The organism is Micromonospora sp. NPDC049275, from assembly GCF_043197115.1.
Taxonomy (GTDB): domain Bacteria; phylum Actinomycetota; class Actinomycetes; order Mycobacteriales; family Micromonosporaceae; genus Micromonospora.
Genome location: NZ_JBICSN010000001.1, coordinates 183,689 through 239,610, shown reverse-complemented (window position 1 = coordinate 239,610; position 55,922 = coordinate 183,689). Strand labels below are relative to the sequence as shown.

The window sequence follows — 55,922 nt, the reverse complement described above, 5'->3', positions numbered from 1 at the left end:
GAGTGCGCTCGAAGGAATGACGTACCCGGACCGCTTGCTCGGTACAGTTCGTCCACCGAGGCCTGACTTGGGGAAAGGACGCGTGCGTAGGTGGATACGGCTGAATTTCGGAGCTGGTGCACCATTGGGACGCCCATCCCCACTAGCGGCCACCGCGCTGGCCTGATCCAGTCGTACGACGACAGCACCGGGGTTACCGCGCTCGCCGCTGCGCTGCCAGCCGCGTACGCCGCGTCCGGGGCCCTCGCGGCGATTGCTGAGCGGCTGGAGAAGGATGCTCTGGCCAAGTACCTACGCAACAAGGTGCCCACCGAGAAGGCCGCTCGGTCAGGGGACATGGGTGAGATCCTCGCGACGGCCTACCTGCATGAGGAGGCCAGGTATGTGGTGGGGCCGAGCCGGCTGATCCACCGCGATCATCAGGAGTGGGCGATGCGGGGCGACGATGCGCTCGGGGCGAAGCTGCACAGTGACGGCAAACCAGTCATTGTCAAGGCGGAAGCTAAGAGCCGTACGAAAGTCGGCAAACCCACCATCACCGCCGCCCGTGAGGGCCTGGCCCGCAACGAGGAGATGCCCTCGCCGCACTCGCTTACCCAGTTCGCCGACCGGCTTCTGGGAACGGCCGACGACGATCTGGGCAACGCAATCATCGACCTGCTGCTGGAGGACGGCGTCCGGCCCAACCGGGTGAGTCACCTGATGTTCCTTTTCACCAGCAACGACCCCAGCAGCCAGGTGGCCGCAGATCTTCAGGCCTACTCCGGTCCGGTGCCGCAGCTGACGATCACCTTGCAGGTTCAGCGTCACCAGGAGTTCATTCGGGACGCCTACGAGATAGTGATCGCCGATGGCTCGTGACGCGCAGGAGCTGGCCGCCCGGCTGACAGCTGCCACGGACGCCGGGTTCCGCAGTCGGCTGCTGGCCCGGGGACAGGCCCAATCGGTGATTCGCCGAGCCGGAATCCTGCCCCCGGGCGCCCCCCAGTTCAGCACCTTCCTGGACGCCGACCTGCTCAACTACGGGTACGCCCTGCTGTCCACCAGCCTCATGCTGATGGAGACCGGCAGCGACGACCTCCTGCCTGAGCAGATCGCGGTGGCACAGCGAGGATTCATCCAGAGCTCGTACGCCATCGAGGCAGCCACCCGCAACGCGGTGCCCGGAGCGGAGCTGGTTTTTCACCACCTCGTCGCCGGTGCAGCCAGCCATCTCGGCGGCTACGCCGCCCGCGCGTATTCGCTGATCCAGGCGAGCCGTACGTCGGGCCGGCTGACCCCGATGGAGCAGAGCCTCGCGGATGTGCTGATGCGCGACCTGGGTGCCGTCGAGCAGCGGACCCGGCTGCTGCGCTCCTCGCCGCAGACCACCGAGCAGTCCCTGCTCGCGGCGTTCACCGACGCGCAGATCGGCACCAGTGCGGACCCCCCGGCAGACCAGGTCGGGCCGGTATTGCTCCTGCTGAGCGAGAACTACCTGTCCGCGGTCACCGCTGCCCTGTTTGCGATCGAGATCGGCCGCCGTGACCTACTCGATGCCGCGCTGCAGCAACTTCAGCTCGGTGAGCAGGCATCCTCCGACGTGAACGCGCCCGGACCCTGGTGGATCTACCGCCTCACGCGGCATCTGCTGGATGACCTGTTCGGCAACAGCCTGGAAACCAACATCCCGCAGGACCCACCGCCCGGGGCGGACAGTGACATCAAGCACTGGCACTACCTGCGGCGCACCTTCGTCGCCTCACTGCTGGCCCGCGAACGCAGCGAGATCGATCTGTGGCCCTCTCAGCTCAACGTCGTGCACCACCTCTTCCAGGACTCCCGGGACCTGGTCGTGGCGCTGCCGACCAGCGCCGGCAAGACCCGCATCGCCGAGCTGGCGATCCTGGCCTGCCTGGCCCGCAGGCGGCGGACGGTGTACGTCACCCCGCTGCGCGCCTTGTCCGCGCAGACCGAGATCGTTCTCACCCGGACCTTCGCGCCGCTGGGAATCCGGGTCTCGTCGCTGTACGGCAGCATGGGCACCAGCGACGTGGACGAGGACACGCTGCGCACCGGGCAGATCGTCGTGGCGACCCCGGAGAAGCTTGACTTCGCCTTGCGGTCCGACCCGTCCCTGCTCGACGACGTCGGCCTGGTCGTCCTGGACGAGGGGCACATGATCGGAGCCTCCGAGCGCGAGGTCCGCTACGAGGCCCAGATCCAGCGGCTGCTGCGCCGCACCGACGCCGACTCGCGCCGCATCCTGTGCCTGTCGGCGGTCTTCCCCTCAGGCGACGAACTCGCCGACTTCGTCGCCTGGATCACCCATGACGAGCCACAGGGCCTGCACCACGAGAAGTGGCGTCCGACGCAGCAACGCTTCGGCCTGGTCGAGTGGCGCGACGACCATGCCCGGTTGACCATCACCTTCGGCCCCGATCAGTCGTTCATTCCCCGCTACTTCGAGGCGACGAAACCGTCCGGCCGCCGCCGCAGGCTATTCCCGGCCGACCAGCGCGAACACGTCATCGCCACCGGCTGGCGGCTGGTCGAGGAAGGTCAGACCGTGCTGGTCTTCTGCCCCCAGCGCAACTCGGTCGTGCCCTACGCCAGCAAAATCATCGATCTTCATGCGCGCGGTCTGATTTCCTCCGTGCTGCCGCCCGGCATCGACCTCAGCGAAGCGCTCGCCGTCGGCGCTGAATGGTTCGGGCCGGACGACCCGATCCTGCGATGTCTCGAGCTCGGGGTGGCCATCCATCACGGGGCGCTTCCGGGCCCGTTCCGTCGTGAGGTCGAACGGCTGCTGCAGCGGGGCAATCTGAAGGTCACCATCGCGTCGCCGACCTTGGCGCAGGGCCTGAACCTGTCCGCATCGGCAGTGCTGTTCCACGGCCTGCGACGCGGCAGGGACCTGCTCAAAGGTTCCGAGTTCGCCAACGTGATCGGCCGCGCCGGCCGGGCCTTCGTCGATACCGAGGGCCTCGTCCTCTATCCGATCTTCGATTCAGGCCAGAGCCGCCGCCGGGACTGGCTGCAGCTCAGCAGGGGGGAGGCCGGCAAGACGCTGCAATCGGGACTCATCGGCGTCGGAATCGCCCTGCTGCGGCAGATGCTCGCAGCCTATGGGCTCGCGTCGCTCGATCCGCTGCTGACCTACCTGACCGGCGGGCCGGACTGGTCCCTGCCGGTCGCCTCGCACGGCACCGCCGAGCAACGCGCGGCCGACGCTGCCGCCTGGCGGTCCAACCTGGCGCTGCTCGACATCGGCATCCTCAGCATCGTCGGTGACGGCGACCAGGACACCGTCGCGGACGCCGCGACGCAGATTCTGGCCGATGCCCTGCGTGATTCGCTGTTCGAGCGACAACTGCGCCGCTACGAAGCCACTCCGCAGACGGCCCTGCGGGCCGTGGTGTTCAGCCGTACCAGATACCTGTGGCAGACCGCGACGGCCTCCCAGCGCCGCGGCTGGTATCTGGCGGGTCTAGGCGCGCACGCCGGCTCGGAGCTCTCCCAGGTATCCCGGAACATCATCGCCCTGGCCAGTCAGGCGGAGGCCGCGATCGCCGAGGGCGACCACGACCGGGCCGCCGACGTGATCGTGGCGATTGCCGGCTTGGTGTCCGCGATGGACACCTTCGCGATCAAGAACCCGCTCGCCAATTGGGACGACGTGCTGCGGCACTGGGTCCACGGCGCAGCGCTAAGTGACGTCACCGGCGACCGTGTCCAGATCGCGCAATTCATCGAGGACGATGTGATCTACCGACTGGTCTGGGGGATGGAAGCCGCTCGGGTCTATGAGAACGCCCAGGACAACACCGCCGCCGACGCGCTGCTGGGTACGGCGGTGACCGCGATCGAGACGGGAACGTTCAGTCGGGAGGCTTCGTTGTTGATCCGTGCTGGATTCGATCATCGCCTGGCCGCTATTTCGGCGGTGACCAGCACCGGCGCCATCTTCGACTCGGTCGCCGGCATGCACCAGTGGATTGATGACCTTGACCCCGCGCGGGCCCTCGACCCGCACTGGCCGAAACCCGAGTCCCGCTCGGCATGGGAGGCGTTCGTCAACCCGTCTCGAGACCGGCGCGCAGGTCGATGGCGCCCGGAAAAAATTCATGACGTGCTGGAGGTCGCCTGGCATGCCACGGCGCCGCCCAGCGGGACGTGGCTGCGGGTCACGGACGCCGGAGTAGGCCGGATTGAGATTTGGTCCACTGGATTCGACCTGCTGGCGGAAGCCGCGGTTGGTCTCAACCCTGACCGGCAGGGCGTCCTGCGCGCCCAGTCGCTGCCTGCGGCCGGGGGCATCCGCCTGCGCTATCGCGGCCCCAACGATCTGTTCCCGCCTAAGTCGGATACCACCAGGTGAGGGCTTCGTAGTAGCAGCACACCCGCTGACCCGGCGTCAGGCTCCGGTGCTCCGTTGGCACCGCAACGAGGTGGCTAAAGTGCAGCCAGACGGTCAGATCAATCCGCTAACTCACAAGAGGCGCGAACCCACAGAACTGCGAACCCCGCGAGATGGGCTGGAGTCGCCTGATCTACAACTCGCACGACGATGCGTTCGCGTTGCTCGGCGTACTAGCGTGTCGAACGTGGGCGACGACGTCCGTGACAACTGCCCGAGGCACTCAATCGGCAACTTCCGTTGACTCCGACCTCGCCTCGCTCGACACTGACCACCGTTCCGCTGCCCAGCCGGGGTCCCGCTCACCGCACATCCGCGATTGACCTGCCAGTTCCGGCGCCGGCAGCGCGGGCCCTGGCAAGGCTTCCGTCCTGAGGGCGTCGAAGCTGGCCCGGCTTTGGCGGCTACGGCTCGAGCAGTGCGATGAGCGTGTTGTTGGCCTGAGCCAGGATCGGCGGGCCGTACATCGGTGTGGACAGGACCCGCCGGCAATGGTCGAGTTCAACGTAAATCTCACCGCCCGTTATGGCGGGGTTTTGCAGCACAGCGAACCGGTCCGCCGCACCTGAGCACGTCTTGACCGGGGTGAGCACCGCCAACGTGCGTTCGATGGCCGCGCGCCGCTGCTGAGGCAGGAGTAACCCGTGTTCGAAGGTCCCGGCGGGTTGGGGTGTCCCCTGCTGCTCCGCCGACACCCGGTATACGCACAGACGCAGCTGTGCGGCCGACGGGATCGCCACCTTGCCCGGCCTCGGCAGGGACGACGGATTCCTGCTTTCGGCGGCCACCACGTCCGACCATTCCTGGCCGCACCCGGACGCAGCCGCCCCGGCTGACAGGATTTCGCGTACGACCGTCTCCGACACGGTGGTCAGCCGCAGACCTCGGACCGCCTCCGGGATCTCGGGGACTGGCTTGCCGCAGGTGTCCATCGGCAGCCCTGGCCGGATCCATCGGCCTTGCGCGTCGAAGAGCAACAGGTTCGGTTCCCACGGCATCTCCAGGGTGCAGGCCTCGATGATGGTCCTGTCATCGGGCAGGCGTAGCGCGGCAAGAAGCGCCCTCACATCGGTGGCTCGGCCCTCGGTGAGGACCAGGTCCTCACCGCCGTTCGCGCGTCGCTGCGGCTCGAGTTGGCAGTGGACCGCGGACGCGACCGCGAAGTCGGTGCCTAGGCGCGGCAGGGTGCGGATATGGGGCGGACGCCCGTCGTCCCCGAGTGGGGCGTCGACCGCGCAGGAGGTCCACCCGGATCGGACAACCGGTGTGCCGGTCACGGCAACGGATGGCTGCGCCTCCCGCCCGTCGTTCGGTGCCTCGGCCATCGTGGGCGCACCCTCACCACACGCGGCCAGTCCGACCAAGGCCACTATCACGACAAAGGCTTTGACGATTACTCGCATATCGCTCCTTGGTGCTTGATTCACGCAATTCGTGCACCTCTGAGACGATGTCAGCCGCGGCGCGGTTCCCGGCCATCCTCCCCGGGCTCTCGGTTCGACCTGATCGTCGAACTCGGCAGACCCAACCGCGACCGTTTCGCCCTGCCACGAATGTCCGCCCTGCTCGTAGACTGGGGCCATGGCCGCCACAGCCCACACCATCGCCGCGGAACTCCGCCGACGCCTCCCCGGCCTGGGCGCGAAGAAGCTGCACAAGCTGCTCTACTACTGCCAAGGGCACCACCTGGCGACCTTCAACCGCCCCCTGTTTGACGAGACGATCTCCGCGTGGGACATGGGCCCGGTCGTGGGCACTCTGTGGCGGCAGGAGAAGGACGGCGACGTTCCCGCCTTTGACGCGGAGTTGGGCGAGGCCGAACTGAACACCATCGGGTATGTGATGTCCCGGTACGGCAACCTCACCGGCAACGACCTGGAACACCTGACGCACAGCGAGACGCCATGGCAGCTCGCCAACACCAGCCGGTCGCCGGGCGGCAGCGTTGCTATCCGCCACGAGTGGATCAAGGGCTACTTCCAGACGGCGGGGGCAGCCACCGATGGTCCTGCCTTCGACACGGCGCAGGTCCGCGACTGGCTGTACGAAACCGCTGCCGCCCACCAGCCCGGAGACGTCGACAGCATCGATGCCCTCCGGGCGAGGATGACGGCGGGTGTCTGACGCGTCTCTGTGGGTGCTGCGCGGGTTCGACCGGCACCTCGATCTCTGGATCGCTCAGTTCCAGCCCGACCAGGACTTGATCAACCAGGTGACGGCGTGGGTGCTGTCCCGCTTCGAAGACCCCTTCCAAGGGGTGCGTCGCGAACAGGGCTTCGACAACCTGTGGTGGGGGCATGTGCCGCTGTCGTTGCGGGATGAGGCCGTTGTGGTGTGTTCCTATTTCGTTCGCGAACGTGAGCGGACGGTGACGTGCAACAGCATCGCTCCGCTGTCGCTGCCAACCTGAACGGACCGAGACGATGATTGTGCGCGATTTTGAGGGTTGGCTTGCCAACGTGCTGGCAGCGCAGCCGTGGGCGGGGCAGGTTGACCGCTGGTCGACGGGCTCTGGGCCGAAACCAGTCGGCCTCACGGTGGCCGGTCGGCTGCATCTGCAACTGGTGGGCGGCGATCAAAAGGCGGCGCCGCTCGACCCGGACAACGCTGGTGTCATCCCCGCCGTTCAGGCGTCGCCATCCGACCCGGCTGGCTGGGCGGAGGCGATCACCCGCACGGTTGCGGAGGCTGGTCTGCCGCGTCTGAAGTCGGCGCAGACATACGCCGAGTGGGGTGGCAGCACGAAGCCGGGCGGCATGCGGGTCGTGTTCGTCGACGGATCCGAGCTGTTCGCGTCGATCCTCCCCGACATCCGGTAGCGCCGACCGGGTGCCGGATAGTAGGAAGCCCCGACATCCTGTTTGGTCGGGCTTCGTAGCGCCTTGGCGCTACTCGCAGCCGACGCCGTCGCCGTCCCGGTCCAGCTTCCGCGAGTAGCCTGGGTCGCCCTTATGGATCGGGTCGGCGCCTGCCTCCCGAACCTCGGTGCAGTTGGCGTAGTACGCGTCGCCGTCTGGGGCGGGACCGGTGTCGCCGTTGCCGCCGTCGGGTTCGCACGCCTCCCCGTCGCCGTCGCGGTCCAGCTCGGGTCGGAAGCCGGGCTCACCCGGGTAGAGAGGGTCCGCTCCGGCATCTCGGACTGCGTCGCAGTTTTTGTAGTACGGCGTTGTGGGTGGACTACTGGTGCGCGACGGCTTGGGTGCCCCTTCTCGGGCCGGCGCTGCACTAGTAGGCGAGACGGCGACGGCGGTGGGCTGCGGCATCTGCACAGGGCTGTTGGTGCTGGCGTTCGTGGCGGTGATGCGCTGCACCTGAGCCGACGCGGACAGTTGAGGCTGACTTTGGGCGGCCGGTTTGTCGTCGCCGATGTTTGCCCCGCAGATGATCATGCCGACGACCGCGGCGGCGGTGAGTGCGAGCGTCTGCGCGGGCTTCAAGGGCTTCACCTACGCGAGTGTGCCGGGGCTGATCGGCGGTGGTGATCGGCCGACCGGATGCCGGGGTGTCAGGAAGGTGACTTGGTCCCGCTCGGAAGCTGCTTCAGGCGAAGAGCGAAGTCGGGGCGATTCGGTACGGTGGCCGGGTGATCGAGGTGCGACAGCCGACCCGAGCCGACCTGGATGAGCTGGCGGATATCCTGAGCGCTGTGGAGCTCGACTGTGACCCTGAGGGTGTGCAGTGTTGGGTGGCCGTGGAGTCGGGCGTCGAGGGCGTCCACAAGGTCATTGGCGGTGTCATCGCTGACTTCGACTACGGCGACTACGGGTCTACGGTGCCGCCCGGCCACGGTGACAACCAGGCCTTCATCTTCGCCATCGCGGTAGCGCCCGAGGGGCAGCGCAAGGGTGCCGGCCGCGCCCTCATGCGCCGTGTGGCCGAGGGTGCCCACGCTGCAGGCCTGTCGTTCCTGGTACTCATGCCTCAGGAGCGCCGGGCGGACGATGTCAGCGAGCACATCGCCTTCTTCCGCGCCTGCGGCTTGAACTCTTTGGCGCCAGAGAGGCGCATGCCGCCCTACGGTGCCCCCATCCTGGAGATCCTAGAGCGCTTGCGGCTCGACTCCTGACGCCCTGGCCTGGCTTGGGCCTGAGGGTCAGTGACCCCCCCATCAGGCGGCGACGCACGAACCGGTCGCCGCGCCCGAGCCGTACTCGATGCGGCTTCGAAACGCGGCGACCACGACGTTAAGAGTTGATCGGCCTTCTGACGCGGACAGGCCAGTGGGATCCTGGCGAGTGGCTCGCCGGGCCTGTTTCGTCTACCTGGGTAGGGCGATGTGGTGCCTTCGGAAGAGGCTGTTGAAGAAGGCCGTGACTAGCGGGCGCGCCTGGCCTTCGTCGTGGAGTTCGTTCGTGCCGAACCGATAGACCTCGTAGCCGGCGAGGGTGAGGTCGCGGCTGGCGGCCACGGTATGCGCGTACTCGTTGCCATCCGGAAGCCAGCGTCGCTGGCCGTCGGGGGCTCCTTGTTCGCTTGCGTAGTGCGTTTGGCCGTCGACTTCCAGCACGATTCGGGCGCCCGCCGGTGCTAGCAGCAGGAAGTCCATGCGGAACTGCACCAGCGCGTCCTTACCGCGGGTCTTGATTGTCTTCGGGTCCCAGTGGCGCCACACCTCGGGCAAGAGGGCGGGAAGGTCCTGGAGGGCGCCACGGTAGATGTCGTGGTAGAGCTTGAACAGGAGCAGCTGATGCGGAGAGCCCTGCGGCACGCTGCTGCCGAGCCGCTGGTACAGCTCCCGCTTGGCGTGGTGGCCATCGTCGATCTGGCGGGTGTCGGACCACCAACTTTGTAGGTCGCGCCAGCGCAGGCCCGAAGCACCGACAGGCCGGTTGTAGACGAGAACCTCCCCGGTGGGATCCACGACCTCGACCTCGCTGTCGATGACGTCGATGAGCCGCAGATCGGGCTTCTTCGGGGACGCGAAGATGAGCTGCTTGGGTCGGCCGGTCCTGGATCCGGTGGCCACCAGGTGGAAGGTCGGGTAGCCATCGGTGTTGCCCGTCTCCCGAAGCTCCAGCCCGATGGCGGCCAGCGGCGGATTGATCGCGTCAACCAGTTGGCGTTGGGCGTCTTCGTCCGGCACGGTGTCGCCGGACACCATGCCTTCGAGGAAGAGGGCGAATCTGCGGTCAGCTGCCTGATCGACCGCACCGAGCTCGTCGAACAACTGCTCGACGGTCCAGTCGTCGTTGCGGTAGAAGTGCCGATCGATCTGCCCACTGAGGCTGGTGTCCTCGAATCCAAAAGAGAGGCCGCCGCGGCCTAGGTCAAAGAGCGTGGCCAGGAGGTTGTGGAATCGCTGGGCGTGATCGACCAGGACCTGCCCCGGCAAGGCCCGGGCGAGGTCGCGACGTGTCCGCTTGGGGATCGGAGGAGGATGCTCGTCGGCCCACACGAGATCCTGGACCGTTATACGGTCAATCATGTGCAGGCCGCTGTGCCGCTCGACCAGGCCGACGGCGACCTCCCTGAGCCGCTCGTCCGGGACCGCCGCGGCACTGCTCTCGCCACGCTGGGCTTTGGTTTCGCCGCCTGTCGACGGCGGGAGCCCAGCCTCGATCAGGTCCTCGTCTAGTCGAGCGTGAGTGCTTCCGTCAGCGATCGCGCGAGCGGCCCGAATCACGATCTCACGAAGCGTCGCGACACCCGCGTCGTCAACCATCGTGTCATTCTGGCAGCATCACGCCGAAGTCACGTTGCTTCCGAGGCAGACAAGCGTTGCGGGCGCCGTCCTGCATGGACACCTTCTCGGGGCAACCTGTCCAACGTGCAGCGCCTGTTTATGCTTCCCGGTACAACCACGCTGACCGCGACACCGAAGCGGTCCGTCAGTTCGGTGACCGGACGACGAGCCACCGCACCATCACCGCAGACCACATAGCGCTTCCGCGCGCCCAGTCGCGATACCACGAGTACGCACCCCTGTCACTAACTCGGCAGATACCCCGCGAGCGGCCGTGACTTGCGGAGCGGACAGGAACACGCCCGGAAGGACTTTCTACGGGGCGTCATCATCCATTACACATAGTGTGTGGTTCACCTCTACTGGGACCTTGGTGAGTGCGCCACTGGCGCGGTGTTCGAGATTGGGTTGCGCGGCTCGACCGCCAGGGTCTGCCTGATGGACGACGACGAGTACCAGGCGTACGTCGACGGCGACGAGTATGAGTTTTTCGGTGGCTTCTACGATCTCACCCCCGTGGTCCTGGAGGTGCCTTACGACGATCACTGGTGGCTCATCGTCGACAGCTACCCCGAGCGCATCCGGGTCACGGTCAACCAGGTCTTCGACTGACAACTGGGGGACTGGTACGAGCAGTGATGTTGTCGCACCGCTCTGCCATGCTCGACGTATACGCGTTTCCGCGACCATCGGTGAGAGGTACGCGTGGGCGAGATCCGCACGGTCACCAACCGCAGCCCGGACGTCGGCGGCGCCTTTAGACGGCGGCGGTGAGATGGCCTTCGCGGCGATCCATCCCGAGGCTGGCCGCATCGACGCCACCTTGCCCGACCTCGGCTGTGGCCTGACCTGGTCGGCCGTGCACAGGACTCGGCCGCGGGTGGCGTTGCGGTGTCCGGAGTGCGGGCATGGGGTCCACGCCAAGGTGTCCGCTCGCGGGCTGCGGTACTTCGCCCATGACCCCGGACGCCTCACCGGCTGCGCCTGGTTGAACGAGTCCCTGGAGCATCACCTCCTCAAGCTGGAACTGGCTACCGCGGTACGGGCCGCTGATTGGCACGCCGAGCTGGAAGTCCGCTCCCCGGATGGCTCATGGCGCGCCGATGTCCTCGCCTCCTCGCACGACAGCACCCGACGCATCGCCTGGGAGGCCCAACTGTCGCCCATCACCAACGAGGAGATCCAGGAGCGCACCGAGCGATACCGCGTCGCCGGTGTCGGCGTGTGCTGGGTCAGTCCGGCCGCGCAGGCCCCGTGGATGGGACACGTGCCGTCGATCCGGGTCCGCGAACCCACGCAGGGTCGGCCCTGGACCGTCGTGGAGGGTCCGTCAGCGTTCGACTTCGACCGCGGCGCCTGGGGTGCCGTCGACGCGCTGGAGCTGACCGCCTTCGTCCGCTGGGTGTCGCGAGGGCAGCTCGTCGTGCACGAGGTCCGCCCCCGATACCGGCGGGTGTGGTTCGCCGCCGACGATCTTTACCGCCGGCGGCGCCTGGTCTGGACCTCCAGCCCGCACATTGATAGCGAGACCCGGCACGAGGCGATGCGGCAGCGCCAGGAGGCACGCAAGCGCCAACGCGAAGAGCAGCAGCGCCAAGCCGAGCAGCAAGCCGAAGCAGAAGCCGAAGCCCGACGCAAAGACGAGCAACGGCAACGCGAGATTAGGGCAGCGGAGGAGGCCGCCCGGCGAGATGCGCAACTGCGCAGATGGGCAGCCGAAGCCGAACAGGCGCGCCAGCGACGAGAAGTCGAGGAGCAGCAGCGGCAGGCACAGCAACGCGCCGCCGAGCAGCAGCGGCTGAGCCAGGAGCAGGACGAGCGACTGGCCGCGGACCGATGGTGGGAGGAGTTGTCTGCCGAGCAACTCTACGAATTCCGCGAAGCCGTCACGGATCCGCTGTGGAAGACACACGCCGCCCGCCCCGAGTTCGATGCCCAAGGCCCCACCCCAGACCGCGCCTACGGCATCGCCATTCGCATTCGCCAGCGGCTACACGGGGTACTCCGACCCAGCCCCGCATCACTGCACCGGCTGCCCCCAGCGGTCCCGGTCTACGTCCGCAACGCCCGGGAAGCCCAACAACTCGCCGCCACTGGCACCATCGACCCCACCCGTATCGTGCACTTCAACCTCCCCGATCACGAGCAGATGTCGCTGATCTAGATCGGGTTCCACTCGGAGGGGTCAGGCACCAGGTCCGGCGCCCGCGACGTGGCCGGTCACTATCCCGAGTCCTCACTAGCGTGCCCGGTAACGCCGCAGTGACGGCAGTCCACGGTGGTGGCGCTACGGCAGGATAGGTGCGCGTGACGCAACGTCCCTGACTTGGCCCGTCCAATACGAGGGAGTGGAGACACCGAGTGGCGCTCCGATTCGCGCTGGGACTTCCAACTGACACGCCAAAGGTCTACGCACCGTTCACTGCTGGGCAGGTCGCGCTACTTCGTCGCTGGCAGGCTACTCCGGTCGCCACACACATGAGGTGCCCCCGTCACGGCGAGGTGTGGCGCAAGAGTTCGGATCTAGTTCCGGCAATCACCGGCTGGCGCTGCGCCTTCCGGACGCCGGACTATCCTGACCTGGCCTGTTCATACACCGTCGACTGGGCCTACGCCGGAATGCTGGACGAAGACAACGTCCGGATCCTCGAGGAAATGTCGGTGTACGTCGTCGAGGTGTCGTTCGACGACGACTCGGACGAACCCCTGAACGTCTTCTCAGACTATGACCTCCTCCTGTCATTCCATGACGAGGTCGATCTTGACTGGGAAGAAATCGCCGAGCGCAGCGTGCTTGATCAACGAAGAGGTCTTGTCATCACGCAGAGCACTGTCCTGGAGGACCTCCTCGGCGATGTGGTCCTGCAACTGGAGAAGCCAGATGATCCCGAGGCGCGCCGAAGCGAGCTAGACGGGTGGATGATCGGAAAGCGACTTCATCGTGTTGAGTCGCTGCTGGCAAGTCACCCGTCCTCGGAAGCGAACCGCAGCTTCCCACGAGAGGAACTGTGGGCCGTGGTGCGGCGTCGAAACGAGTTGGCACACGGGAACATCACCCGAGTCGTCGGCGAGTCCTGTCCGCGATCCGACGGACCAGGCAAGACCCAGCAAGTGGAGTGGCGCCTGGTGGACCGCCGAACCCGCAGATCCCAACTGATCACCATGGCCGGACTACGCGAGGACGTCTATACCGCCCTCGCTGCATACACGAGTCTTGTCCACTGGGTCGTAGCCAATCCTGGCGACTAGCTAGACGCTGGTAGCCCTCTCCGGGCTTACCGCCGTCCGGGTTGAGTGACGTCGTCAGTTCGCGGTGGCCGGCACCGAAGGGCTCCCCTGCACCACGCGCAGGGTCATGCGCGGGTAGTGGTCGCGAATCTTGCCTGCGTTGTGCTGCGGGTTGTCGGTGCCCACCTCCACGTATTGGCCGGGCTCGGCGCCGATGGCGTGCAGTGGGATGCCTCGCCGCTGCCAGTAGTCGTAATCGGCGCTGATGTCTGCCACCCACGCGTCGAGGGTCAGCTCGGAGTACCGGGCGTCGGCGAACCGTACGGTCACGGCCGGCACCAGCGCGCGGATGGCGGCGTCGAAACCGGGGGTGGGGATGCGTTGCACCAGTAGGAGTCGGGCGGGCAGGTCGACGGCCACTCCCGCGTAGGCCCTTGGCCAGCGCGTCGAGGCTGCCTTTCCGACTACGGTGGCGGCGTCCATCACCTCCTGTTGGCTCGGCCATTCGGACCTGCCTGGATCGGGTGTCGCGGTCGCGGTCGCGGGTGGCGGTTGCGGGGGCGTCGTCGGCGCGGCGGTGGCGACGCTGGAGCCGGCGAGCGCTAGTAGTGGCATTGCCAGCAGCAGTTTGGTCGGGCGTCGGGGCATGATTCAGACCTCCTCGGGCGACCCTCGGAGGTGCCGCGAACCAGACTTTTCGGGAATAGCGCATATTCTGTGGTGAGACTCCCGCTCCACCAAGTCGGTTCCCTCATATGGGCGGGTCAGCTCCACTGCGTGTTGCTTAACCCCCACCAGGTAGCCAGCGGCAGCTGATTTCCGGATCTGGACCGGTGCCCCGTCCCGAGTGGCCGGACGTCCGTCCGTGCGGCATCGCCGATTGCTGATAACTGCTCGGGGGCATGTCACGCTGCCTTGGGTCGCCTCTTCTTGATCTTGTTGGCGACAGCGTCGGCGGCTTCGCGGTGGAGTTGTTTGCTGACGCTTTGGTAGGTGTCGCGGGTGAGGGTGGTGGTGGAGTGGCCGAGTTGTTCAGAGACGACTTTGATGTCGACGCCAGCGTCGAGGGCCAGGGTGGCGGCGCTGTGTCGTAGGTCGTGCAGTCGGATTGGTGGCAGTCCGGCCTTGCGGACGAGGCGCCGGAATCGTTGGGTGACGGCGTTGGGATGCCAGGCGTGGCCGTCTTGGCGGACAAAGAACAGCCCGGTGGTGGGCCAGGCGTCGCCAGCGGCGAGTCGCCACTGAGCGCGGAGCGCTTTGTAGGTGGTGAGGATCGTGACGGTGTCGGTGTCGAGGGCGACGTCGCGGTTGCCGGCTTGGCTTTTGGGGGCTTTCTGGACGGGCGTGTAGCCGTGGGTGGCGATCTGGTTGTTGATGGTGGTTTCGTGGCGGTGCAGTCGGACTTCGCTGTCGCGTAGTCCGCAGGCTTCGCCGCGGCGGGGTCCGCGGTAGGCCATGTAGTGCCACATGGGGAACAGGTCGGGTGCGTGGATGGCGGCGTAGTCGAGGAACTCCGTGACGTGCTCGTCGGTCCAGACCATCACTGGTCCGGGGACTTTGCCGGTTGCCTTCCATTGTTGGACGCGTTCGTCTTCCCAGATGATGGGGCGGGCGGGTTCGCCGGGGACCTTGACCAGGGCGGCGGGGTTGGTGCCGACGATGAGTTCGTCGGCGAGGGCGTCGTTGATGGCTTTGCGTAGGCAGGCGCGGATGCGTTGGCGGGTGTTGGGGCCGGTGGGCCGTACCCCGGCGACGGTTCTGCGGACGGCGGGGTCGGGGCTGGCTTTAGCGGCGATGATGTCCGCGTTGCGGTGCTCGATGGCGACGAACATCGAGCGGATGTGACTGGTGCGCAGCTTGTCGAGTGGCACTTCGCCGAGGTGTGGGGTGAGGTGCACGCGCACGATGGACTCGTAGCCGCGCAGGGTGTTCGCGTCGACGTCGATGTGGGCCAGCCAGGTGGTGAGGTAGTCGGCGACGGTGGGCATGTCAGCGAGGATTCCGTCGCCGCGTAGTCGTTGGCGGATGCGCTCGACGTCGGGCAGGGGTCGTTTGGCGCGTACGGCGCTCTGGATGAGGTCGGCGATCTCGGTGCGGCGGCGCGTGTCTGCCTTGGGTGCGAGGGCGAGGAGTTCGCGTACGAGGTCGAGTTCGTCGGCGGCGGCTCGTCTGGTGGGTAGGCCGGCGCGTCGCAGGAGCCGTCGGCGGCCGTCGGCGGTGGGTGGGAGTTCGAGTTGGTAGGCCCAGCTTCCGTGCTCGGAGCTCCAGGCGCGGTTGGGTCGGCGTAGTTTCGGACAGTCGTTTCCGTAGGGCTTGCCGGTGTCGGGATGGCGGCAGCCGCATCGTTTGAAGACATTTCCTGCAGGCATGGCTGGTGGTGCTCCTTGTTCGGATGGGGGTGCATCGGTTTCGGTGATCCACATCGACGCGTGACATGCGGGCACAATCAAGTCGGCCGGGCCCGTCCAATGGACGGGCCCGGCCGACAGGGGCTGCGGAATCGGGATTGACGTGCAAGGTTGCGGGCCCTGTAGCCACGATTGGCTACAGGGCCCGCGCGTCAGGCGGTCATGGGAAGGTGTCCGTTGCGGCGCTGGCCTCACCAGGGGCGGGGGTGTCGAGCAGGTGCAGGGCGGCCAGCAGCGGGGCGGTGGGGATCCGGTAGTGGGCGCCGATGCGGAAGTGCGGCACGGGAAACGCTCCACGGCGGATCAGCTTGTAAGCAGTGGAGCGGGACATGCCGAGCACCGACGCAGCGGTAGCCAAGTCGGTGCTGGCACCCAAGGCGCGGATACTCTCGGCGGTCCAAACGATCTGCGAGTGGGCCGGCGTGGAGTTTGGAAATTGCTCTGGTGATGCTGAGTCTTTGTGTTCGTGGGGTCGCATGATTGTCTCCTCATTGGGGGGTGGGATCGTGTGAGGCTGGGGCGCGGTCGTGCCCGATTGGTCGGAGCGATCGGCATCGGAAATGGGCCAGGGCGGCGACCGCGGACGGCGGAGCACGCTCGGCCACTGATGCCGAGGCTTCGGCCAGCAGCGACGACACCGACTTGCTGCAGGTTTCGTGGCCGCTCAGGGAGCGGCCTCGGCTTCTCCTGCTGGTAGCGGACCAGACTGGTCCGGCCGGGCGGCGGTAGCCGAGGTCGTGGAGCGCCAGGGCGCCGGTCGTTGCTGGGCAACGGTTTGCGCGACTTGCCACGCGGCGCTGGATTGAGGGCTAGCCGACTATGGATCAGAAGGTTAGGGGTTCGATTTTCTTCGGGCGCACAAGATCAAGGGGGTCTGCCTGCGGCAAGGTGGTCCAAGCCCTCTGCGTCGAGTTCGGGCACACCCCCGCAGGATCCCTCTGCTTATCGGCGGGAGGATCGAGCTGCAACCGACGACAACAGCCCGGTCCTGCGCTACCCCGACGACTGCTTACTCTCATAGCCGCGATTCGGGCCGTCAGCCCTCATCCACTGCGCATTCACCGTGATTAGCGGATGTTGTTCGCCGAGCCGGACGCCATCGGCAGCGTGGAGAGTGCTTCGCCTCCCCGACCTGTGCACATTTGGCGTACTCGGCTCTGCATCGGAACCCGTACGTTGACACCCGCCGACATCGTGCTCGCCGAGCGGGTGATCACAACGGCCCCGTAAGCCGCGCGGGAGGCTTCCTCACGCTGGCGGTTCCCGTCGACTAGCCCGCCCCGTCACCCGTCCCTTTCGCCGCAGCCGAGACCATGCCGCCTCTGCTCACTCTCTAGAGCGACCCGGTCCGCTACTGGGGCATTGCGGGATCCCAGACGACGATCATCGTCGGGATGGGCAGTCCGGGCGTCTCGGTGTGGAGCTGCGGCAGAGGCACCCAGTCCATGCCGACCATGACCGGGCAGTCGCAGGACAAGGTGTCCTTGCCCAATGAGGGCTCACCGTCAGCGACCTGCACGGCGAAGCAGGACGTCAGCCCCGATGGGTACGGCACGTCGAGTAGATAGCGAACCGCCAGGGGTCGAAGGCCAACCTCCTCGACGACTTCGCGCCGTACCGCGTCTTCCGCTGTCTCGCCGGCGGCATTGCCGCCGCCAGGCAACGTCCAGTACTCCTGGCCATCGTGGCGGCCGGACGGACCCTGCCCCCGCTCGCGCACCATCAACACCCGGTCCCCGCGGACGATCACCGCGGCTGCTCGCCTGCGAAGCGTCATCTCAGCGGTCATCCTTCACAAGGTCGCCTTGCATGCTCCGAGCGGAGGCCATCGGCTGCTGCGCGCGGGCGAACCTCACGTCGTTCCAACGGTTGGGTGACTACACCTCTTGGTGCGGTGAGTCGGGGTCCTTGTCGCGCGCGGCTTCCTCCAGGCGCATGAACTCGTCGATCACTCGGGCGAGGCTCCTGCGGGTTCTGGGAAGAAGTTTGTCGAAGGACCTGGCCATGATCCGTGCCTCGCGGCTTGTCAGTTCGACGTCGTCGTCGCCGAGGAGGTAGCCGGCCGGGACATTGAAGAACTCGGCGAGGGCAACCAGCGTGGTGGCCTTGGGGTTGATCTTGGGTGAGCGCAGGAGAACGCGGATGCCCTCCGAGGTGATCGGGTATCCGCGTTGCTTGAGCTCCCGGGCGACTTCGGTCTCTGTGTAGGGCGGCCGGGCCTCGCCGCGGGCCTCGAAGAGTTCGCGAAGCCGACTTTGGATCAGCCGGGAGGTGGCGTCCTCGGCTTGCTCTGCAGGCGTGTCGCTCACGCAGCCCTCCCAACTCTGGTTGGTTCACGAGCGAACCACAGTTGACGCGCTCGGTGTTCCGTGTTTAGCTCTCCGTACCGCTTCGGCAACTACGGTTCGGTGAAAATCAAACTGAAGTTGGTTGGAGCGTAGCGGATCGGGGTGGTGTGCGCCATGCGGCCACCCGGATGTGCGGGCGACGGCGTCGGAGGGGACGCGCCGTCGCTGTTGGGGCAGGTCAACTGGTCGACGCGTGGATCGCGCCAGCACCGACAGGCGGAGCCGCGATGACTCCGGTCGTGCGGGCCGACGCGCCTGAGTAGGCGCAGACGGTCGAGCAGGAGCTGCCTCACCAGCTCATCACCTCATCGGGCCCCCCGTGCCGGTGAGGTGATGGGCCGGGGGAGCCGGCGGGCGGGGAGAGGGGCCCTTCCCGCCGGTCCTCCACCCCACGACATGCCCATCGTTCACACGGTGTCTCGCTGCCACAGGCCCCGCTCGGCGCGCGGGACCAGGCAACGGTGGCCCTGATGTGGCGACTAGGAAAAGAGGCAGCGGTGATCAGACAACGACAGGCCCGCACGGCCAACGATCCGCACCTGCTGGTTCGGCGACGCACTGCCGGGCGAGGTGTCACTAGGCGACGGACCAGTTCAACCACCGCGTTCGAGGCGCCGTTGACCGCTATCAGCGCCAGCCTCGCCCAGCTGCGCGTCGACATCGACGCTCTCGTCGACACCGCGCAACGCCGGCCCACCGCGTCGCGCCGGGCAGCGCTGGTCGACGTCCATCACCAACTTCGCCTGCTCGGTCAGCGGGTCAACGCCGCACTCGGCGCCCCGCCCATGTCAGCGGATGATTCCTCCCCGCACGCCTGACCTACGGCCGTAGCGACAGGACCGCGATCAGTAGCACCGGCATGCCCTCCGGTGGCGGTCCGAGTCACCTGCGGCAACTCACCGCAACGCAGGGCGATCACGAGAAGCTTCGCGTCGCAGCGGGCTCCTAGGACCGCGTCCTGGAGCGTGCCACGGGCGGTGACACCGCCGACAGACGCCGATCACGCGCGCCCGGACGTAGGGCCAGAGACCGCAACCAGCGACGGTCGACAAACATACGGATGAACGGGGTTCACCATGCCCAGTCAACGTTTCCCGCAGTCACGCGGGAGCTCACCGCAGCCCACACCCGCCAAGCGCAGTCGCGAAAGACGGCGACGCGATCGGCAGACCGTGCGACGTGCGAGCCAGCGCAGGTGGTCACGATGAGCGCCACCACCTCACGCCGGGTGACAGGTGTGCACCGGCACATGACCAACCGGCGCGCGGCGTCGCGCCCGGAGTCCGACCCGGTGGCGCAACTGTGCCGCACCGCCAACACCGTCCGCGCGCTCCTTGAGCGCACTGTGCTGCGGGAGGCGGACCTGACGTGGACCACCTACGACGTGCTGGTCCTTGTCTGTGCTTGTGACGTGCTGGAGCCGGCGGCTATCGCGGCGGAGATCGGGATCGCCAGGGCGACCCTCACCAACGCCCTCGGTCTGCTCAGCGACCGTGACCTTGTCCGGCGCGAACTGCAGGAGCATGACCTGCGGCGTACCGTCGTGCGTCCCACCCGGGCAGGCCTGGACCTTGCGGGGCAGCTGCGGCGGCGCGTCGATGCCCAGCAGTCGACCCTCTTCGCCGCACCGGGTATGCCGAGCGAGAACGACTTCGCCCGGGCGTTGAGGCTCCTTGCCCAACGCACCCGCCCTCCCAACGGCGGCCCGCATGCCGGGGGCACCCGATGAGCGGCGGTATCGGTGTGGCGCGGGGCACGGCCCTGTGCGTCGGGGCCGTCCTCGGCCCCGGAGTCCTCGTCCTGCCGGCGGTCGCGGTGCGCGCCGCCGGCCCGGCGTCCCTGCTGGCGTGGGCGGCGCTGCTTGCCCTGTCCGCGTTGATCGCGACGACGTTCGCGGACCTCGGCGCCCGCTACCCGGACACCGGCGGTGTCGCCGCGTTCACCGGCCGGGCGTTCGGCGACCGGGCCGCGGCGGTCGTTGGTTGCTGGCTGTACACGGCGGTTCCGGTCGGGGTGGTCGCTGGCGCGGTGGCGGGCGCCCATTACACCGCGACCGCACTGCACACCCCACCGGCCACGACGGTGGGGATCGCGGCCGGGCTCCTGGCCGTCGTGTTCCTGACCAACATGGTGGGCCTGCATGTGTCCGGGCGCCTGCAGTTGGCGCTCACCGGCGCCCTGGTCGCGCTCCTCGTCACCGTCATCATGGTGGCCGGCCCGCACGTCGACCCGCAGCGGATCGGCCCGTTCGCGCCTCACGGCGCGGCCGGGGTCGGCAGTGCCGTCGCCGTGCTGTTCACGGCCATCTGTGGGTGGGAGGCCACCGCCAACCTCAGCGCCGAGTTCACCCACCCGCGGCAGGTGCGCCGCGCTGCCGCGGCGAGCCTCGCCATCATCGTTGTGCTCTACGCGGGCCTGGCCATCTGCACCGTTGGAGTCCTCGGCAACCAGGCCGGTGACACCACGGTGCCGCTGATGCGTCTGCTCGCCATCTCCGGTCAGCCGTGGGCGCCCGGGGCGGTAGCGGGCGCGGCGGTGCTGCTGACCGTCGCGGCCAGCGTCACCTTCGTCGCCGCCGGCGCGCGAGCGGGCGTGTCTCTGGCCCGTCACCGCATCCTGCCTCGCGGTCTCGCGGTCGTGACCAGCGACGGCGCGCCCCGACGCGGCGTCGCGGCGCAGGCCGGCGCCGCCGCCGTCGTCGCGGTCGCCGCCGCGCTGGCACCGCGCGTGGTCACCGTGGAGACGTTGATGCGCCTGTTCGCCGCGCTCCTGGCCTGCGTCACGGTGCTCGGCCTCGCCGCGGCGGTGCGTCTGCTGCCCGCACCACGCCAGCGCGCCTGCGCGGCGGTGGCCGCGCTCGCCGTCGCCGCGGTGGCCGCCCTCAGCGCGGCGTTCCTGCTCGCACCTGCCGTCGTGGCCGCCGCTGTCTGGGCACACCGACGTCGGGAACCCACTCCACACCTTTATCCACAGCCGCCGACGCCTGTGGATAACCCGTTCGATGACGCGCACGCCTACGCGCCGGCTCAGGAAGTGAGGATCCGATGACGGCCCCCGCCAGCACGTTGACCTTGACCTCCACGGCCAGCACTGTCGTCCGTAGCGGCTCGCCTGCGGGGTGGCAGCTGGGTGTGCTGTACGGACCCGCTGTCTACGGAGTCAGCGCCGCCGCCGTCGCGCTTCCCGACGCCGCCACCCATCTACACGCCAACGCTGCGGGGCTGGCGTGGATCCTGACCGCATACGCCGCAGGCGTCGGCGTCGGCGCGGTCACCGCCGGTCGACTCACCGACCTGTGGGGCACCCGCCGGGTTCTCCTGAGCGCCGCGGCACTGCTGACACTCGGTGCCCTAATCTGCGCGGTCGCCCCCACCCTGAACACCGTCGTCATCGGCCGCGTCCTGCTCGCGACAGGATCCGGAGCGGTCATGGCAGCGGCACTCGCGAGCACCGCCCGCCTACCCGCGGCCCACCGACGGGCCAGCATGGCGACCTTCGGTGCCTGCATGGCCGGGTTCGCCGCGACCGCCCCGCTGGCCGGGGCGCTCGCGGCGCACTGGTCATGGCGCGCGGCGCTGATCCTGCCGGTGCTGTCCATCGCCGCGATCCCGTCATGCTGGCCCCTCACCGCGCCAGCCGCGCAGCATGACCGACTCGACTGGCCGGGCGCCGGACTCCTCGCGGCCGTCGCCGCCGGACTGCTGCTGACCGCGCAAACCGCATCCCACACCAGCGCGCTCACCACCGCGATACTCGCCGCTGCCACCGCAGCCGCCGCCCTGGGCCTGGCCGCGCGCACCCGCATACACCCGGGCGGGTTCCTCACCCGCGGGATCCTGTCCGCCGGCTGGTTCCACAAGGCCACCATCGTCGGCGCCGGCGTGTACGCCGGCCTGTTCGCCGTGCTCTACACCGCACCTCACCTGCTCAACCAGCAGGGCTACAGCACCATGCAGATTGGGGTGCTCCTGCTACCCGGCGCGGTGATCGGCGCGGCGCTGGCCCGACTCGCCGCCCTCGCCGCTCGCCGCCTGCCCGCACGGCACGTCCTGGCCGCGGTGAGCGTGATCCTCGCCGCCACGATGCTCAACGCCGCGATCACCCCACGTCCGTGGGCGATCGTGGCAGCGGCCACCGCAGCGTTCACCGCCTCGGCCATCACGCAGATGCTGCTCACCGCCGACGTCACCGCCCACACCGCCGTCGAATCCCGCGGCGGGGTAAGCGGTCTCCTTACTCTCGCGACGTTCCTTGGCGGCGGCTGCGGCACCGCGCTGTGCGCCACCCTGTGGCAAACGTGGGGCCCGGCCGCCGCGCTGGTCGTCGTCGCGATAGCGCCGGCCCTTGGCGCGCTTGCGGCCCGACGTATGCGCTGACCGCCCATCGCATGAGCATCGATGTTCTGGGACAGTGTGTCGGTGAGCGTGGCGGAACTGATGACTCGGCTTCTTCAGGCGAAAGCTCATCTCGACCGGTCCCGAGAGTTGATCCGGGCAGCCGGCGCTGAACTTCACCAAGCGCGGGCGTTGATTCAAACGGCGCTGCACGGCGCCGCCGACCACACCGCGGCGGAGATGGTCGACCGCAGCGCACGTCAGCTTGACGGCGTGAGCGTGGCGGTCGCGCAGTCAGCCAGCAAGGTGCAGGACATCCTCACCCGGGTGAGAGGGTTGGGTGGGCTGGGAAATTGACGGCGGGTGGCGACGAGAACCGTCGACCACCCGCAACGCCTGACACACCGCAGGCCGTCCTTCGGGCAGCTGCGAGCCTGGCGCGTCGCACCAGTGCGCACGACAAGACCGAAGCGGTCCTCCTCGCCGACAGCGCGGTCATCCATGACCCTGACTTCTCGGCGGAGCCTGACGGGCGGCTTCGCAGCCGCCAGCTGCGTGTCGGCCGGCTTCCCGCCGCCGGGGTGGGATTGAAGCCGCCGCTGGCCCAGGCCACGGTCATGGATCACGCCGAGGCGCAGGCCGCCGCCGTTCTCCGGCGTCGCGGCGGCCCAGAGGAGGCGGTCCTCGTGCTGAACCACACTCCATGTGACGACCCGATACGACCTTTGGTCTGCGAGAAGATCCTCGCCACGATCCTGCCGGAGGGAACCCGCCTGACGGTGTTCCTCACCGACGGCGACCGGACATGGCTCCATAAGCTGTACGTCGGAACAGGAGAAGGGATCCGGCGATGAGCATCGACATCACCTGGGGACGCGGTGACGGCGCGGTGTCCGTGACGACCGTCGCCGAACTCGACGCCACGCTCAGCAGCGTCGCTCAGGACCACCCCGAACGTCTGCCCTACTGCGTTACCCTCGTCGCTCCCAGCGGAGCGGATTTCCCGGTCATGCTCGACATCTGCGTCGGCCACCCGCAACGGTCGTTCGTCTATCACGTCGGCGCCGATGGCAGCAGCGCCTGGGGATACGAGCCGGATCTTGAAGCCGGGCCACCGTTCACGTTCGACTATGCCGGCACCCCCACCGACGCGTGGCCCGAGCGCACCAGAGTGAGCAACGCGACCGCCCGGGAAGCCGCCCGGCAGTTCCTCACGAGCGATGGGCAACGTCCAAGTGCGTTGGCCTGGGAGATCCTCGACTAGGTGTGCCCCGCGGTCGGACGCGAAGGCGGTTGTTGGCTGCGGCCGTCATCGACCCACACGCTGGGGGCCGCCCGCGGCGACCCCCAGCGATCGGTCACCAGTCGCCGGCGGCCTTAAAGCCGTACCACCTGCCCAAGTCGATGCGAATCCAGATGTAGAACTTGGTGCCGTCCTTCACGTTCGTCGCGAGGTTGCGCCACTGGCCAACGGGCACGTGCGTCCAGTAGTTGCAGGTGGCGCGTCCGTAGAAGTTGATGCAGGCGTCGAAGGGCCCGTAGTAGTCGTTGTCGCCGGTGTTGCGAATCTGGATGTCGCTGCACTGGCTAGTCGTGGTGAGGTATTTCGGGTACTGCGGCTGACTGATGATCTCGACGCCGTCGTAGAGCATGTAGAGGTCGCTGTAGTTGGGGTAGCCGCTGTACGGAGCGACGCGGCAGCCGCCCGCTTGCGCGGGTGCCGAGGTGGCGACGAGGCCGGCGGTGGTGCTCAGCAGCGTGACCGCGATCGCGGCCAGGCGGGTCAGCCAGTGGTGGGTTCGAGCAGATGAGCGTGTGGACACGTGTCCTCCCTGGATTGGTTGGGTGGAGCGGCAGCGGCCGGGGGGACATCGGCGTGCTGACGCAGCGAGGGTCTTTGGCCGGGGTTGGGGTGACCGGCAGTGAGGGCGAGGCAGTGCGGGTCCGGCAGGAATGCCGGGGTGGGTTGGCTGGTGTCGTAGTAGCGGTTCCAGGAGGGGTCCTGGGGAGTCATGGGGTAGGAGTTCAGCCAGCTCCAGTCGCCTGTCACGCGGCGTCCCGCTGCCTCTTCGTTGGCGACGAAGCGGGCGAAGCGGCGGCTTTCGCGGTGGTGGTCGGTGATGGCCACCCTGGCGGCTTCGAAGGAGTGCAGCACCGCCTCATGGAGCGTGAGCAGCGCTTTGTCGGCGCGTAGTCGATCGCCAGGGCGCAGACCGAGGCCGGCGACGATGGTGGGGAGCAGGTTGTAGCGGTGGTGGTCGGCGAGGTTGCGGGTGGCGATCTCGCCGGCCATGAAGGTGCCGCTGAATGGTGCGGGAAACCGCAGTCCGCCGAGATGCAGCATCATGTTGCTGACGACGGGGATGGCGGGCCACCGCAGATTGAGGCCGGCGATCCACGGGTGCTCGGGGTGCTCGATCGGCACCTCGAGGATCCGGCCCGGGTCGGTCGGTAGCAGGTGCAGCCGTCCGTCAGCGGTGACGGCCAGCCACGGCAGAAGGTCAAAAGCGCCGCGCCGAGCGGGGCCTGGCCAGCTCAGGTCCAAGGCGGCGTTGGTCAGGGGCAGGTTGGCGCGATCGCCGAGGATGCCGTCGTTGGTGCGCCATGCCGCGTATCGGGCCAGTTGGGTGCTGACGATGCGCACGGGAGGGGCCGAGGTGCCGGTGGCGGGTGCGAGGACGGTGATGACGGAGCGGACGTGTCCGCCGTTGGCGGCATCGTCGAGGTGCGCGGTGAGCTCCCGAGTGGCCTCGTCGAGGGTGGTGGCGTGGCGGCGGTCGCGGACGATCAGGCTGGGCCACCGCAGCCGGCCGATGCAGCGGCCGGAGTTGCGCCAGGCGGCGCGCGCCCCGTAGGCCAGCTCGTCGTAGGTCGGCTGCCAAGTTCCCGTCGTGCGGATCTCGTCGCGAACGTCGCGCCACCGGCGTGCGAGCCCCGACGTGCCGGTTTCAGCGTGGCGCTGATTCAGAAAGCCGTGGGCTTCGGCGAGTAGGTCGTGGTGCGTGCTGCCGGCCGGAATTGCTGGCGTTGTGTGCACGCTCATCGGCTGGCCTGTGACGGGTCGGTGGCGTCGGGGCCTTCGAACAGGGGAGTGTCGCGGCTGCGGAGCAGGTAGGAAGTTCCAGGCGTGTTGCCGGTGCCGCGTTGGTCGGTCCCAAGCATCCGTACGGCGAGGCGGTAGTGGGTGCGGCGCCATTGGTGGACGGCGGCGGTGAACTCTCGGAGCCCGTCGGCGAGGACTGGCTGTTCGGCGACCGTGCGCTCGTCGCTGTGGATGGCGGCGAGGAGGTCGGCGATGGTGGCCTGCCCGCTGCTGATACGCGCCTGCACGTCGGGTACCGACAGGTACGCCGCGGAGTGCAGGCGGTCCGGATCGGGTGTGCGGCACAGCGACTCGCACAGTTTGTAGGCGCGGGACTGGATGGCGCTGGCCCCGTCGGTGTGGACACGGAAACTGTGGAACGCCGCCGGTTGCAAGGTGGCCAGCAGGGACCACAGCGGTGTTGTTTCCCGCAGGAGCGCGGCGGCGAAGGACAGGCGCACGCCCACGGTGGGCAGCTGCCCACCCTGCGCCGCGGTGATGATCGCGGCGAGGTCCACGGCGAGTAGGCCGAAGGTCAACTCGAATGTCTGCAGCACCCGGATGAACATCCACTCGTCGTGGACTCGTGAGACCGGCAGCATGGTGGTCCGCAGCATCTGCTGTGCGCTGGTGCCCTGGCTGATCGCCACCGACGCGGCCAGCCGCCGGGCATTCGTGAGCGGGCTGCCGGCGTCGGGGATGACGAAGCTGAGCCGTCGCAGCGCGGGCGTCGCGGCGCGCACGGCGTGGCGTAGACGTTTGGTGACGAGGGCTAGGTCAGGGCGCTGAAGGGGTAGGGGCGCGCTGGTGGTGTCCAGGGCGCGTAGCTCGAAGGCGATGAGGTCGGTCAGCAGAAGGGTGTGCAGTCGGTCGCGGCGGGCCAGCAGCCGATGGGCCGGCTGGGGGCTGTCGTCCGGATCGGGTATGGGTATCAGCGGCAAGGCCAGGTAGCTGCGGTAGTCGAAGCGGCCATCGGATTTGTCGAGCAGGATGTTCAGGAGCGTGGCCAAAAGCTCGTTCGGGTCCGGCACCTCGGGTAGACGATCGCGGGCGCAGCGCAGCAGCACGGTCCATTCAGCGGGGACGGAGTGCTTCCCGTAGTGCTGGTAGGCGTCGATGACGGCGTGGACCGGGAAGCGGTACGCGGCGGTTCGTGGCTCAGCCAGCCACCGTCGCAGGGCGTCGGCGTTCATCGGCGTGCACCGGAAAGGACCCGGGCGCGGTACCGGTAGGCGGCGATCGCCTCGCACGCGACGTCGATGTCGCTGTCGATCGTGTAGGCGTGGGTGGCCAGGCGCAGGACGTCGTGGCGGGGTGCGGTGATGACGCCGCGGTGTCCGAGCCAGGCGGCCATCGCCTCGGCGCGTGGCTCGACGATCGCCAGGTGGGCGCCTTGCGCATCCACGCTGGCGGCCAGGCGGACGACCTCGCCTTGGGCTGCGAGGCGCTGGGCGGTCGTGGCGATCAGCCGCTGAGTGTGGTGACGCACCCGTTGCAGGTCAAGGTCACCGACCAGGGACAGGCCGGCGACGGCGGCGTACACGGCGGCCGCGGCGGGGGTGCCGGTCTCGTAACGCCTGGCGGTCATCGGCGAGTCGAGGATGGTCGCCCGCATCGCGTGGGGGTCGGTGCGGCCGAGCCACCCGGTGAGCGTGGGCGGCGGTCCCCCTGGGTGGCGGGCGTAGATGAAGGCGAGCCCGGGCAGCCCGAACAGATACTTGCTGGCGCCGGTGACAAGGTAGTCGCAGCCCAGCGTGTTGACGTTCACGGGCATCACGCCTGCGGCCTGGTACGCGTCGATGAGGACCTCCGCGCCGGCGTCTCGTGCGGCGGCGGCGATCCGGGCTACGTCGAGGCGGGTCGCGTCGCGGTAGGTGACGGCGGGCACCGACACCAGGGCGGTCCGCGGAGTGATCTGTGATAGGTAGTCGCTCGTCCGTACGGCTCCGCCTACCGTGCCGCACCAGCGCACCCGCATTCCCGGCTGGGCCAGCAGCACGTGTGTGATCCCCGGGAACTCGGCGGTGCTGGTGAGGATGTCGCGGCGTCGTCGCCAGCGGCGGCCGGTGACGGCCTGGTGGGCGGCGATGCTGGCGTTGGGCATGATGCCGATCTGGTCGACATCAGCGCCGATGAGCTGCGCGAACAGGCGGCGAGCCTGCGCAACCTTCTGCTCGCACGCGTCCCAGAAGCCGGGCCGGGACAGGTCCTCGAGCATCTGGGCCATGGCCTGGTCGACGTCAATGGTGCGGGGGGCGATGCTGCACGCCGCCAGGTGGGCTCCGCTGGACGGCGCGGCCAGCCGCTGCCGCAGCGCCGCGGGCATCGTGAGAGTCGCGGCGGTCACCGCTGAACCTGTCCCGGGCAAGCAGCCGGTGCGGACGCGTCCATCAGTGCCGCACGGGCTTCCCACAGCGTGGGGAACCGTCGGTGGCTGATCAACTTGCTCAGGCTGTCGACCGGTGTGCGGCGGGTGCCGAGCACTCCCTGGCCGATGACGCGGGTGGCGACGGTGTAGTGCTCCGTGCGCCACAACGCGATCCGCTCGTCGAATCCCACCAGCGCCTCCGCCAGGCGATACAGCGGATCGGATGGTGCTGTGCCACGGTAAAGGTCGGTCGCGGTGAGGCGCAGCGAGGACAGTAGCCGGCTGAAGGCGATGTCCAGCTCGGTGCTCGCGGTGCGTAGCAGCCGCCAGCCGGGGGACTCGAATCCGGATCCGGTGCCGAGTACGGGGCGGATGATGGCGAACTGCGCCGGTGGCAGCGACCGCAGGATGTGCAGATGCTCGGTGATCAACCGCAGCGCCTCCGCGGCCCGGCGAATTAGCAGCTCGGCCGCGCCCACCTCTCCAGCGCCGACGTGGGTGAGCGCGCGAGACAGGTGGGAGCGCGTGAGCTTGAGCCACAGCTCGCTGGATTGATGGACGATCTGGAACAGCAGCTCGTCAGGATGCACCCATTCCGCCGGCCCTCTCTGCAGGGCGAGCAGTTCGTCGGTGCGCATGTAGCGGGCATAGTCGTCGGCGCCGCTCCCGGGCAGTACCGGCGGCAGGGGTGATGTGAGCATCTCTGGGGCCTCCAGTCAGTTGCGGCGCAAGGGCGTCGGCCCTGCTCAGGCGCGCAGGGTCTTCATTGCGGACGAGACGACGGCGCTCAGCCGTTTGGCAAGGTCGGCGGGCAGACGCGCTCCGATGCGTAAAGGTGCCGCGCCGACGGTGAGGTACAGGTTCGCGTCGTAGGCCACCACGTAGGTGCCAGTCGCTTTGTCCGTGTAGGTGTAGGCGGCGGCGCCGATGCCGGGCAGCTCAGTGACCGGACCGCTGGCCTCCTGCACCTGGCGCAGACCCTCGTACATCAGCTGCCCGGATTCGGGCGCGCCGACGTCCGCGCGGACCGTCACGACAACGCCTTCGGGGAGGTGCCCGACGGTGACCGCGCACGCCAAGTTGGCCGTGCCGCCTGCGGTGCGGGAGGTGTCCTGCGGGGTGCCGACTTCACCGGCCAGGTCGGCGACGGCCTGCAGGTCGAGGCGCGTGCACAGTGCGTCCACCGGCCGGTAGGAAGCTGCCGGAGGTGCGGGCGTGGCCGGCGCGCTCGAATGAGCTACCTGGCCGGGTGGGGTCGCGGCCGCGGGTACGTCGTCCTTCGCGGTGCACCCTGCTCCGATTAGTCCGACGACGCCGAAGGCGCAGAGCACCGTCCCGGCGGACGCGCGGCGGTACAAACGTGACGAGATAGGAGATTGAATTGACGGAAGCGTCATTCTGCTACCTGTTTCGGACGTGAGTGATTGCCCTACGCGCGATGTGCGGCAGGTTCTCGGGAAATTGCTCTTATTCGCGTCGGTGGCGCGGCCACCAGTGAGTTCAATTCAGCACGTACTCGAGCGCGGTGTCCATATTTCTGGCTAGGTCTGGCAGCATCACCGAGCCGTCAACAGACCCAGAGAAGTGCCCTCACCTGGGGATTTGCGGCCAGGTTACGGCTGGCGCGATGCACACCGGTATGGCCGACCAGGGGTGCCGGAGGTCGTGCGAGCAGTGCGAAACGACGCCCTGCCTGTGCTCATGTGTCTGCCCGAGGGTGAGCCGATGACGAGGCGATACGAGTCGGCCTGCGGATCTTTCGCTAGGGCTTCGGCCGCGCGATTCGCTGTCGAGAGACAGTCGGCTGCCGCCGCGGGGCGCCGGGAGGGCAGCGTGGGCGGCGGCAATGGCCCTTAACGTGGCAGCTGTAGATCCGCCGGCATGGTCACCGTTGAGAACGGCGCAGGCCGAAGCCGATCGCCGGACTGCTCAGTAGCGGATCCCCACAGCACCTCGCACCGGTGACGGTGTCGGCGCGGTGGCGTATGGGTCCGGCTCGCTGAGCTCGGGCCGCCAGTGGTTGAGCGGAACAAGTCCTGGCTCGATGAGGGCGAGGTCGCCGAACAAGGCAGTGAGTTGCTCGTCGGTGCGCAGAGTGATCTCGGTGGCGGCCTGAGTGCGGTACACGCTTCTGCCTTCGTCCAAGGCGGATTGGCCGAAACTGTCGGTTATGGTCGCGCTCAGGTGCGAGATGACCATGGCGCTGCCGGGAACGAGCAGGTCTCGGATCGGCGCGACAACGTCGTCGACCTGGTCGTCGGCGACCTGCTGCAGGACGGAGCAGTACAGCACTGCGGTGGGCTGCTCAAGGTCGATCACGGTGGCGAGGTGGCTACCGGCGAGTGCGTCAAGGATCAGGTCGGGGCGGGTGAAGTCGCCTTCGATGGCGCGGCACGTGGGGTTGCCGATGAGGATCTGGTTGGAGGCGACAACCGCGACTGGATCAATATCGACGTATACCACGCGGATTGTCGGGTCGATGGCCTGCGCGATCTCGTGGACGTTGCCCTGCGTGGGGATGCCGCTGCCCAGATCGAGGAACTGTTTGATCCCGTCCTCTGCGAGCGTCTGCACCGCGCGGCGCAGGAAAAGCCTGGCAGAAAGGGCCATGTCCGCGGCTTCCGGCACGGCCTGCAGGAGTTGCCGTGCCGCCTCCCGGTCAGCCGCGAAGTTCTGCTCGCCGCCCAGCAAGAAGTCGTAGACCCGGGCAACGGTGGCCCGACCACCCGTAGTGCCCTGCGCGCTCGTCCGTTGCTCAGTCACCGGTCGCACCCCCGAGGTCCGTACGGCGATCGGCGGCATCGCTGCCATCGATCATGGGGCCGAAGCCTATCGACCAACCGTCTGCTGTTGTGCCCCGTAGATTCGGGGTACCCACACGCGGCATCCGTGCGGCTACACTCTGATCTTTCGTCCGGCACTGACCGTAGTGTCAGGAGGTGCAGATGCTCTTAGCCAGGACGCGGATCGCGAGACGCCTGCGCAAGGCAGGTGTGCCACCGCCGCCCGCGCCGTACACCGTGGATGCTTGGTGCGAGGCGATCGGCCAAGCCCGGGGTCGTCCCCTCAAGGTGCGCTCGGTGCGGCTGGACGCGCACCTGCCTCCGGGAGTGATCCTCGCTCGCAACGGTGTGGATTACATCCTCGTCGACGCCGCGATGCCAGCTCTGTCCAAAAGGCAGACCGCACTGCACGAACTCGGGCACTACCTCCTCGACCACGACGGCGACGTGGTGAAAGGCCATGTCGATCCAAATGTTGAGGCCGATGCCGAACTGGCCGCCGACGTGCTGTACCAGCAGTTGGGCCGAGCGGCAGCGTCCACGCCGCGGTCCTCTAATGCCGCCAGGCGGCTCATCTCACACTTACGACTCACCTGCGGGCCATCGGCGTGGTGGACCGACCGAAGCACCGACTGGCACGTACATCGTCTGTGGATGACGCTCCGCACCGGCATGCCCGACGCGGTCATTATCAGTACGAGCACTGCCGCGCCGGTTGCCGTCGAAGCCGGCGGCAGTCGGCAACGCCACCGCACGGTCATCGAGGTTCACGAGGCCCTGCGGGTTCTACGCCCTTGGTGTAGCCCGCAGGTGTACGCCAGCGCGGCCCGACGCGCTCAGCGCAACCGGCTCGATGACGACGCCGTCAAGGCCGTCGCGGAGGCGGCCACCGTCGCGGTCGCGCTACGCCGCCGCCAGGCCTCGTTGCCACCCGAGGCCGACGAATCGCCGTTGCTGTCCCAGCGCCACGGCCCGCACGACGTACGAGTGGAAGCTCACCGTCTGGCCCGCGTGGCCCGGGCGTTGCACGAGTCCCCGCTCGTCGCTGCCGAGACCGCCAGGTGGGCGCCGGTGGTGGCCGCCACGGATGAGACGGGGCGCGTGAGCGCCGTGGGCGACACGCCGCTGTTTCCGTTAGGCGCGTCGCGGCGCGACCGGTCGGCTCGCGCGGTGTAGTGGCAGCGCCCGGGCCCCGGCATCCAGCGCCGTTGGCTGCCACAGCCGGGCGTGGCTCCGCAATTGGCTCGGGAACATTTCACTGCCGAACAGCGGACCGCTGCCCAGGGCGCAACCGATCGTGGAAAGCTCGCGGCGCTCGTCCTCGCTGGTGATCCCAGCGGCGATGACGGAGAGGTCGAGATCGCTGGCGAGATCCACGGCCGCGTGGACGACCGACCGCGCTGGACTCCAACCCGCCTCCAATGCGTACGTTGGATTCAGGCGCAGGAGACTCCAGGCTGCGGCGTCGAGCGAGTCGATGCCAACGCGGCTGTAGCCGTAGTTGTCCAACAGCAGCCGCACCCCGTATTGCCCGATCTGCTCGACCACCTTGCGGGTCTTCGGACCCGGGGGCTGACTGATCGCCAGCACTAGCGATGTCCCTGTGACGGAGTGCTCCCGCAGCACGTCAAGCATGGCTTCGGCGAAGGTAGACGTGAGGGCGCCAACCGGCACCGGAACGACCAGCGCCACCTCGGGCAACGCGTCACGCCAAGTCGCCGCGGCGGCCAGTGACCGCGTTAACACCTGCCGTGCCAGCCGCTCAAGGCTGTCGGGGTCGTCGATGAGTTGGTAGACGTACTCATCGGCAGCCAGCACGTCATGGCGTGAGTGCAGCCACCGCGGTGTCGACTGTACGAGGGTTATCCGGCCGCTGATCAGGTTAACAACTGGCTCGACCGAGATCGACAACCGCGCCCGCGACAGCTCATGGGCCAACGACGACTCACGTACGGGGCCGGTTTGAAACGCCACCAATCTGTCCTGGCCGCGCCTAATAGCTCTCGACAACACCCTCTCGGCAGCATCGAGCAGGTCGGCCGCGTCCTCGGGCGCTCCCGCCGTCATCCCGGCGCTCGCCCGCACTGTCAGCCGACTCTGATCGACCTTGACCTCACGACGCATTGTCGCCACCGCCCAGCACGCCGACTGATAGGCGGTGTCCGCCTCAACGCCCCACATGACGAGGGCGAAGGTCACGTCGCCCACACGAGCCACAGCCGATGTCGCTGCCTGCGACACGTGACACAGCCGAGCGGCTAGCCGATTCAGCAGTGCCAGAGCCCGGTCGCGGCCGAGCACATCAGCCAGAAAGTGGAAATTCTCCAAGCGGATTACCACTACGTAGCACGGCCCGACCGCCATCTCGGTGACACGGCTCAGCAAGGCCGCCCGATTGGGCATCGAGGTGTCCTCGTCAGTGGTCGCCGCCACTTCGTGACGATGCGCGTCGACCGCCAGCAGACCGTAGGCGTGGGCGATGTCCAGGCTGGTAGAAAGCGTTGCTGCGAAGGCTCGTAGGGCCACCTGCTCCCGAGCAGACAATTCGTCTCGCGGCCCACGCAGATACAGCCGAACCGCCCCGTGCAACCCGGTCGCGTCGCCCCCGACCTCATGCCGCACCGTCCGCGTCGTGGCAATGCTCGGGGCGTTCGCGGCAAGGCCGTCGTACACCACGCGGGCGACGCCGGCCTGCTGGCTGGCTCGCACCAAACGCTGACCGTCGGCGATCTCTATGTCCGCCGAACGGGCACCGAACAGGTCAACCGCACCGGCTGCCGCGGTTCGTAGCACGACGTCGAGATCACGCGCGGACAGGGCATCACTTAACGCGGCCAGGCGTTCCCAGGTCCGCCGCTCCTCGCCAACCCGCAACCGATACGTCAGCACGAGGTGCAGAACGAACATCACCGCAGGTAGTGCTATCAGTGTCCGCCGGTCCAGCCGAGTGGCCTCGGTGAACAATCCGGCGGTGATCGTCTCAGCAACCGCCACGGCCAGCCGGGTGCGCCACAGGTAGCGAAGCACGACCATTACCGGCCGTCCGGTCGCTAGCGTCACGGCCGCCGTCGTCACCAATTCTTCGAACAGCAGCACCGCGATTGCCGCAAGAAGGAAGCCGGCCAGGTAGCGCGGGAGCATGGGATCCGGCGCGGCTTCACCAACGGCTGGACGGATACCGAAGGCATACATCGCAGAGGCGGCCAGCGCTGCGGCGATGATGTCCATGCTGGTGTTGTGTACCGCCTTGTACACGCCGGATGAGCGTGGGTATCTCGTCACCAGCCGAGCCGCACTGACGCCGACCGCTGCGCACACAATCACCCAGGGTGCAGGCAGCGCTGCCGCGCACACCAGGCACGCCGTTGGTGTCAACGTCACGCGAATGGACCTGCGAGGCGCTAACGGAACCGAAAAGGCCGCGCCCATCGCCATGAGCGCGGCACCCATCCACACATAGACCTGCTGCGAAGGTTCTGGCCACCGTGCCTCATGCACGGCCCACGCGAAGCACGCGAGCGCCACCAGAACACCAGACGTGGTCAGCAGAGCGAGGGCCCACCGAGCGGGCCGGATGAAATTCAACTAGTACCCCGCGATCATCCCCAGCCCTTCGAAGCGAATCGTCCACAGTAGCAGGTCATGGTCATGTTTCTTAGTCCCATTCGACGCCCTTGCACACGGTGACAACCCCCCTCCGCAGCGTCAGTGGCTGGTTCGACGATATGACCACCCAGTGGCGATCCTCAATGCCGCGGAGTCCCTTTGATCGGACTGCGCACAGTAAGGTGAGACGCCGGTCACGCAGGGTGGGTCAGTGTGGGCGAGGTGCGTGGCCTCAACCACTGAACTCGCCGCCGCGGCGTCGCCATGGCGTGGAGGATCCCGGGGCGGCGGCGAGCCGGCACCGGCTAAGGAGGTCCTTCGCCCCTAGAGAAGGTTCCGCCGCAGGGTCTGCTCCGGCATCGGAAGTCGTAGACAGTGCGGTACTGTGCTGACCATTTTTCGGAGATCTGTATCCCGCGTTACGCGACGGGTGCGCACGCGGCACGGTCGACGCGTTGGGGAGGTGCTGCCAATGCAAGGGCGATACCCGCGTCGACGACTACGCGAAAAGTCGTCGCCGGCTGCCTCGCCTTCGTCCCGCTACGATCAGAACGTGCAGGAGCGGCTGCGTATCGGTACATGCCAGACCCAGGAGTTCCTCGGCGACATCGACGCAGCGCTGACGTGTATCGAGGGCTTCGCCCGGCAGGCCGATGCGCAGGACGTCGATCTCCTGCTATTCCCGGAGTGCTTCCTGCAGGGGTATCTGGTCAACGACGACCATATGCGCACCCAGGCGGTGGAACTCAGTTCCGCGAGGTTCGCGTCGGTGCTCAAGCGGCTGAGCCCGATCGAGCAGACCCTCGTGTTCGGCGTCATCGAACGAAACGGCGACAGGTACTGCAACACTGCGGTCGTCGTCACGCAAGGTGTGCTTGTGGGCGTCTACCGCAAGACCCATCTACTGCCCGGGGAAGCGTTGCTCGACAAGGGCGATTCCTACCCGACCTTCGAGTTGAAGGGCGTCAGATACGGCATCAACATCTGCTACGACACCCAGTTCGCCGAGGCCGCCGCGGCGGTGGCGGCGCAGGGTTCCCATGTCCTGCTCGTGCCAGCTCAGAACATGATGCGGCGGGAGGCCGCAGTGCGCTGGAAGGACCTGCACCACGGGATCCGGGCTGAGCGCGCGCGGGAGACTGGCATGTGGTTGGTGTCAGCTGATGTGACCGGCGAGCGCGACGAGCATCGTGTCGGCTACGGGCCGACCAGTGTCATCAGCCCACAGGGGGAGATTGTGGCGCAGGTGCCGTTGATGACTACCGGCATGGTGATTGTTGAGATCCCGCCACTTCAGGTTGGCCGTGGCTCGAACCACCGTGCGGGTTAGCCGCTCGGACGCGTGATGATGCTTACGGACGCTAACCAGGTGCCGTGAAGGATTCGCATGGTGACACCTCACCGCTGGCCTCGACCAGGCGCATGGTGAACCACGCGGGCGGTCGCGCTCGCTAGAGTGCACAGGTGATTGTCTGGGTGTCCTCGTTTCCCCGGTCCGGCAACACCTTCCTGCGAATCGCCCTCAACAGGCTCTACGGCGTGCGGACATCCGTCGTCTATGACGTCGACGGCGTGGCTGAGCGCCTGGGCGCCGATCTGGTCGGCTTCACCGAACGGCCTGCAGCGATCGATGCCATGCGCCAGTCCGAAGAGGTGCACCTCGTCAAGACACACCGGCAGCGCGACGACCAAGTCGATGAGTTGGACAAGGCCATCTGCCTCGTCCGAGACGGCCGCGATGCACTCGTCTCGTGGGCCCGCCTGGCCAGCGAGGAAGACTCCACACGGTTCGCAGCAGAATTGAGCGCTATGATTACCCGGCGGGACAAGGTTGGAACCGGTAGCTGGGGACGCAACGTGCTGAGTTGGCTGCGGCCACCGGCACCTCACCGGGTGGTCCTCAGGTACGAGGAGCTCGCCCGTGAGCCGAGAGCGGCCATTGAACAGGTCATGGCAACCCTGGTACCCCAGCTCCGACCCCTCGCCGATGCGCGGATTCCGTCGTTCACCGAGCTGCAGCAGTCCGACGACCGCTTCTTCCGCAAGGGGCTCACCGGCACCCATCGCGACGAGCTGCCCGACGAGCTACACCAGCTCTTCTGGGCCCAGCCCGACAACGTCGCTGCGATGCAGCTACTTGGGTACGGGACCAGGACGGACGATTAACAGCACACCTGAGCGTGCGGTGGAAGGCTGCGCGGCGATGGGCAGGCAAGCGACGATCCGGCGGTCCGGGGCGAGTTGATCCCTTCTCCGCAGCCGAGGCGATCCCTCCGGTGCCGTAGCTATGTGATCCTCCATCCGCTGTTCCAGCAGGGGAACTTTGTTGTGAAGATGTTGACGTCGAGGTTCAGGGTGTGGGCGGCGGGCGCGAACAGCGCCGCGTACTCCGCGTCGGGGGAGTAGAGGGTCCAGCGGCGCCGTCGGGCGTCGAGCACGAAGAGCAGTCCCCATTGTGCGGTGTCGGTAGCGGCCAGTTCTTTCAGTTGTTTCCGCTGCCCACCGGGAAGGTGGGCGTGGTCGATGCGGCCATGTCCGACGATCATCAGCGGGAGCTGAGGTTGGCCGCGGAGCAGGCGGCGCAGGTTCGGCACCGTTGTCACCTCCCGGTGCGGTCGTGGCTGCGTGGATCGTCCACGCGCCGCTGTCGGTAGATGGTGCCTTCGCGGGCGGTGACGCGCCAGGGACGGGCGTGGTGCACGGCGATGCGCAGCTCTGGGGCGTCTCGGTCGAGCGTTGCGCAGACCAGGTCGGCGGTGCCATCGGTTACGCAACGGGCGAGCCAACCGCCGTGTGGGCCGATAATTCCGGCGGGCATCGCGGTGCTGCATTGCGCGGGCACCGAGGTGCTAACCCACTGGCTCATGGTGGCGGCGTGGCCCTGGGTGATCACGGCGAACATCGGATCTTCGGAGAAGGTGGAGAACAGGACGCAGTCCACGCCCCTGTGCAGGTAGTCGAGGAACAGCTCCGGGAAGTTGATCTCGATGCAGAGCGCCAGGCCCAGCCTGTACCCCGCGATGTCGAGGACGGTTGGTGTGAAGCCGGGGGTGTAGAAGCGGGTGATCTCCGTGTAGGAGAGGTAGCGCTTGTCGTAGCGGTCGACGATGCGTCCTTGGTCGGAGATCACGTACAGGCTGTTGTGCGGACGGTGCTCGCCGCTGAGTCGGTGATTGCTGCCCAGGATCACCCACAGGCCGAGTTCACCCGCGAGCGCGGCCGTCTTGTCCAGCTCCCGCCGTAGCGTTGTCCAGTCGACGTTCCAGCCGGCGAAGTGGTCCTTGGCCTGCCCGGCGTACCCGGATAGGGCGCCTTCGGGGAACTGCACCAGGTGGGCGCCCTGCTGATGCGCGCGGCGCATGAGCGCACGGATTGCGGCGCCGTTGAGCGCGGCGTCGCAGGTGACCAGTGGTTGGGCGGCAGCGATCGTGAGAGTGGACGGGTTGTCCGTTCGGAGGGCGTCGAGCATTCGGGGTGAGCCTCCTGGCGTCGATCGTGGGTGGTCAGGTGAGGACTCGGACTCGGGGCCAGCGGTGGGCGGGGCGTTGCCGCGCTAGTCGTTGCGCGGACACGGCGAGGCTGACTCGGGCCGGGTTGCGTTGCCAGATGCCGTCGAGAAGGTGATCGAGTCCGTGTGGTGCGCAGACAGCGATGCGCCCGTCGGCGTCGAGACGGATCGCGACGGCGGTGGCGTATTCGGGCCAGGTCGCGACCGCGTCGGCGATGCTCCGCAGCGCGGGGACGGGGTCGCCTCCGAATCGGGCGGGGTACCAGGTATGCACCGCGGCCTGGTTCTTCGCCTCCCAGGGCGGTCCGGGCCACATCGTCGCCAGATGTCCGGTGGCGTGCTCATCGTTGGCCCGGGTCAGGTCGGTGGGGTCGAAGAATGCCACGTCGATGTCTCGGGCTTGGGAGAAGTCGAATCCGTGCCCGTAGCGTTGGTCCCACACGAGGTCCCTGAGGACACCGGCGCCGATCCAGGCGTCCGGTAGGCCCGAGTCCCGCACGGTGCGCAGCGCCCGCATCAGCGGCTGACTCGCGCCAACCAGGTTGCGTAACTCGTCATCACACATACCCTGTCCGTCTCCCGCCAGGTTGAGGGTGATCGAGGTCTGGTCACCTGCGGGGGTGTAGCACCCAGCTGGCCGTAGGCAGTGGCGGCTCCGTGCTGGTTCGGGCGGCTCCAGGCAGCTGCGCGGCGTCTGGATGCGGTGGCGCGTTGCTGATGTGCTGCTGGTGGAGGCGGTGTGCGAGGTAGTCGCTCAGCGAGGTCGCGTGCGGTACGTCTGGGTCGGTGGTGGCGCCGGAGGGGGTGTAGTGGGTGTGCCGTAGTGGGGCCACGATCTCGGGCAGGGGTGCGCCGGCTTGCAGGCCGGTGGTGATCGCCGTGGACAGCGCTTCAGTTAGGCCGGCCAGGGTGGAGCCGTGTTTACCGACGCGCAGATCGACGTGGGTGAGCTGACCGGACGAGGTGGCCGTGGTGAGGCGTCCCGTGGTGCCGTCCAGCACGAAGTCGGTCGTGGTGCCGGTGTGCCGTTGGGGGGCCCGCCGCTGCGGGTTGTCATCGCTCACTTTGCGTTCTCCCTGGGTGTGGTGGCGGCGGTGGCCGTGACGGCGGTAGGCAGCCGGGTGCTGGCGCTACCGGAACGACGCGTTAGGCGGCGACGTCCGCTGGCGGCGGGCTAACCGGGGCGGGCTGTTCGGGTTGTCTTCCACGGCAGGAAGGCGGCGCTGGTGAGGGTGAGGGCGGCGGTTGCCGTGAGGGCGGTGCGGGGGCCGGTGGCGGCGGCGAGGATGCCGGCGGCTGCGATGACGATGGGTTGGGTGAGTTTGCTGGTGATGGACCAGGCGGTCAGGACGCGGGACAGGCAGTGCTCGCTGGTGTGGTTCATGCGGTAGGCGGCGAAGGTGGGAGTGAACGTTCCCGCGGCGAACAGCAGGAGTGTGTCGGCGAGGGTGATGATGATCAGGCCTGGTGTGCCGGGCGGGGCGAGGGGGATGAGTCCCATCCAGAGTGTGCGGGCGACGCCGGTGGTGAGTAGGACCCTGCGGAGGCCGTATCGGGTGGTGAGGGGGCCGGCGGTGAGGGAGCCGAGGATGCCGCCGAGGCAGGGCAGTCCGAGGGCCAGGCCGTACTGCCAGGGCGCGAGGTGGAGGTCGCGGAGCATGAACACTGCGATGATGGGCGTGCTGGCCGTGATGGCGCCGCCGAAGATGATGGCGTTGATGAACAGGGCTCGCAGGCCCGCTTGGTGAAGGATGTGCCGCCATCCTTCGAGGGCTTCCCGTCCCCGGCTCGGGGCGGTTTGCCGCGCAGGTGGTGGCGGTTCGGGGCCGCGGAGGCGGCGGATCCCGAGCGCGGAGATCAGGAAACTCGCGGCGTCGATGGTGATGGACGCGGTAGCGCCGAGCCAGGACACGAGGACACCGCCGATGGGTGAGCCGAGGCTGTTCGCCGTCCACTGGGAGGTCTCGAATCGGCTGTTGGCGGTGACACGTTGATCGGCGGTGACCAGGTGTTTCAGGTGTGCGCCGCTGGCGGCGCTGAACACGATGGTGCCGGCGGTCTGCACGACGGCGACGACGCACAGTTGCTCGTACGTCAGGGCGCCTAGCGCGGCGGCGATGGGGACGCTGGTCAGGGCCGCGCAGCGCAGCAGGTCGGCGCCGATCATCACGGGCCGTTTGCGCCGGAACTCGATCCAGGGACCCAGGGGTAAAACGATGACCGCTGAGGCGAGGCCGGAGATCACTGCGAGCAGGGAGATCTGCAGAGTCGATGAGTCCAGCAGCAGGATCGCGACCAGCGGCAGCGCGCCTGCCCCGACGGCGGAGCCCGCTTGGCTGACCGAGTAGGCGCCCCACAGGCGGTTGAAGTCACGGCTCAGCGGGGAAGGTGTCTGTGAGCCGCCCGCGAGGCCGGGCTGGACTGGCGCGCCGGCGGTTGTGCGGTTCAAGCCCATCGCATTAGTGCCTGAACGTCGTGGCGTGCCCGGTTTAGTAGCTGTTGCAGGTATGCGAGCCGGGACGTGGTCGAGTCGCCTGCTGCGAGCACAGTGTGCAGGCGGATCTCTCGGCAGGTCAGCAGGAGCAGGTTGACGTAGTAGGCGGTGGTGATGTTGGCGGTGTGCACGCGTTCGGCGATCGCGGCGGTGAGGGTCGGGGCGGAGGCTGCGCCGACGATGTGCAGCAGCGCGAGGTCGTAGCCGGGTAGGTAGCTGCCGGTGTGCTCGAAGTCGATGAGGGCGCAGTGTCCGCGGTCGAGGAGCAGGTTCGCGGGTAGGGGGTCGCCGTGTGCGGTGACCCGGTCCGGGCCGAGCTGGTCGACGAGGGTGTGGAGGGCGTGCTGGTCGGCGTCGTCGAGGAGCCCGGCGCTGTGTTCGGCGTCGGTGCGGCCGTGGTAGTCGACAGGTTGCGGCAGTGGCGGTGCCGGCCTCCAGGCGGCGAGGGCGTCGAGGGTGTTCAGGACCAGCTGTGCGGTGGCCGGACTGACGTCGCGAGTGAGGTGGCGTTGGTCGTCCAGGCGCCGCCCCGGTAGCTGCGCCAGGACGGTCAGGTAGGCGTCGGCGTACAGGACCCGCGGCACGCGCACGGGTGGCGGTTGATCGGTGAACAGCTCGTACATGCGCAGTTCGTGCTGGCGTCGGCTTACCCAGTACGGGTCGTCGGTGGTCAACAGTTTCACGATCACTGGTTGGCCGTCGCGGCGGCCGGTGGCGACGATGGCCTTGTCGGTGCGGTGCACAACCCGGCCGGTGCCCACCCGTGCGGCAGCGGCAAGGGCGATCAGCGCCGCGAACACGTCATCCGCCCCGTCCGCCATGGGACCGGCACGGTCTGGGGTTGCTCTGGGTGGTGCGGTCATGGGACAGCCGGGAGCAGGTCGTTGTCGCGGCCGGTCAACGGCAGGCAGGCGGCGGTCGCGATTCGCTCGATCGCTTGCTCCAGCGTGGTGGTCTCGGGGAGGACGAGTTCGTCGGGCCAGCCGAGGACGTCGCGCGGGGTGTACCAGCTGCGCAGGTTTTCCGGCGACACCTCCGCCGCCATGGGACGCGTTTCGTGGCGCCGCAGGGTCTCTGGCAGCGACACGTCGAGGTAGACGAAGAGCGTTCGCCCGCGGTGCGCGTCGCGCAGCTCGGTGAGCATGCTCCGGTACCGGGCGGTGTGCATGATTCCTTCCAGGATCACGTGGTAACCGTGATCAAGACAGAAGCGGACGTTCTGCGCAATGAGCGTGGGCGCGAGACCACCTGGCTTGTCACGTTCCCGAAGAAGGATCCGCCTAATATGATCTTGGCCGACGACGGCGCAGCCGCGGCCGTGCCGATACCGCAACTCACGGGCAATGGTGCTCTTACCGGAGCCGGAGTTCCCCCGGAGGCATATCAAGATCGTCGACTCCGTGTTGGTCATCGGTCTGTCTCCGGCCAGGTGATCGCGGTCAGCGTGTGGCGGCGGGGCACGAGCAGCCGCAACCGCTCGGTGTCGGGCAGTCGCGTGCCGGCCGGGTGCACGGTGATGTCCGGGCCGGTGCCGGCCCGGAACTGCTGATCCCAGGCCACTATCAGTTCCAGCAAATCGCTTGTCAGTCTGGTGGCGTGCGGACCGAAGCCGTGCACGCCGAACTGCCACGTCGTCGTGTCGTGGCTTCGCATCGTCAGGTAGGCGAGGCTGTCACTGGTCAGCAGGGTGGGGCAGAAGAAGCGGTCTTGTGGATCCAGCAGGCCGGCGGTGCGGTCCCGATCGACTCTGAGCACGCCGTACGGGCGAGGTTGGCTGGCCAGCCACAGGTGCAGGCTCTCGAGGCAGGTGCCCATGCTCATGTCCAGGGTCACCGGCGAGGACACCTCAACCCGTGGCCCATCAAGGGCAGCGCGGAGGGCCTCGGCGTTGGTGGTGGTGGTGTCGTCATCCAGGGTGAGAACGGCGTCGTCGCCGCGCAGCGCCACCCGGCGGGCCGGGAACCGGCCGTGGCCTTGCATCGCGACGAACCCGCACTGCACGGACGCTGTCGCGGCTAGGTGGTCACCTGCAAACTGCAGGGTGAGGCAGCGGGTGTTGCCGCGCATCCGCAACGGCACCACCAGCCTGCCGGCTGGGGAGAGCTGCTCGGTCCACGTGGGCGGCAGGTCACTGGCCTCGACCGTGACGAGCACCGCGTCCCACAACCCGTCGGCAGGATGGCCATGTGCGCCATCGGCGTGGACCACCTCGACCTGCGGGTAGCCGGCCCGTGCCAGCGCCCCTTGCGCATGGGTGACGACCTGCCCGTCGATGTCGACGCTGACGACCGTTCCGGCCGGGCCGACGACCTCGGCGATCAGCGCCGCGTTGTACCCACCTGAGCCGATCTCAAGAACCCGGGCTCCCGGCCTCAGCCCGGCGGTCTCCAACATGTACGCCTGTAACCACGGCGCGGAGATCGAACTGGTCGCCTTCCCGTCCGAGCCGCGTCGGGTGACCACAACATCATTCGCATACGCGCTCTCGATGCTCGTACCGGCCGGAGCGAACACGTGCCGCGGCACCGCGGTGAACGCCGCCGCCACCTCCGGCCGGGTAATCCAACCCTGACCGCGCAGCTGGTCGACCAGCTTCCGGCGAGCGCCCTCCGCCGTCAACGTCTCGGTCGTCCCGCTCTCAGGTACCACGACATCTCCTCCCTCGAACGAATATCAGGTGAGCAGCCGGCCGACCGCGACGAGCATCCGCCCCTTGCTGGAATGCGGCAGGTCGAGATCTGCAGGCCGGCACACCGTCTTCGAGGTAGCGGGTCGACACGCGCCTGGAGGCATTCGCTGACGCGGCGGACCAGCGGTGAATTCCTGGGGGTCGGAGGGCATGCGGGCACCGTAGAACTTCAGCCAGCCGACACGCCCGCAGCGCCACGCACCGACAATGTCGGCACATCCCGACACCAACTCCAACACCCGCCAGCTTGACCGCGTTCGGCGACATCTGATGGTGCTACCTCGCCGCATGATGCGCCGGCTGTCGGCCCGGAACATGTCACAGCGAGCCGCTACGGTGACCGCGCACCGTGAGCGCTCAACCCGGGGGTGGTGGCCGATGGGCGACAGCGACGAGATCAGTGCTGCGCGCCACGCGCTCGGCCGTCGCCTCGCGCACCTGCGCAAGGCTGCCGGACGCACGCAGCACGCCCTCGCCCCTCTCGTGCGGTACGCCCGCAGCTCCATCGCCAGCATCGAAACCGGTCGGCAGCACCCCGACCGGACGTTCTGGCACCGCTGCGACACGATCCTGCGAACGGGCGGCGCGCTGACCGCCGAGTACGACCGCATCATCGAGCTGGGCCTTCACCGTCAACGCGCCCATGCCAGGCCGGCCGACACCGCGGCGGCCAGTGGTGACGTGCTGTGGGAGCCCGAGGAATGCATCACCGCCCGCCGGTCGGCCCTGATAGGCACCACCGACGATGACGCCCGGCTGACGCACCTGGAACACGAGATCCAGCGGGCGATCACTGACAACGAGCGCGTCGCGCCGAGCACGCTTGTTGCCCGTCTGCGTCCGCTGAGGGCCTGCGTCGACGAGCTGATGGCCGCCAAGCAACACCCACCGCAACGGGCTCGGCTCTACACGGCCGCCGCACACCTGTCCGGACTGCTCGCCGCCCTCGCCCTGGACCTGCGGGCCTTCCGCATCGCGCGCGCGTACGCCGCCGAGTTGTCCGACCTGGCCGTCGCCGCTGAACAGCCCGACGTACTGGCCTGGGCCCACGCCACTCAAGACCTGAACGTCAATCACACCAGCGATCCACAGGAGGCCCTCACTGAATCGACGGGCGGCCTGAGACAGGTCGACAAAAGCTCACACCGTATCCGCGTGGTCATCAACGGGCTGGCGCGGCGTTCGTCCGCATCGGCGATGGCAACGACGTCGACCGCGCCGCCGGAGGTGCCGTCGCCTTGATAGCAAGCAGTCGACAGGCGCACAGGTCAGCTCACCTTGTCTGAGCAGGCGACCCGTAAGAAGTGTGCTCGGGCTACCACCACAACGGAGGCGAGTCGTGGCGATCGGCAACTCGGACATCTTGGGAGCCTTGTCTGCCTACCTCACGTTCTACCCCCACGAAGCCGCGTCCCTGTCGGTGCCGAGGCGGCTGTTGTCCGGAGGAGCGAATGTTGCCTCTCGGTCTCATCTGCCCATGCACGTGACTGTCGGTGCGCTTCTGGTGCGCGGCGGCACCGAAGTACTGCTTGTCGATCACCTCGCCTACGGGATACTGCTCCAGCCCGGAGGACACCTCGAGCCGACTGATGCCACGCTGATCGGCGCGGCGATGCGGGAGCTCGTGGAAGAAACCGGCGTCGATCCCGCCGGGATTGTCCCGACCTCGCAGGTGCCGGCTTATGTCGAATACGGGCAGGTTCCGGCGCGGCCCGACAGAGGGGAACCGGCACACTTCCATCTCGACTTCGGGTTTCCGTTCGCGACAGCGTCTGCTGATGTGGGTCTGATTCAGGAGTCGGAGGTGCGAGGTGCCGCTTGGTACCCGCTGGCCGAGGCCGAGCGGCTTGTCGGCCGCCGCATCGCGCGGGCGGCAGACGCGCTGGCGTGAATGCGTGATCGGAGCGGGCCGGGGCTTGCGCCAGCCGAGCCGCCGGAGGGCTGAGGCACCCCCGGCCCCTACCGGTCTGCCTTCGCGACCGGCACGACTCTGCGCGTAGCGTCATCGTGGGCGGATTCAAGGCGGGCAATCGTGGCCATGCGGGCGTCATCCGCCGGTGCCGGCGGTGATTCGCAGGTCCCATCCAGGCAGATCATCGCCGTCGTTGGGCACAAGGTTCGTGTCGAACCACGCGGCCTCCGCGCGCCCACCGACCCGCAGGCGGCCTTCAAAGCCTTCCCGGCCACTGCCCTGCGCACCGCACTGCCCCTCACCGCCGACCACAGCTTGCCGTTCAACACCGGCCTGCTCGCCGCCGTCGCGCGCTGCGGACACACCGTGGCCGAGGTCGGTGTCGCCGCCCTCCACCAGTACATCGAAGGCCACCGGAGCACCACGCACGACTACGACACCATGCTCAACGGCATCCACCGGCAGGCCCTGCGCCACGGCCTCGACCCCGACACACGCCGGACCCCGACGTGGGACCGCATCCGTCAGGCAGGCTCCCTGGCCGCAGCCGCCGCCGAAGCCACGACCACCACCTTGCTCAAGGCGCCCACCTCACGCTGACGAATCATCGCGGGCCGTCGGCGTCGACACCGGTGGCCTGCGTCCGTGCGCCTTCCCTATGTGCCCCGAATCGGACCAGTGCGATGCGTAAACTGCACAGATCCGCCCGGCTCACTGTCGCCACACCCTGACGGCCGGTGCAACCCAACTGAAAGGGTAAGCACGTGAGGGCCGTCATCGCTGTTGCCGGCACGGGCAGCCGCTTCTTCCCCGTCGGCAAAACCATCAACAAATGCATGCTGCCGGTTCTCAATCACCCAGTCGTCGCCTACGCAGTCGCCGACTGCATCGCCGCAGGCGCCCACGAGATCGCAATCGTCACCGCCCCCGGCGAAATCGGCCGCCAAGTGCGTCACTACTTCACCGAAGACCACGATCTGAAGGACTACTTCACCGCACGCGGCTGGCAGGACAAGTACACACCTCTCGCCGAACTACATAGCCAGGCCGACTTCACATTCATCGAACAACCACGCGACGACCGATACGGCACCGCGCTGCCCGCCATCGTCGCCGCTGACTTCATCGCCAGCGACGACTTCCTCCTGGTCGCAGGCGACGACCTCCTCCTTCGCAACGATGGCGGATCGGACCTGGCCGACCTCGCCGCTGCCCGGGCCGCCGCCGGAGTACCGGCCGCGCTCGCCGCCGCCACGGTGCCTGGGGCCGAGGCCCAGCGGTACGGCATTTTGGCTCCGCGAGCAACCGAGGGTCACCAGCTACTCGCTGAGCTGCTCGAAAAGCCGGACGACTACGGCGAGCCGACCGCCTACATCAACATCAGCCGCACTCTGCTGCCCGCTGACGCGATGGCCTACTTTCAGAAGCTGACCCCGGCCCCCAACGGCGAGTACCAGGCCACTGACGCCGTCATCGCCTTCGCCCGCGACAACGACGTATTGATCCACCCCGTCACCGGTAAGTACCACGATTGCGGCAATCCCGCTGGTTGGTTGGCGGCCAACAACGCCGCAGCCCGGGCGATCGTGGCCTCGGGGCCGCACACCTGATTACGATTCAGCCAACCGCGCCAACACCTGCGATGCCAACTCCGCTACCGGCAGCTCACCATCTAGCACCACCGTGTCGGCCGGCAACAAGCCGACAGCGGCAGCGCAGCGGGCCACCTGCTCCAGCCGCCACGTACGCACCTGCGCATCACGAGCCGGGTCATCCGGCCAGATCGACTGCGCCTCGATTCGAGCCTGTAGGACGCGGATGGGCACGTCGATGAAGAAATGGTTGACGCCCACGCTGTGGGCGCGCAGCCGACCGAAAATTTCCTCAAGATACGACGGCACCACCACGGTCATCGGTACCACGAGCGTGCGTCCGTACTCCTCCAGTAGTGCTATCGCCGTATCCGCCACGCTACGACGCCACACCCGCAGATCCTGGAAATCGCCGCTCGCGGGCAGCGGAACTATCTCGCGGACCATGAACCCCGGCAACTCCGCATCGAACATCAACAGCCGAGGATCCTCCGCAGTCAACTTCTCCGACAGAGTCGTCTTCCCCGCGCCGAACGCACCGTTGATCCAGATCACCCGCATGTACCGCTCCTCACGCGCCGATGGTGCACGACTCAAGAGCCCGGTGAAGATCACCCCGCTGCCCGGAGTCCGCCGAACAGTCTCCGTGAGGCGCTCGGCAGCCTGGGCTAGGGGTGGTGGCCGGTTGGGTGGTTGTCCGGGCCCGATGGTGTTGCCGTTGCTCGTCTTAACGCTGGCGATCCGCGCCCGGTGGCTGGTCTGGGTCGGGGTCCGATGGTCGGGGCATTTCCGGGCTGCTGGCACCCATGCGCAGCAGGGTCTCGATGCGAGTGACCCGGAAGTGGCGCCCGAGCGCGGTGACGTCGTCGACGGGATTGGTATCGAGGGTGTCGGCGGTTTGTTGGTAGGCGGCTGCCTGGTTGTCGGTCAGCCTCAGTAGGCGCGGTTCGATATGGCGCAGGCCGAAGGCGATCTCGTCGCGGGCCAGCTGCGGTGTGGCAACCGCGCGACTGTAGGGCCGCCACGACCCACCGACGGATTCGGCGGCGGCGTAGCGGGGGGCAGGATGACCCCGACTGGGTGGGCGGCGACGGCGCAGTCGGCGTACACGTCGGCGGGCACCTGGGCGCGGGGGTAGTGCGCGGTCGCCAGCTCTACCCGCAGCATTGCCTCACTCAGGCCGGTCGCCGCGTCCGGGTCGATGACGATCTCTGGGGCGAGGAAGCTGTCGTTGTCCTCGGCGTGGCGGGGGTCGCGGTCGGTGGGTCGGGGCGGTTCGGGCCCGTCCGGGCCGAACCGCGCGAACGTGTCCACCCGCACGATGCGGTGCACGCGGCCGGTTATCACCACCTCGGCTACCTTTTCCCGGTCTAGGACGCCGAGCGCGGTGGTGAACTCCGCAGCTAAGGGGGGTCAGTGGTCTCGTCGAGCTGCTCCATGAGGTGGTGCGCAAGGTCGTCGCGCGCGTCCTGCGGCGTGTCCGACACGACGGCGTATACCTGCCACCGCCCGCGATCTACTTGCACGGCGTGGCCGAACAGTGGGCGCCGATGCGGATCTTCGGGTAGGCCGCCGTTCGCTGTGCCGCGTCGTCCTCGGTGACCGCGCCGACTGGGTCGGTGGGCTGCTGCACCCGCAGGAATGCCGGCGGGTGCATTTCGGCGGCACTCATGCCACGGATTGTGTGACGGCTCGATGACCTGTGTCACGAGGACGCGCCATCACCGCAGTGGCATCATCGGTGCCGCTCGCATCCGTTCAGGCTTGCGGAGTTCTTCGGCGTCCGCTCGGTTCGTGGTACGAGCCGGCATGAACAGGTGCGTGGCACCGTCCGGAGCGCCGCAGCCACGACGGGGTAGGCGATCATGCCGTCCGCGATGAGCCGATCCACGAGGGCGCCTCATAATCCTTCGATTCGATCCGAGGTATCTGACGCGGCGGCGAGTGGGTCACCCTGCGCTCCGGTCTTATGCTTCTCCGGCTACCAGCTGCTCACCAGGCAGGCGGGCGGCACCCGTCGCGGCGCTCGGCCGGTATGCCGGGGAGGGTAAGACGTCGGCCGGTCGAAACGTCCGCAGCACCCTGCGTCGACATTGTCGGCAGATGCCGACGTCAAACTCCGACAGAACTTCGACATTGTGGTCCTGCCATGCACTGCCGCCCCTCTCGATAATGAGCATCTGACGATTTCGCCCGATCTCGCAGCGGCCATCGGCGCACCGGTACATGCCCAGATGCTCGGATGCTCCGGCGGCCCGCGAGATTGTCACAGGCAGCACCTGTCGTCGCCACGGATCACGACCACATTGTCTGCAGTCGACCGGAGGTAGCAACGATGGCTGACAGCGACGAGATCAAAACTGCCCGCCGCGCGCTCGGCCGTCGGCTCGCTGAATTGCGCGGGGCTGGCAATCTCACCCAGCACGACCTGGCGCGACTCGTGCAGTACGGCCGCAGTTCCGTGGCGAGCACCGAAACTGGACACCAGCACCCGGACCGTGCCTTCTGGGCGCGCTGCGACAGTGTGCTGCAGACCGGTGGCGTGCTCGTGACTGAGTATGACCGCATCACTGAGCTGGACCGTCAACGACGACGCTCAGCGGCAATCCAGACGGTCAGGAGCACATCAATGCCCGCGGCGCCCGATGCTGGCCACGAGTTCCCTGGAGTGAACGGCGGTGCTGTCCCCTGGGAGCCCGAGGACAGCATCAACGCCCGCCGTCTGGCGCTGAAATCCTCCCTCGACGACAACGCCCGTCTCGCCTACCTGGAAGCAGAGGTCCAGCAGGCGATCGCCGACAACGAGCGCCTTACCCCGGTAATCCTTATAGCGCGCATGCGACCGCTGCGCTCCTACGTCGACCAGCTCATGGCAGGCCGGCAGCACCCACCGCAACGCGCCCGGCTCTACACCGTCGCCGCTCACCTGTCCGGACTCGTCGGCGCACTCGCCCTCGACCTCGGCGCATTCGGCGCGGCACACGCCTACGCCGCCGAAGCGTTCGACCTCGCCGAGGCTGCCGAGCAGCCCGACGCGCAAGCCTGGGCACGGGCCACGCAAAGCCTGATCGCCTTCTATGCCGGTGACTACCATGACGCGTTGGCCTACGCCCAAGACGGCCTACGCCGTGGCGGCACCAGCGGGCACCGGATCCGCCTCACGATCAACGGTCAGGCGCGCGCCCTCGCCCGTCTCGGCGACCGGTACGGCGTCGACCGCGCCGTCGACCACGCGTTCACCATGCTGGCCGACTACCCGGCCAGCTCCTCGGTCAGCGCTAGCCTCGCCCTCGACCCGTACTGCCCAGCCAGGACCGCCGCCAACGCGGCAACCGCCTACCTGGCGCTCGGCCTTACCGCGGGCGTCACCGATCACCTCACCACCGCGATCACCGCGTTCGACACCGCAGGGATGGCTGGCCCACGTGCACTCTGCCGCCTCGACCTGGCCACCGCGCACCTGCACGCCGACAACCCCGACCCCGAGGAAGCAGGCGCACTGGCGGTAGAGGCGCTCACCCTCACCGCGGACCAGCGTTTCGAATCGGTCCACCAACGCGCGCGTCAGTTCCTCGCCACGGCCCACCCCTTCGCTCGGCACCCGCAGCTACGGCACGTCGCCGACCTGCTCGCCGACCGCGCACAGGTCGCTGCCGCCGGACAGGCCGCTCTACCATCGCTGTCATGAGCAGCCGGGAACTGGCCAGTCTGCACCAGCGCTGGACCGCCTACCAGGACCTGCCGGAACTCACCAACCACTGGTACTGGCGCCCGGGCTGGCGGGCTGACCGCCAGTTCTACACGTGGCACCTCACCTTCGAACACCAAGCTGAACTCCGTCACCTCGTCACCGACGTGCAACGCCAACTCGCTCTGCCCGGACTGGACTTGGTGCCGCTCGACGGGCTGCACCTGACCATGCAAGGTCTCGGCTTCACCGACGAGGTCACCAACAGCGACGTCGAAGCAGTTGTCGCCGAAACCCGGCGACGCTGTGCCGGCCTGCCGCCGCTGGAGCTGTCACTTGGCCCTGTCGACCCCGACGCCGAAGGAATCGGTCTGCTCGTCCGTCCCTGGGACCGCATCGAACACCTCCGCGCCACCATCCGCGATGCCATCGGAGCGGTGTGGCAGACCGTGCCGGAGGCCGCAGAAGGATTCCGGCCACACGTGACGATCGCCTACAGCGGCTCGCAAGCACCGAGCGCACCAATCCGCGACCGCCTCAACGCCTTCCGCCACCAGCCACCCGCCCGGGTGACCATCCGACAGGCAACGCTCATCTCGCTGCGTCGAGAACACCGCAGTTACCGGTGGACAACCGTGGCGACCGCACCCCTTGGCGTGTGACGCACGGGCCAGTGTCCATTCGGTTCGCCTACCAGAACTTTCACGGCCGGGCGTCCGTGGTCGACTTCGCCGGCCGGTCGCCGTCCACGAAGAGGCCCTTCACGTAGGTCTCGCTGATCAGCGGGAGCCACGGCGCGATGGACTTCTTCGCCAGTGACCCATACTCGGCCTTGGCGCCGTGCGGCATGTACGGCAAGTCGTGCTCGCCGCGCAGGTACCGGGCGAGCTTCCCGAGACTGTTGTTCGGGTCGCCGGTGAGCTTCGCGTGCTCGCGAGTCAGCTCCTCGGCGTGGCCGATGACAGGGCCGTCAGTGGCAGTCACGTATGGGCCTGCTTCGGAGACGTGTGCTTAGATGCGGTATGACGCAGGCCATCCCCGACGCGGGAACGCGAGCGCCCTTTTTGGTTGTGACCGCTGATCTCGGCGAAAGGCCAGAATTGCATAGCGTGGGCGGCTATATCAGTGCCCTCGGCGTTCTTGCTGACTACGCTATAGCACTGGCTGTGTATTCGCCAGATTGGACACAGTCCGCGTCCGAAGATCGCACGCCCTCGTTTGCAGACCGACTTCACCGAATGTTGTACATATCGGTAACGCGGGATGCGCGGGCGTACCGACACGACCTGCTTGAGTCGCCGAAAATCGCAGTCGATCGACTGCGGCTCGCGAGCCCACTTGAAACAGTGCTCACCTCAGTCGCCAGCGACGTGAAGCCAATCGGGTACGCCGTAGCCGCAATGGCTCTTCTGAAAAGCGCGTTGGGGACCGTCATGGATTGGCAACGACACCGTGCTGAACTGCGCCAGATGGACCGGGGCGGTTACCCCGATCTCGATCCCGGCGAGGGAGAGTCGACGCGATTTACAGATGAAGCCTTTGTGCAGCTTGTGATCTCGGAAATGCAGGAGCGTTCGGGCATACCTGTTCGAGAGACGACGAGCGAAGACTTAATCAGAGCGGTTAGGCGAATTGTTTCGGTGCCGGTGGTGAAAGTGCAAGGCGATGGGGAATCAGCCAGTAGCGGGCACCGTTAGAAGCCGTACAGCCGCCTCGCCGTCTTGCGACGCTTGGCGAGCACGGCGTCAGCGATGACCCGCGACCGGCGCCATCTGGGCGAGCAGCAACGCCGCCAGGGCGTCGAACTTTTTCGCGGACTCGCGCGCGGGCTTCCTTGCCGAAGGACACGCCCCAGCGGTTCGGCCGACGGCGCGCGTTTCGGGCGTGCCGCCGAAGGCGGGGCTCGCCGTCGGGGGGAACCTCGTTGTCGACGTAGGCCCAGCGCAGCGCCTCAACGGCGCGGACCGTGTCGCCCTGGAGCGAGCGCATGTCCCACGCGATCGTGTGCCTCGTCGTGGCCCTGGTTGTACGCCAGGCGCTATGAGGACCGAATGACCCCGGCGGGCATGGCGGTGCCGCATTGTGCACGGACAGGGGCGCTGGTCGACTGGTTTCGTGGCGGCGGCATGTCCGCAGGCGATCACTGAAGGTCGGGTCGTCGGAGGCGGAGCAGGACGCAACCCCCCGCCTCGCTGGAGCGGCTCGGCGATCTATTGGACAACCTGGAACTGTCCTGCAGTGAACCGCTGTCCATTTACCTGAATCTGCAGTGTGAACGCCCCGGGCTTGACCGCGGCCGTGCCGGTTGAGCGCAGAGGATGCTTTTTGCACAGGGTGACAGGCTGACCTGGTTTGGCAGTCAGCCTGTTGAGAAAATAGACCTTCTCGCGACGTGGCCCCCGCTGCGCGGTCGGGGAAATTGCGTACGATACGTGAAGAGGTGCTGTCTCGTCGACTAGCAACTCAGCGCTGAATTCCAGGGTTTCCCCTGCGCGAAGGTCGATGCGCTGGATGTTGACGAGTGAGATTTCGACGCGGATGTCGCTCGGGTAGCCGAGAAACTCGTATGCGGGCGACCAACCCTTTCTAAGCGCGGCTTTGAGGGCCTCGCGTGCGACGAAGTCGAACTCCTTCACCCTGAGGCGCCTGTCGGACTTCCAACGGGTCAAGGTGGCGATCACGAGATCGCCGTCGGTGGCGGAGATGTCGCGTAGATGGTTGGCGACTGACCGCGTCACGTACCGGCTCTCGTCGAGGTAAAGCTGGTCGAGGACCGGCAGCCCTGCCTCGGGGGGCAGGCTGAGGCGTGGTGACCAGGGGAGCGTGGGTCGTGTCGACTCGCTCGCCAGGCGCCGCACCCGATAGTCGTTGTCCCGCGCCCAGGCTTGTACGGCCTTCATTGTTTGCTCAGGAAAGTCGTTGAGAAAGTACCGAACCGCGTCTTCGGCAGAGAAATAGCAGGTGAAGCGGCGCAGCGCATCGAGGGCCTGGTCAAGGTCTTCGCCCGTGCGGCAGTAGCGCGCGACGTAGTCGGAATGCGGTGAGTACAGATGGAGGCCGAAGTCGTTGGTGATGCCGGCGGCTTGCGGCGTGGGCGGCAGAGAGCGCTGCAGCACGTCTAGCGCCGCGGCGCCGGTGACCGGCAGGTGATCGTGTAAGCCCTTCGCGGTGCGGGCTATGCGTGCCTTGAGCTCCAAACGGGGCAGGTCGGCCATCACGTCGGCGACGAAATTCTCCGCGGCGAACGTGGGCAGGACGCTTCTCACCTCTCGGCCGATCCGGGCAATCCGCTCCGCGTTCAATGCTCGGTCCTTGACGAGTACCTTCTCGACCATGCCGGGAACCCTAGTCGCGATCATGTGCTTGCACGATGTGGGAATCGCCCGTCCGTGCAATCGGTGCTGTGCTCCGCCTAGCGGACAGCGGTGCGGTAGAGCAGGCGGCGGTAGCGGGTGCTGTCGCAGGGAGAGGCGGTATGGAGGACAGCGTGGTTGTCCCAGACGACCACGTCGCCCTGCTGCCAGCGATGGCTATGGGTGTAGGGCGCGCTGGTGGTGTGTGCCAGGAGTTCGGCCAACAACTGACTGCTCTCCTGTTTCGCTAACCCGACGACGGCCTTGACGACCATCGACCCGAGCAGGAGCGATCGGGCGCCAGTGATCGAATGGACAGGAGCGAGCGGATGCTCAACCTCTGCTCGACCGGCGAGGGTGCCAGCCGCTGCCGACGATTGACCGGCCGAGGCTTCGGACTGCCGAACTGCGAGCTGCTGGATCGAGTGAACCGCTCGGAGGTCTTCGATGCGCTGTTTAACTTCTGCGGGTAGGCCGGCATACGCCTGGGTGGCGTCGGCAAACCGCGTCTCGCCTCCGTGCGCGGGGGTGATTACCGAGTAGAGGATCGTCGCTCGGGTTAGTGCGGCCTTGAAAGAATTGTCGGCGTGCCACTCCTCTTCGTGGTCGCCGTCGTAGATGCCGATGTGTGCATTGTCCTCGACGATGTTAGAAACCATCGTTATGCCAGGGAATCCGCTGACGGCATAAAGGCGGTCAACGTCTGTGTCCACGGTGCCGAATAGCCCGCTCGCCGCGAGTAGATCGGCGTGATTGAGGTGCTGGTTAGGGAAGATCAGTAGCCGGTGTCGGTACAGCGCGCTGGTCAGGACTTCGGCGAGGTCCGGTTCGGTGGAGGCGGTGAGGTCGTGATCTACCCTGGCTCCGAAACAGCCCGCTAATGGAGTGAGTTTGAGATCCATTATGTTTGCTCCTAATCAGGCGTGCGAGTCGCGGAGTCCGAACTGGGCAGACTGGAGGAATGGGCGGATGTCGCGAATGCCTGACGACGCCGCGCACAGTCGTTCGATGCCAATGCCCAGGCCGACGCTTCCGGCGGGTACCCGGCCGGCGTCAATCGCTTCCCACGCCAGACGCTGCTCGTCGTCGTACAGACCTACCTCTCGGGCCCGATCGGCGAACACCGCCCCGTCGACCTCGTCCTCGTAGCCGTGAACGACCTCGATGCCGTCCACGATGAGTTCGAACCGGTTGAGGACCGAGGTGGTGCTGGGCGTGAGCCGCGCACAGGGCTCGTCACCGCCGACGGGGTAGTCGGTCAGGAACACCGCACGGCCGGCGCTGCGGATCTCCAGCTCCTGTTCGATGAACCTCCCCAGGATGTTCTTGAACGGCTCATCGGGACCCGAGCCCACTCGGGCTGCCATCCGCTGCGGCAGATCGCCGAGCGGCGAATGGCGCAGATCGACCCCGAAGACGTTCTGGATATAGTCCGCGACTGAGATGTTGACCGGTGCGTGTGGGATGTGCGGTGTCACCAGGAGTCGGGCCAGCTCCAAGAGGTAATCGAAGCTTTCACCGGCCGCATACAAGTCGAGCATGGTGAACTCGCCTGCGTGAAGATCGTCAGGCTTCTCCGGCCGGAAACAGGGCCCGATCTCGAATACGCGCGAATGGTGCTCAAGGGTCACTCGCAGGGCTGGCCCGATCATCGCCCGTAGGTTGCCGTTTTCGCCTAACGGAACGCGCCGTCCCGCTCCCAGGTCGGCCCAGCGACCGACAGGGGTAACTGCCTCAAGGAAACCCTCAGCGCGAAGAATCTCGCGAAGGCTGAACAGTATGTTGGATTTTACGCGTATTGGTTCGCGCGGCGTGGGCATGCGGCTCTCCTCAACTTGGGTGTCGCAGGCGGGCCGGTGCCTGCCGGCGCCGTCTCGGCCCCGCGGGTCCGTTCACAAGCTATCCCTGAGCCTGAGGGACGCAGAAGCTCCATTGTCGGATGCAGCGGCGCGTGCAGGGCCCGGCAAACGCAACTACTGGTGAGCGTGCTCAGCGTTGTGGCAGTTCAAGGCGGGTCTCGACGCAAAGACGCGCAACGGTTTGACGCGCCGACCGCAACATCCGCGGGCATTGCGGCGCGCTTTGGACGCGCTCTAACGTGATGGCTCAGCCATTCGGCGAAGTCGTTATTCGAGGCGGCATCGGAAGTGGAATCATCGCTCCCGCTGACTCCCTCTCAAGGCGTACATGACGTCCGGCGGCTACCCGAAAGGCACCACTAATACCGGCTCGGTAGCACCACTGCCCAAGCACCACGGACCTGCGGGAATCCCCGCGAACGAAGGGAGCACCATCATGGACAGGACTCCGAAGCTCGGCTCGCGGCCGGACGCGGGTGTGAAGGCCGGGATGCGGCCGGACGCGGGTGTGAAGGCCGGGATGCGGCCGGACGCGGGTGTGAAGGCCGGGATGCGGCCGGACGCGGGTGTGAAGGCCGGGATGCGGCC

Annotated in this window: 56 protein-coding genes and 2 pseudogenes; 26 read left to right on the top strand and 32 right to left on the bottom strand. The window is 67.6% G+C overall.

The features are described from left to right. Nucleotides 1–90 precede the first annotated feature (90 nt). Together ACGFIE_RS01180 and ACGFIE_RS01175 are read left to right on the top strand one after the other, a co-directional pair. Entirely contained in the window at nt 91–861 is a 771-nt protein-coding gene (locus ACGFIE_RS01180; RefSeq protein ID WP_393289782.1) for a Hachiman antiphage defense system protein HamA, read from the top strand. After that, nucleotides 851–4,360, top strand: a complete 3,510-nt coding sequence (locus ACGFIE_RS01175; protein ID WP_393289780.1) for a DEAD/DEAH box helicase — start codon at nt 851–853, stop codon at nt 4,358–4,360. Before ACGFIE_RS01180 ends, ACGFIE_RS01175 begins: the two co-directional genes overlap by 11 nt. 443 nt (nt 4,361–4,803) lie before the next feature. On the opposite strand, the gene ACGFIE_RS01170 is transcribed toward ACGFIE_RS01175, so the two are convergent. Further along, the gene (locus ACGFIE_RS01170) at nt 4,804–5,724 is read right to left on the bottom strand and encodes a hypothetical protein (RefSeq protein WP_393289778.1); all 921 of its coding nucleotides are present in this window, start codon (nt 5,722–5,724) and stop codon (nt 4,804–4,806) included. Between the two features lie 256 nt (nt 5,725–5,980). Between ACGFIE_RS01170 and ACGFIE_RS01165 the strand changes: the two genes are divergently transcribed. Genes ACGFIE_RS01165 through ACGFIE_RS01155 form a run of 3 tightly spaced genes read left to right on the top strand, consistent with a single transcriptional unit; the run spans nt 5,981 to nt 7,218 of the window. Further along, nucleotides 5,981–6,523 carry a Panacea domain-containing protein gene (locus ACGFIE_RS01165; protein ID WP_393289776.1) on the top strand — a complete coding sequence of 181 codons (543 nt, stop codon included), beginning with the start codon at nt 5,981–5,983 and terminating at the stop codon, nt 6,521–6,523. Next, the gene (locus ACGFIE_RS01160; RefSeq protein WP_393289774.1) at nt 6,516–6,809 is read left to right on the top strand and encodes a hypothetical protein; all 294 of its coding nucleotides are present in this window, start codon (nt 6,516–6,518) and stop codon (nt 6,807–6,809) included. Before ACGFIE_RS01165 ends, ACGFIE_RS01160 begins: the two co-directional genes overlap by 8 nt. 13 nt (nt 6,810–6,822) lie before the next feature. After that, a complete protein-coding gene (locus ACGFIE_RS01155; protein WP_393289772.1) occupies nt 6,823–7,218 on the top strand; it encodes a hypothetical protein in 396 nt (131 codons plus the stop codon). Between the two features lie 69 nt (nt 7,219–7,287). On the opposite strand, the gene ACGFIE_RS01150 is transcribed toward ACGFIE_RS01155, so the two are convergent. Next, a complete protein-coding gene (locus ACGFIE_RS01150) occupies nt 7,288–7,845 on the bottom strand; it encodes an excalibur calcium-binding domain-containing protein (protein WP_393289770.1) in 558 nt (185 codons plus the stop codon). A gap of 137 nt (nt 7,846–7,982) precedes the next feature. Between ACGFIE_RS01150 and ACGFIE_RS01145 the strand changes: the two genes are divergently transcribed. Next, nucleotides 7,983–8,465 (top strand): GNAT family N-acetyltransferase, encoded by a 483-nt coding sequence (locus ACGFIE_RS01145; protein WP_393289768.1) that lies wholly within the window; start codon nt 7,983–7,985, stop codon nt 8,463–8,465. Between the two features lie 192 nt (nt 8,466–8,657). Here the strand turns inward: ACGFIE_RS01145 and ACGFIE_RS01140 are convergent, their stop codons facing one another. After that, complete coding sequence (locus tag ACGFIE_RS01140) at nt 8,658–10,061, bottom strand: hypothetical protein (RefSeq protein WP_354944090.1); 1,404 nt, start codon at nt 10,059–10,061, stop codon at nt 8,658–8,660. Nucleotides 10,062–10,430: 369 nt separating this feature from the next. Between ACGFIE_RS01140 and ACGFIE_RS01135 the strand changes: the two genes are divergently transcribed. From ACGFIE_RS01135 to ACGFIE_RS01125, 3 genes are all read left to right on the top strand, one after another. Next, nucleotides 10,431–10,694, top strand: coding sequence for a DUF1883 domain-containing protein (locus ACGFIE_RS01135; RefSeq protein ID WP_393289766.1), 264 nt, complete (start codon nt 10,431–10,433; stop codon nt 10,692–10,694). 163 nt (nt 10,695–10,857) lie between these two features. Next, complete coding sequence (locus ACGFIE_RS01130; protein WP_393289764.1) at nt 10,858–12,246, top strand: competence protein CoiA family protein; 1,389 nt, start codon at nt 10,858–10,860, stop codon at nt 12,244–12,246. A 197-nt stretch (nt 12,247–12,443) separates the two neighbouring features. Then, nucleotides 12,444–13,331, top strand: a complete 888-nt coding sequence (locus tag ACGFIE_RS01125; RefSeq protein ID WP_393289762.1) for a hypothetical protein — start codon at nt 12,444–12,446, stop codon at nt 13,329–13,331. A 54-nt stretch (nt 13,332–13,385) separates the two neighbouring features. Here the strand turns inward: ACGFIE_RS01125 and ACGFIE_RS01120 are convergent, their stop codons facing one another. The 5 genes from ACGFIE_RS01120 to ACGFIE_RS01100 all read right to left on the bottom strand — a co-directional run bounded on the left by ACGFIE_RS01120 (nt 13,386) and on the right by ACGFIE_RS01100 (nt 18,027). Next, nucleotides 13,386–13,958 (bottom strand): hypothetical protein, encoded by a 573-nt coding sequence (locus tag ACGFIE_RS01120; RefSeq protein WP_393289760.1) that lies wholly within the window; start codon nt 13,956–13,958, stop codon nt 13,386–13,388. 257 nt (nt 13,959–14,215) lie between these two features. Continuing rightward, a complete protein-coding gene (xerC, locus tag ACGFIE_RS01115; RefSeq protein ID WP_393289758.1) occupies nt 14,216–15,733 on the bottom strand; it encodes a tyrosine recombinase XerC in 1,518 nt (505 codons plus the stop codon). A 145-nt stretch (nt 15,734–15,878) separates the two neighbouring features. Beyond that, nucleotides 15,879–16,196, bottom strand: a complete 318-nt coding sequence (locus ACGFIE_RS01110) for a helix-turn-helix domain-containing protein (protein WP_393289756.1) — start codon at nt 16,194–16,196, stop codon at nt 15,879–15,881. Nucleotides 16,197–17,069: 873 nt separating this feature from the next. Then, on the bottom strand, nt 17,070–17,507 hold the full coding sequence (locus tag ACGFIE_RS01105; RefSeq protein ID WP_393289754.1) for an NUDIX domain-containing protein: 438 nt from the start codon (nt 17,505–17,507) through the stop codon (nt 17,070–17,072). Between the two features lie 88 nt (nt 17,508–17,595). Beyond that, on the bottom strand, nt 17,596–18,027 hold the full coding sequence (locus tag ACGFIE_RS01100; protein ID WP_354948359.1) for a hypothetical protein: 432 nt from the start codon (nt 18,025–18,027) through the stop codon (nt 17,596–17,598). A 656-nt stretch (nt 18,028–18,683) separates the two neighbouring features. Between ACGFIE_RS01100 and ACGFIE_RS01095 the strand changes: the two genes are divergently transcribed. The 7 genes from ACGFIE_RS01095 to ACGFIE_RS01065 all read left to right on the top strand — a co-directional run bounded on the left by ACGFIE_RS01095 (nt 18,684) and on the right by ACGFIE_RS01065 (nt 23,664). Next, nucleotides 18,684–18,884 carry a hypothetical protein gene (locus ACGFIE_RS01095; RefSeq protein ID WP_393289751.1) on the top strand — a complete coding sequence of 67 codons (201 nt, stop codon included), beginning with the start codon at nt 18,684–18,686 and terminating at the stop codon, nt 18,882–18,884. A 386-nt stretch (nt 18,885–19,270) separates the two neighbouring features. Next, the gene (locus ACGFIE_RS01090) at nt 19,271–19,795 is read left to right on the top strand and encodes a MarR family transcriptional regulator (RefSeq protein WP_393289749.1); all 525 of its coding nucleotides are present in this window, start codon (nt 19,271–19,273) and stop codon (nt 19,793–19,795) included. Continuing rightward, nucleotides 19,792–21,114, top strand: a complete 1,323-nt coding sequence (locus ACGFIE_RS01085; RefSeq protein WP_393289748.1) for an APC family permease — start codon at nt 19,792–19,794, stop codon at nt 21,112–21,114. The genes ACGFIE_RS01090 and ACGFIE_RS01085 overlap by 4 nt, the downstream gene beginning before the upstream one ends. After that, on the top strand, nt 21,111–22,442 hold the full coding sequence (locus ACGFIE_RS01080) for an MFS transporter (RefSeq protein WP_393289745.1): 1,332 nt from the start codon (nt 21,111–21,113) through the stop codon (nt 22,440–22,442). Before ACGFIE_RS01085 ends, ACGFIE_RS01080 begins: the two co-directional genes overlap by 4 nt. A 21-nt stretch (nt 22,443–22,463) precedes the next feature. Then, nucleotides 22,464–22,757: a hypothetical protein gene (locus ACGFIE_RS01075; RefSeq protein WP_393289743.1), complete on the top strand. Its 294-nt coding sequence runs from the start codon at nt 22,464–22,466 to the stop codon at nt 22,755–22,757. Then, the gene (locus ACGFIE_RS01070; protein ID WP_393289740.1) at nt 22,754–23,254 is read left to right on the top strand and encodes a DddA-like double-stranded DNA deaminase toxin; all 501 of its coding nucleotides are present in this window, start codon (nt 22,754–22,756) and stop codon (nt 23,252–23,254) included. Before ACGFIE_RS01075 ends, ACGFIE_RS01070 begins: the two co-directional genes overlap by 4 nt. After that, nucleotides 23,251–23,664: an Imm1 family immunity protein gene (locus ACGFIE_RS01065; protein ID WP_354948371.1), complete on the top strand. Its 414-nt coding sequence runs from the start codon at nt 23,251–23,253 to the stop codon at nt 23,662–23,664. Before ACGFIE_RS01070 ends, ACGFIE_RS01065 begins: the two co-directional genes overlap by 4 nt. A gap of 94 nt (nt 23,665–23,758) precedes the next feature. Here ACGFIE_RS01065 and ACGFIE_RS01060 read toward each other — a convergent pair whose 3' ends face one another. The 7 genes from ACGFIE_RS01060 to ACGFIE_RS01030 form a co-directional block, all read right to left on the bottom strand. Continuing rightward, entirely contained in the window at nt 23,759–24,223 is a 465-nt protein-coding gene (locus ACGFIE_RS01060) for a hypothetical protein (protein ID WP_393289738.1), read from the bottom strand. Then, nucleotides 24,184–25,443 (bottom strand): nitric oxide synthase oxygenase, encoded by a 1,260-nt coding sequence (locus ACGFIE_RS01055; protein ID WP_393289735.1) that lies wholly within the window; start codon nt 25,441–25,443, stop codon nt 24,184–24,186. Before ACGFIE_RS01055 ends, ACGFIE_RS01060 begins: the two co-directional genes overlap by 40 nt. Next, nucleotides 25,440–26,675 carry a tryptophan 2,3-dioxygenase family protein gene (locus ACGFIE_RS01050; protein ID WP_393289732.1) on the bottom strand — a complete coding sequence of 412 codons (1,236 nt, stop codon included), beginning with the start codon at nt 26,673–26,675 and terminating at the stop codon, nt 25,440–25,442. The genes ACGFIE_RS01055 and ACGFIE_RS01050 overlap by 4 nt, the downstream gene beginning before the upstream one ends. Continuing rightward, nucleotides 26,672–27,829, bottom strand: coding sequence for an aminotransferase class V-fold PLP-dependent enzyme (locus tag ACGFIE_RS01045; protein WP_393289730.1), 1,158 nt, complete (start codon nt 27,827–27,829; stop codon nt 26,672–26,674). The genes ACGFIE_RS01050 and ACGFIE_RS01045 overlap by 4 nt, the downstream gene beginning before the upstream one ends. Continuing rightward, nucleotides 27,826–28,551 (bottom strand): tryptophan 2,3-dioxygenase family protein, encoded by a 726-nt coding sequence (locus ACGFIE_RS01040; protein WP_393289728.1) that lies wholly within the window; start codon nt 28,549–28,551, stop codon nt 27,826–27,828. Before ACGFIE_RS01040 ends, ACGFIE_RS01045 begins: the two co-directional genes overlap by 4 nt. A 45-nt stretch (nt 28,552–28,596) precedes the next feature. Continuing rightward, a complete protein-coding gene (locus tag ACGFIE_RS01035) occupies nt 28,597–29,034 on the bottom strand; it encodes a hypothetical protein (protein ID WP_393289725.1) in 438 nt (145 codons plus the stop codon). A 745-nt stretch (nt 29,035–29,779) separates the two neighbouring features. Beyond that, on the bottom strand, nt 29,780–30,613 hold the full coding sequence (locus tag ACGFIE_RS01030; RefSeq protein ID WP_393289722.1) for an SAM-dependent methyltransferase: 834 nt from the start codon (nt 30,611–30,613) through the stop codon (nt 29,780–29,782). A 317-nt stretch (nt 30,614–30,930) separates the two neighbouring features. Here ACGFIE_RS01030 and ACGFIE_RS01025 point away from each other — a divergent pair, with 317 nt between their 5' ends. Further along, nucleotides 30,931–31,809 (top strand): DUF6545 domain-containing protein, encoded by an 879-nt coding sequence (locus tag ACGFIE_RS01025; protein WP_393289721.1) that lies wholly within the window; start codon nt 30,931–30,933, stop codon nt 31,807–31,809. Here ACGFIE_RS01025 and ACGFIE_RS01020 read toward each other — a convergent pair. Next, nucleotides 31,768–33,861 carry an EAL domain-containing protein gene (locus ACGFIE_RS01020; protein ID WP_393289719.1) on the bottom strand — a complete coding sequence of 698 codons (2,094 nt, stop codon included), beginning with the start codon at nt 33,859–33,861 and terminating at the stop codon, nt 31,768–31,770. The genes ACGFIE_RS01025 and ACGFIE_RS01020 overlap by 42 nt on opposite strands. A 931-nt stretch (nt 33,862–34,792) precedes the next feature. Here ACGFIE_RS01020 and ACGFIE_RS01015 point away from each other — a divergent pair. Together ACGFIE_RS01015 and ACGFIE_RS01010 are read left to right on the top strand one after the other, a co-directional pair. Next, on the top strand, nt 34,793–35,569 hold the full coding sequence (locus tag ACGFIE_RS01015) for a carbon-nitrogen hydrolase family protein (protein WP_393289717.1): 777 nt from the start codon (nt 34,793–34,795) through the stop codon (nt 35,567–35,569). Nucleotides 35,570–35,703: 134 nt separating this feature from the next. Then, nucleotides 35,704–36,405 (top strand): sulfotransferase domain-containing protein, encoded by a 702-nt coding sequence (locus tag ACGFIE_RS01010; protein WP_393289715.1) that lies wholly within the window; start codon nt 35,704–35,706, stop codon nt 36,403–36,405. A 119-nt stretch (nt 36,406–36,524) separates the two neighbouring features. On the opposite strand, the gene ACGFIE_RS01005 is transcribed toward ACGFIE_RS01010, so the two are convergent. The 8 genes from ACGFIE_RS01005 to fxlM all read right to left on the bottom strand — a co-directional run bounded on the left by ACGFIE_RS01005 (nt 36,525) and on the right by fxlM (nt 42,890). Then, a complete protein-coding gene (locus ACGFIE_RS01005; protein ID WP_393289713.1) occupies nt 36,525–36,833 on the bottom strand; it encodes a hypothetical protein in 309 nt (102 codons plus the stop codon). A gap of 5 nt (nt 36,834–36,838) precedes the next feature. Next, a complete protein-coding gene (locus ACGFIE_RS01000) occupies nt 36,839–37,708 on the bottom strand; it encodes a carbon-nitrogen hydrolase family protein (RefSeq protein ID WP_393289711.1) in 870 nt (289 codons plus the stop codon). A 34-nt stretch (nt 37,709–37,742) separates the two neighbouring features. After that, nucleotides 37,743–38,312 carry a nucleotidyltransferase family protein gene (locus ACGFIE_RS00995; protein WP_393289709.1) on the bottom strand — a complete coding sequence of 190 codons (570 nt, stop codon included), beginning with the start codon at nt 38,310–38,312 and terminating at the stop codon, nt 37,743–37,745. 43 nt (nt 38,313–38,355) lie between these two features. Then, the gene (locus ACGFIE_RS00990; protein ID WP_393289706.1) at nt 38,356–38,811 is read right to left on the bottom strand and encodes a hypothetical protein; all 456 of its coding nucleotides are present in this window, start codon (nt 38,809–38,811) and stop codon (nt 38,356–38,358) included. 110 nt (nt 38,812–38,921) lie between these two features. Beyond that, the gene (locus ACGFIE_RS00985; RefSeq protein WP_393289704.1) at nt 38,922–40,196 is read right to left on the bottom strand and encodes an MFS transporter; all 1,275 of its coding nucleotides are present in this window, start codon (nt 40,194–40,196) and stop codon (nt 38,922–38,924) included. Next, nucleotides 40,193–41,062, bottom strand: coding sequence for a phosphotransferase (locus ACGFIE_RS00980; RefSeq protein WP_393289702.1), 870 nt, complete (start codon nt 41,060–41,062; stop codon nt 40,193–40,195). Before ACGFIE_RS00980 ends, ACGFIE_RS00985 begins: the two co-directional genes overlap by 4 nt. Before the next feature lie 38 nt (nt 41,063–41,100). Further along, entirely contained in the window at nt 41,101–41,652 is a 552-nt protein-coding gene (locus ACGFIE_RS00975; RefSeq protein WP_393289699.1) for a kinase, read from the bottom strand. Then, nucleotides 41,649–42,890 carry a methyltransferase, FxLD system gene (fxlM, locus tag ACGFIE_RS00970; RefSeq protein ID WP_393289697.1) on the bottom strand — a complete coding sequence of 414 codons (1,242 nt, stop codon included), beginning with the start codon at nt 42,888–42,890 and terminating at the stop codon, nt 41,649–41,651. Before fxlM ends, ACGFIE_RS00975 begins: the two co-directional genes overlap by 4 nt. Before the next feature lie 418 nt (nt 42,891–43,308). On the opposite strand from fxlM, the gene ACGFIE_RS00965 reads away from it, so the two are divergent. The 4 genes from ACGFIE_RS00965 (at nt 43,309) to ACGFIE_RS00950 (ending at nt 46,452) form a co-directional block, all read left to right on the top strand. After that, nucleotides 43,309–44,172: a helix-turn-helix domain-containing protein gene (locus ACGFIE_RS00965; protein ID WP_393289695.1), complete on the top strand. Its 864-nt coding sequence runs from the start codon at nt 43,309–43,311 to the stop codon at nt 44,170–44,172. Between the two features lie 97 nt (nt 44,173–44,269). Further along, nucleotides 44,270–44,821 (top strand): NUDIX hydrolase, encoded by a 552-nt coding sequence (locus ACGFIE_RS00960; protein ID WP_393289693.1) that lies wholly within the window; start codon nt 44,270–44,272, stop codon nt 44,819–44,821. A gap of 141 nt (nt 44,822–44,962) precedes the next feature. Then, nucleotides 44,963–45,442 carry a hypothetical protein gene (locus tag ACGFIE_RS00955; RefSeq protein ID WP_393289692.1) on the top strand — a complete coding sequence of 160 codons (480 nt, stop codon included), beginning with the start codon at nt 44,963–44,965 and terminating at the stop codon, nt 45,440–45,442. A gap of 164 nt (nt 45,443–45,606) precedes the next feature. Then, the gene (locus ACGFIE_RS00950; protein ID WP_393289690.1) at nt 45,607–46,452 is read left to right on the top strand and encodes a sugar phosphate nucleotidyltransferase; all 846 of its coding nucleotides are present in this window, start codon (nt 45,607–45,609) and stop codon (nt 46,450–46,452) included. Here the strand turns inward: ACGFIE_RS00950 and ACGFIE_RS00945 are convergent, their stop codons facing one another. The 4 genes and pseudogenes from ACGFIE_RS00945 to ACGFIE_RS00930 form a co-directional block, all read right to left on the bottom strand. Then, complete coding sequence (locus ACGFIE_RS00945; protein WP_393289688.1) at nt 46,453–46,995, bottom strand: AAA family ATPase; 543 nt, start codon at nt 46,993–46,995, stop codon at nt 46,453–46,455. Between the two features lie 166 nt (nt 46,996–47,161). Continuing rightward, a pseudogene (locus tag ACGFIE_RS00940) lies at nt 47,162–47,781 on the bottom strand (DUF5954 family protein). A gap of 56 nt (nt 47,782–47,837) precedes the next feature. Beyond that, entirely contained in the window at nt 47,838–47,960 is a 123-nt protein-coding gene (locus ACGFIE_RS00935; RefSeq protein WP_393289686.1) for a DUF5954 family protein, read from the bottom strand. Continuing rightward, the gene (locus tag ACGFIE_RS00930; RefSeq protein WP_393289684.1) at nt 47,951–48,106 is read right to left on the bottom strand and encodes a hypothetical protein; all 156 of its coding nucleotides are present in this window, start codon (nt 48,104–48,106) and stop codon (nt 47,951–47,953) included. The genes ACGFIE_RS00935 and ACGFIE_RS00930 overlap by 10 nt, the downstream gene beginning before the upstream one ends. Before the next feature lie 663 nt (nt 48,107–48,769). Between ACGFIE_RS00930 and ACGFIE_RS00925 the strand changes: the two are divergent. Beyond that, nucleotides 48,770–49,483: pseudogene (locus ACGFIE_RS00925) on the top strand (helix-turn-helix domain-containing protein); the annotation flags it as partial. 635 nt (nt 49,484–50,118) lie between these two features. Then, the gene (locus tag ACGFIE_RS00920; protein ID WP_393289682.1) at nt 50,119–50,784 is read left to right on the top strand and encodes a 2'-5' RNA ligase family protein; all 666 of its coding nucleotides are present in this window, start codon (nt 50,119–50,121) and stop codon (nt 50,782–50,784) included. 40 nt (nt 50,785–50,824) lie between these two features. Here the strand turns inward: ACGFIE_RS00920 and ACGFIE_RS00915 are convergent, their stop codons facing one another. Further along, nucleotides 50,825–51,106, bottom strand: coding sequence for a hypothetical protein (locus ACGFIE_RS00915; RefSeq protein WP_393289680.1), 282 nt, complete (start codon nt 51,104–51,106; stop codon nt 50,825–50,827). A gap of 38 nt (nt 51,107–51,144) precedes the next feature. Here ACGFIE_RS00915 and ACGFIE_RS00910 point away from each other — a divergent pair, with 38 nt between their 5' ends. After that, entirely contained in the window at nt 51,145–51,819 is a 675-nt protein-coding gene (locus tag ACGFIE_RS00910; RefSeq protein ID WP_393289678.1) for a hypothetical protein, read from the top strand. Between the two features lie 513 nt (nt 51,820–52,332). On the opposite strand, the gene ACGFIE_RS00905 is transcribed toward ACGFIE_RS00910, so the two are convergent. From ACGFIE_RS00905 to ACGFIE_RS00895, 3 genes are all read right to left on the bottom strand, one after another. Further along, a complete protein-coding gene (locus ACGFIE_RS00905) occupies nt 52,333–53,457 on the bottom strand; it encodes a hypothetical protein (RefSeq protein ID WP_393289676.1) in 1,125 nt (374 codons plus the stop codon). Between the two features lie 77 nt (nt 53,458–53,534). Then, the gene (locus ACGFIE_RS00900; protein ID WP_393289674.1) at nt 53,535–54,377 is read right to left on the bottom strand and encodes a TauD/TfdA dioxygenase family protein; all 843 of its coding nucleotides are present in this window, start codon (nt 54,375–54,377) and stop codon (nt 53,535–53,537) included. Nucleotides 54,378–54,392: 15 nt separating this feature from the next. Continuing rightward, complete coding sequence (locus ACGFIE_RS00895) at nt 54,393–55,295, bottom strand: amino acid--tRNA ligase-related protein (protein ID WP_393289672.1); 903 nt, start codon at nt 55,293–55,295, stop codon at nt 54,393–54,395. Between the last annotated feature and the right edge of the window lie 627 nt (nt 55,296–55,922).

Bases quoted from the DNA above. Each gene is read 5' to 3' on its own strand.
- ACGFIE_RS01175 (WP_393289780.1), top strand. From the start codon at position 851: ATGGCTCGTGACGCGCAGGAGCTGGCCGCCCGGCTGACAGCTGCCACG.
- ACGFIE_RS01170 (WP_393289778.1), bottom strand. From the start codon at position 5,724: ATGGCCGAGGCACCGAACGACGGGCGGGAGGCGCAGCCATCCGTTGCC.
- ACGFIE_RS01165 (WP_393289776.1), top strand. From the start codon at position 5,981: ATGGCCGCCACAGCCCACACCATCGCCGCGGAACTCCGCCGACGCCTC.
- ACGFIE_RS01155 (WP_393289772.1), top strand. From the start codon at position 6,823: ATGATTGTGCGCGATTTTGAGGGTTGGCTTGCCAACGTGCTGGCAGCG.
- ACGFIE_RS01140 (WP_354944090.1), bottom strand. From the start codon at position 10,061: ATGGTTGACGACGCGGGTGTCGCGACGCTTCGTGAGATCGTGATTCGG.
- ACGFIE_RS01130 (WP_393289764.1), top strand. From the start codon at position 10,858: ATGGCCTTCGCGGCGATCCATCCCGAGGCTGGCCGCATCGACGCCACC.
- ACGFIE_RS01120 (WP_393289760.1), bottom strand. From the start codon at position 13,958: ATGCCCCGACGCCCGACCAAACTGCTGCTGGCAATGCCACTACTAGCG.
- xerC (WP_393289758.1), bottom strand. From the start codon at position 15,733: ATGTGGATCACCGAAACCGATGCACCCCCATCCGAACAAGGAGCACCA.
- ACGFIE_RS01110 (WP_393289756.1), bottom strand. From the start codon at position 16,196: ATGCGACCCCACGAACACAAAGACTCAGCATCACCAGAGCAATTTCCA.
- ACGFIE_RS01105 (WP_393289754.1), bottom strand. From the start codon at position 17,507: ATGACCGCTGAGATGACGCTTCGCAGGCGAGCAGCCGCGGTGATCGTC.
- ACGFIE_RS01090 (WP_393289749.1), top strand. From the start codon at position 19,271: ATGAGCGCCACCACCTCACGCCGGGTGACAGGTGTGCACCGGCACATG.
- ACGFIE_RS01085 (WP_393289748.1), top strand. From the start codon at position 19,792: ATGAGCGGCGGTATCGGTGTGGCGCGGGGCACGGCCCTGTGCGTCGGG.
- ACGFIE_RS01080 (WP_393289745.1), top strand. From the start codon at position 21,111: ATGACGGCCCCCGCCAGCACGTTGACCTTGACCTCCACGGCCAGCACT.
- ACGFIE_RS01075 (WP_393289743.1), top strand. From the start codon at position 22,464: ATGTTCTGGGACAGTGTGTCGGTGAGCGTGGCGGAACTGATGACTCGG.
- ACGFIE_RS01065 (WP_354948371.1), top strand. From the start codon at position 23,251: ATGAGCATCGACATCACCTGGGGACGCGGTGACGGCGCGGTGTCCGTG.
- ACGFIE_RS01055 (WP_393289735.1), bottom strand. From the start codon at position 25,443: ATGAGCGTGCACACAACGCCAGCAATTCCGGCCGGCAGCACGCACCAC.
- ACGFIE_RS01050 (WP_393289732.1), bottom strand. From the start codon at position 26,675: ATGAACGCCGACGCCCTGCGACGGTGGCTGGCTGAGCCACGAACCGCC.
- ACGFIE_RS01040 (WP_393289728.1), bottom strand. From the start codon at position 28,551: ATGCTCACATCACCCCTGCCGCCGGTACTGCCCGGGAGCGGCGCCGAC.
- ACGFIE_RS01020 (WP_393289719.1), bottom strand. From the start codon at position 33,861: ATGGACATCATCGCCGCAGCGCTGGCCGCCTCTGCGATGTATGCCTTC.
- ACGFIE_RS01000 (WP_393289711.1), bottom strand. From the start codon at position 37,708: ATGCTCGACGCCCTCCGAACGGACAACCCGTCCACTCTCACGATCGCT.
- ACGFIE_RS00995 (WP_393289709.1), bottom strand. From the start codon at position 38,312: ATGTGTGATGACGAGTTACGCAACCTGGTTGGCGCGAGTCAGCCGCTG.
- ACGFIE_RS00980 (WP_393289702.1), bottom strand. From the start codon at position 41,062: ATGGCGGACGGGGCGGATGACGTGTTCGCGGCGCTGATCGCCCTTGCC.
- ACGFIE_RS00975 (WP_393289699.1), bottom strand. From the start codon at position 41,652: ATGACCAACACGGAGTCGACGATCTTGATATGCCTCCGGGGGAACTCC.
- ACGFIE_RS00965 (WP_393289695.1), top strand. From the start codon at position 43,309: ATGGGCGACAGCGACGAGATCAGTGCTGCGCGCCACGCGCTCGGCCGT.
- ACGFIE_RS00945 (WP_393289688.1), bottom strand. From the start codon at position 46,995: ATGCGGGTGATCTGGATCAACGGTGCGTTCGGCGCGGGGAAGACGACT.
- ACGFIE_RS00930 (WP_393289684.1), bottom strand. From the start codon at position 48,106: ATGAGTGCCGCCGAAATGCACCCGCCGGCATTCCTGCGGGTGCAGCAG.
- ACGFIE_RS00920 (WP_393289682.1), top strand. From the start codon at position 50,119: ATGAGCAGCCGGGAACTGGCCAGTCTGCACCAGCGCTGGACCGCCTAC.
- ACGFIE_RS00910 (WP_393289678.1), top strand. From the start codon at position 51,145: ATGACGCAGGCCATCCCCGACGCGGGAACGCGAGCGCCCTTTTTGGTT.
- ACGFIE_RS00905 (WP_393289676.1), bottom strand. From the start codon at position 53,457: ATGGTCGAGAAGGTACTCGTCAAGGACCGAGCATTGAACGCGGAGCGG.
- ACGFIE_RS00900 (WP_393289674.1), bottom strand. From the start codon at position 54,377: ATGGATCTCAAACTCACTCCATTAGCGGGCTGTTTCGGAGCCAGGGTA.
- ACGFIE_RS00895 (WP_393289672.1), bottom strand. From the start codon at position 55,295: ATGCCCACGCCGCGCGAACCAATACGCGTAAAATCCAACATACTGTTC.